Annotated in this window: 50 protein-coding genes (2 of these 50 only partly in view); 17 read left to right on the top strand and 33 right to left on the bottom strand. The window is 62.2% G+C overall.

Annotation, left to right across the window (positions count from 1 at the left end):
- Both PQG80_RS16150 and PQG80_RS16145 read right to left on the bottom strand, forming a co-directional pair.
- On the bottom strand, positions 1 to 1,149 hold the 5' portion of the coding sequence (locus PQG80_RS16150; protein WP_271752433.1) for a LacI family DNA-binding transcriptional regulator. 21 nt of this gene lie to the left of the window's left edge; only the first 1,149 of its 1,170 coding nucleotides appear in the window; it begins with the start codon at positions 1,147 to 1,149; the stop codon falls past the left edge of the window.
- A gap of 116 nt (positions 1,150 to 1,265) precedes the next feature.
- The gene (locus tag PQG80_RS16145) at positions 1,266 to 2,039 is read right to left on the bottom strand and encodes a phytanoyl-CoA dioxygenase family protein (protein WP_271752537.1); all 774 of its coding nucleotides are present in this window, start codon (positions 2,037 to 2,039) and stop codon (positions 1,266 to 1,268) included.
- Positions 2,040 to 2,167: 128 nt separating this feature from the next.
- Here PQG80_RS16145 and PQG80_RS16140 point away from each other — a divergent pair, with 128 nt between their 5' ends.
- Entirely contained in the window at positions 2,168 to 3,061 is an 894-nt protein-coding gene (locus tag PQG80_RS16140; protein ID WP_271752432.1) for an AraC family transcriptional regulator, read from the top strand.
- 70 nt (positions 3,062 to 3,131) lie between these two features.
- On the opposite strand, the gene PQG80_RS16135 is transcribed toward PQG80_RS16140, so the two are convergent.
- The gene (locus PQG80_RS16135) at positions 3,132 to 4,661 is read right to left on the bottom strand and encodes a carboxypeptidase M32 (RefSeq protein WP_271752431.1); all 1,530 of its coding nucleotides are present in this window, start codon (positions 4,659 to 4,661) and stop codon (positions 3,132 to 3,134) included.
- A gap of 113 nt (positions 4,662 to 4,774) precedes the next feature.
- Between PQG80_RS16135 and PQG80_RS16130 the strand changes: the two genes are divergently transcribed.
- The gene (locus PQG80_RS16130; protein WP_271752430.1) at positions 4,775 to 5,119 is read left to right on the top strand and encodes an iron-sulfur cluster biosynthesis family protein; all 345 of its coding nucleotides are present in this window, start codon (positions 4,775 to 4,777) and stop codon (positions 5,117 to 5,119) included.
- 19 nt (positions 5,120 to 5,138) lie between these two features.
- Positions 5,139 to 5,738 (top strand): beta-class carbonic anhydrase, encoded by a 600-nt coding sequence (locus tag PQG80_RS16125; RefSeq protein WP_271752429.1) that lies wholly within the window; start codon positions 5,139 to 5,141, stop codon positions 5,736 to 5,738.
- 25 nt (positions 5,739 to 5,763) lie between these two features.
- Here the strand turns inward: PQG80_RS16125 and PQG80_RS16120 are convergent, their stop codons facing one another.
- The gene (locus PQG80_RS16120) at positions 5,764 to 6,297 is read right to left on the bottom strand and encodes a DUF309 domain-containing protein (protein ID WP_271752428.1); all 534 of its coding nucleotides are present in this window, start codon (positions 6,295 to 6,297) and stop codon (positions 5,764 to 5,766) included.
- Between the two features lie 132 nt (positions 6,298 to 6,429).
- Between PQG80_RS16120 and PQG80_RS16115 the strand changes: the two genes are divergently transcribed.
- On the top strand, positions 6,430 to 6,876 hold the full coding sequence (locus PQG80_RS16115; protein WP_271752427.1) for a hypothetical protein: 447 nt from the start codon (positions 6,430 to 6,432) through the stop codon (positions 6,874 to 6,876).
- A 6-nt stretch (positions 6,877 to 6,882) separates the two neighbouring features.
- Positions 6,883 to 7,173, top strand: coding sequence for a DUF2653 family protein (locus PQG80_RS16110; RefSeq protein ID WP_271752426.1), 291 nt, complete (start codon positions 6,883 to 6,885; stop codon positions 7,171 to 7,173).
- Between the two features lie 62 nt (positions 7,174 to 7,235).
- Here PQG80_RS16110 and PQG80_RS16105 read toward each other — a convergent pair whose 3' ends face one another.
- From PQG80_RS16105 to fur, 4 genes are all read right to left on the bottom strand, one after another.
- Positions 7,236 to 9,683 carry an EAL domain-containing protein gene (locus PQG80_RS16105; protein WP_271752425.1) on the bottom strand — a complete coding sequence of 816 codons (2,448 nt, stop codon included), beginning with the start codon at positions 9,681 to 9,683 and terminating at the stop codon, positions 7,236 to 7,238.
- Positions 9,684 to 9,896: 213 nt separating this feature from the next.
- Positions 9,897 to 10,874 (bottom strand): aldo/keto reductase, encoded by a 978-nt coding sequence (locus tag PQG80_RS16100; protein ID WP_271752424.1) that lies wholly within the window; start codon positions 10,872 to 10,874, stop codon positions 9,897 to 9,899.
- Positions 10,875 to 10,930: 56 nt separating this feature from the next.
- Complete coding sequence (locus PQG80_RS16095) at positions 10,931 to 11,665, bottom strand: hypothetical protein (protein WP_271752423.1); 735 nt, start codon at positions 11,663 to 11,665, stop codon at positions 10,931 to 10,933.
- Between the two features lie 126 nt (positions 11,666 to 11,791).
- Complete coding sequence (gene fur, locus PQG80_RS16090) at positions 11,792 to 12,271, bottom strand: ferric iron uptake transcriptional regulator (RefSeq protein ID WP_271752422.1); 480 nt, start codon at positions 12,269 to 12,271, stop codon at positions 11,792 to 11,794.
- Positions 12,272 to 12,456: 185 nt separating this feature from the next.
- Here fur and PQG80_RS16085 point away from each other — a divergent pair, with 185 nt between their 5' ends.
- Positions 12,457 to 12,819 carry a helix-turn-helix domain-containing protein gene (locus tag PQG80_RS16085; RefSeq protein WP_271752421.1) on the top strand — a complete coding sequence of 121 codons (363 nt, stop codon included), beginning with the start codon at positions 12,457 to 12,459 and terminating at the stop codon, positions 12,817 to 12,819.
- Here PQG80_RS16085 and PQG80_RS16080 read toward each other — a convergent pair.
- Entirely contained in the window at positions 12,791 to 13,420 is a 630-nt protein-coding gene (locus PQG80_RS16080) for a phosphatase PAP2 family protein (RefSeq protein ID WP_271752420.1), read from the bottom strand. The genes PQG80_RS16085 and PQG80_RS16080 overlap by 29 nt on opposite strands.
- Positions 13,417 to 15,474, bottom strand: a complete 2,058-nt coding sequence (locus PQG80_RS16075; RefSeq protein ID WP_271752419.1) for a sensor histidine kinase — start codon at positions 15,472 to 15,474, stop codon at positions 13,417 to 13,419. The genes PQG80_RS16080 and PQG80_RS16075 overlap by 4 nt, the downstream gene beginning before the upstream one ends.
- 124 nt (positions 15,475 to 15,598) lie before the next feature.
- Here PQG80_RS16075 and PQG80_RS16070 point away from each other — a divergent pair, with 124 nt between their 5' ends.
- Positions 15,599 to 16,336, top strand: coding sequence for a response regulator transcription factor (locus tag PQG80_RS16070; protein ID WP_271752418.1), 738 nt, complete (start codon positions 15,599 to 15,601; stop codon positions 16,334 to 16,336).
- Positions 16,337 to 16,376: 40 nt separating this feature from the next.
- Entirely contained in the window at positions 16,377 to 17,246 is an 870-nt protein-coding gene (locus PQG80_RS16065) for a class I SAM-dependent methyltransferase (protein ID WP_271752417.1), read from the top strand.
- A 50-nt stretch (positions 17,247 to 17,296) separates the two neighbouring features.
- Here the strand turns inward: PQG80_RS16065 and PQG80_RS16060 are convergent, their stop codons facing one another.
- Together PQG80_RS16060 and PQG80_RS16055 are read right to left on the bottom strand one after the other, a co-directional pair.
- The gene (locus tag PQG80_RS16060; protein WP_271752416.1) at positions 17,297 to 18,235 is read right to left on the bottom strand and encodes an MBL fold metallo-hydrolase; all 939 of its coding nucleotides are present in this window, start codon (positions 18,233 to 18,235) and stop codon (positions 17,297 to 17,299) included.
- A 197-nt stretch (positions 18,236 to 18,432) separates the two neighbouring features.
- The gene (locus PQG80_RS16055) at positions 18,433 to 18,906 is read right to left on the bottom strand and encodes a MarR family winged helix-turn-helix transcriptional regulator (RefSeq protein WP_334219822.1); all 474 of its coding nucleotides are present in this window, start codon (positions 18,904 to 18,906) and stop codon (positions 18,433 to 18,435) included.
- 213 nt (positions 18,907 to 19,119) lie between these two features.
- On the opposite strand from PQG80_RS16055, the gene PQG80_RS16050 reads away from it, so the two are divergent.
- Positions 19,120 to 19,296: a hypothetical protein gene (locus tag PQG80_RS16050; protein WP_271752415.1), complete on the top strand. Its 177-nt coding sequence runs from the start codon at positions 19,120 to 19,122 to the stop codon at positions 19,294 to 19,296.
- A 44-nt stretch (positions 19,297 to 19,340) separates the two neighbouring features.
- Here the strand turns inward: PQG80_RS16050 and gyrA are convergent, their stop codons facing one another.
- The 13 genes from gyrA to leuC all read right to left on the bottom strand — a co-directional run bounded on the left by gyrA (position 19,341) and on the right by leuC (position 42,035).
- Positions 19,341 to 21,818, bottom strand: a complete 2,478-nt coding sequence (gene gyrA, locus PQG80_RS16045) for a DNA gyrase subunit A (RefSeq protein ID WP_271752414.1) — start codon at positions 21,816 to 21,818, stop codon at positions 19,341 to 19,343.
- A gap of 16 nt (positions 21,819 to 21,834) precedes the next feature.
- A complete protein-coding gene (parE, locus tag PQG80_RS16040) occupies positions 21,835 to 23,808 on the bottom strand; it encodes a DNA topoisomerase IV subunit B (protein ID WP_271752413.1) in 1,974 nt (657 codons plus the stop codon).
- A gap of 237 nt (positions 23,809 to 24,045) precedes the next feature.
- A complete protein-coding gene (locus tag PQG80_RS16035) occupies positions 24,046 to 25,032 on the bottom strand; it encodes an ABC transporter permease (RefSeq protein WP_271752412.1) in 987 nt (328 codons plus the stop codon).
- Positions 25,016 to 26,062 (bottom strand): ABC transporter ATP-binding protein, encoded by a 1,047-nt coding sequence (locus PQG80_RS16030; protein WP_271752411.1) that lies wholly within the window; start codon positions 26,060 to 26,062, stop codon positions 25,016 to 25,018. The genes PQG80_RS16035 and PQG80_RS16030 overlap by 17 nt, the downstream gene beginning before the upstream one ends.
- A gap of 22 nt (positions 26,063 to 26,084) precedes the next feature.
- A complete protein-coding gene (locus tag PQG80_RS16025; protein WP_271752410.1) occupies positions 26,085 to 26,906 on the bottom strand; it encodes a GDSL-type esterase/lipase family protein in 822 nt (273 codons plus the stop codon).
- Positions 26,907 to 27,033: 127 nt separating this feature from the next.
- Positions 27,034 to 28,833: an ABC transporter ATP-binding protein gene (locus PQG80_RS16020; protein WP_271752409.1), complete on the bottom strand. Its 1,800-nt coding sequence runs from the start codon at positions 28,831 to 28,833 to the stop codon at positions 27,034 to 27,036.
- A complete protein-coding gene (locus tag PQG80_RS16015) occupies positions 28,830 to 30,614 on the bottom strand; it encodes an ABC transporter ATP-binding protein (RefSeq protein WP_271752408.1) in 1,785 nt (594 codons plus the stop codon). The genes PQG80_RS16020 and PQG80_RS16015 overlap by 4 nt, the downstream gene beginning before the upstream one ends.
- A 285-nt stretch (positions 30,615 to 30,899) precedes the next feature.
- Positions 30,900 to 34,613 carry a dynamin family protein gene (locus PQG80_RS16010; protein ID WP_271752406.1) on the bottom strand — a complete coding sequence of 1,238 codons (3,714 nt, stop codon included), beginning with the start codon at positions 34,611 to 34,613 and terminating at the stop codon, positions 30,900 to 30,902.
- On the bottom strand, positions 34,610 to 35,287 hold the full coding sequence (nth, locus tag PQG80_RS16005; protein ID WP_271752405.1) for an endonuclease III: 678 nt from the start codon (positions 35,285 to 35,287) through the stop codon (positions 34,610 to 34,612). The genes PQG80_RS16010 and nth overlap by 4 nt, the downstream gene beginning before the upstream one ends.
- Before the next feature lie 192 nt (positions 35,288 to 35,479).
- Entirely contained in the window at positions 35,480 to 38,182 is a 2,703-nt protein-coding gene (locus PQG80_RS16000; protein WP_271752404.1) for an S-layer homology domain-containing protein, read from the bottom strand.
- 43 nt (positions 38,183 to 38,225) lie between these two features.
- Positions 38,226 to 39,761 carry an N-acetylmuramoyl-L-alanine amidase gene (locus tag PQG80_RS15995; RefSeq protein ID WP_271752403.1) on the bottom strand — a complete coding sequence of 512 codons (1,536 nt, stop codon included), beginning with the start codon at positions 39,759 to 39,761 and terminating at the stop codon, positions 38,226 to 38,228.
- A 224-nt stretch (positions 39,762 to 39,985) separates the two neighbouring features.
- Positions 39,986 to 40,594: a 3-isopropylmalate dehydratase small subunit gene (leuD, locus tag PQG80_RS15990; RefSeq protein ID WP_271752402.1), complete on the bottom strand. Its 609-nt coding sequence runs from the start codon at positions 40,592 to 40,594 to the stop codon at positions 39,986 to 39,988.
- Positions 40,595 to 40,613: 19 nt separating this feature from the next.
- Positions 40,614 to 42,035, bottom strand: coding sequence for a 3-isopropylmalate dehydratase large subunit (gene leuC / locus PQG80_RS15985; protein WP_271752401.1), 1,422 nt, complete (start codon positions 42,033 to 42,035; stop codon positions 40,614 to 40,616).
- 123 nt (positions 42,036 to 42,158) lie between these two features.
- On the opposite strand from leuC, the gene PQG80_RS15980 reads away from it, so the two are divergent.
- Positions 42,159 to 43,061: a LysR family transcriptional regulator gene (locus tag PQG80_RS15980; RefSeq protein WP_271752400.1), complete on the top strand. Its 903-nt coding sequence runs from the start codon at positions 42,159 to 42,161 to the stop codon at positions 43,059 to 43,061.
- Positions 43,062 to 43,118: 57 nt separating this feature from the next.
- Here PQG80_RS15980 and PQG80_RS15975 read toward each other — a convergent pair whose 3' ends face one another.
- A complete protein-coding gene (locus PQG80_RS15975) occupies positions 43,119 to 43,922 on the bottom strand; it encodes a carbon-nitrogen family hydrolase (protein WP_271752399.1) in 804 nt (267 codons plus the stop codon).
- Between the two features lie 248 nt (positions 43,923 to 44,170).
- Between PQG80_RS15975 and PQG80_RS15970 the strand changes: the two genes are divergently transcribed.
- The 7 genes from PQG80_RS15970 (at position 44,171) to mtnB (ending at position 51,731) form a co-directional block, all read left to right on the top strand.
- Positions 44,171 to 45,349 carry a pyridoxal phosphate-dependent aminotransferase gene (locus PQG80_RS15970; protein WP_271752398.1) on the top strand — a complete coding sequence of 393 codons (1,179 nt, stop codon included), beginning with the start codon at positions 44,171 to 44,173 and terminating at the stop codon, positions 45,347 to 45,349.
- Between the two features lie 461 nt (positions 45,350 to 45,810).
- On the top strand, positions 45,811 to 46,932 hold the full coding sequence (proB, locus tag PQG80_RS15965) for a glutamate 5-kinase (RefSeq protein ID WP_271752397.1): 1,122 nt from the start codon (positions 45,811 to 45,813) through the stop codon (positions 46,930 to 46,932).
- Positions 46,929 to 48,176, top strand: a complete 1,248-nt coding sequence (locus PQG80_RS15960) for a glutamate-5-semialdehyde dehydrogenase (protein ID WP_271752396.1) — start codon at positions 46,929 to 46,931, stop codon at positions 48,174 to 48,176. Before proB ends, PQG80_RS15960 begins: the two co-directional genes overlap by 4 nt.
- A 53-nt stretch (positions 48,177 to 48,229) precedes the next feature.
- Complete coding sequence (gene proC / locus PQG80_RS15955; protein ID WP_271752395.1) at positions 48,230 to 49,111, top strand: pyrroline-5-carboxylate reductase; 882 nt, start codon at positions 48,230 to 48,232, stop codon at positions 49,109 to 49,111.
- 67 nt (positions 49,112 to 49,178) lie between these two features.
- Positions 49,179 to 50,417 carry a 2,3-diketo-5-methylthiopentyl-1-phosphate enolase gene (locus PQG80_RS15950; protein ID WP_271752394.1) on the top strand — a complete coding sequence of 413 codons (1,239 nt, stop codon included), beginning with the start codon at positions 49,179 to 49,181 and terminating at the stop codon, positions 50,415 to 50,417.
- Positions 50,414 to 51,088 carry a 2-hydroxy-3-keto-5-methylthiopentenyl-1-phosphate phosphatase gene (locus PQG80_RS15945; RefSeq protein ID WP_271752393.1) on the top strand — a complete coding sequence of 225 codons (675 nt, stop codon included), beginning with the start codon at positions 50,414 to 50,416 and terminating at the stop codon, positions 51,086 to 51,088. The genes PQG80_RS15950 and PQG80_RS15945 overlap by 4 nt, the downstream gene beginning before the upstream one ends.
- 4 nt (positions 51,089 to 51,092) lie before the next feature.
- Positions 51,093 to 51,731, top strand: coding sequence for a methylthioribulose 1-phosphate dehydratase (gene mtnB, locus PQG80_RS15940; RefSeq protein WP_271752391.1), 639 nt, complete (start codon positions 51,093 to 51,095; stop codon positions 51,729 to 51,731).
- A gap of 60 nt (positions 51,732 to 51,791) precedes the next feature.
- On the opposite strand, the gene PQG80_RS15935 is transcribed toward mtnB, so the two are convergent.
- The 7 genes from PQG80_RS15935 to PQG80_RS15905 form a co-directional block, all read right to left on the bottom strand.
- Positions 51,792 to 52,184 carry a DUF2500 domain-containing protein gene (locus PQG80_RS15935; RefSeq protein ID WP_271752390.1) on the bottom strand — a complete coding sequence of 131 codons (393 nt, stop codon included), beginning with the start codon at positions 52,182 to 52,184 and terminating at the stop codon, positions 51,792 to 51,794.
- A 122-nt stretch (positions 52,185 to 52,306) separates the two neighbouring features.
- The gene (locus PQG80_RS15930; protein ID WP_271752389.1) at positions 52,307 to 52,690 is read right to left on the bottom strand and encodes a hypothetical protein; all 384 of its coding nucleotides are present in this window, start codon (positions 52,688 to 52,690) and stop codon (positions 52,307 to 52,309) included.
- Positions 52,691 to 52,730: 40 nt separating this feature from the next.
- Complete coding sequence (locus tag PQG80_RS15925) at positions 52,731 to 53,468, bottom strand: DnaD domain-containing protein (RefSeq protein ID WP_271752388.1); 738 nt, start codon at positions 53,466 to 53,468, stop codon at positions 52,731 to 52,733.
- On the bottom strand, positions 53,461 to 54,684 hold the full coding sequence (locus PQG80_RS15920) for an acetate/propionate family kinase (protein WP_271752387.1): 1,224 nt from the start codon (positions 54,682 to 54,684) through the stop codon (positions 53,461 to 53,463). The genes PQG80_RS15925 and PQG80_RS15920 overlap by 8 nt, the downstream gene beginning before the upstream one ends.
- Entirely contained in the window at positions 54,681 to 55,553 is an 873-nt protein-coding gene (locus PQG80_RS15915) for a 3-hydroxyacyl-CoA dehydrogenase family protein (RefSeq protein WP_271752386.1), read from the bottom strand. Before PQG80_RS15915 ends, PQG80_RS15920 begins: the two co-directional genes overlap by 4 nt.
- Positions 55,554 to 55,734: 181 nt before the next feature.
- Positions 55,735 to 56,904: a histidinol-phosphate transaminase gene (gene hisC / locus PQG80_RS15910; RefSeq protein WP_271752385.1), complete on the bottom strand. Its 1,170-nt coding sequence runs from the start codon at positions 56,902 to 56,904 to the stop codon at positions 55,735 to 55,737.
- Positions 56,905 to 57,034: 130 nt separating this feature from the next.
- Positions 57,035 to 57,671, bottom strand: the 3' portion of a protein-coding gene (locus PQG80_RS15905) for a hypothetical protein (protein WP_271752384.1). It continues 629 nt past the right edge of the window; only the last 637 of its 1,266 coding nucleotides appear in the window; the start codon falls outside the window, past its right edge — the gene reads right to left on this strand; it ends in the stop codon at positions 57,035 to 57,037.

The raw sequence follows: 57,671 nt of genomic DNA, 5'->3' as shown, positions 1-57,671 counted from the left end.
GGTTGAAGCGCGAATGACCAGCCCCGTCTCCAGCAGCTTGCCTTCAATCGGCGCACCGTCGCGAATGAACCGGATCAACGAATCTGCGGCGTATTTTCCCATCTCGTAGAAGGGCTGGCTCACCGTAGTCAGCGGCACCTCCAGATACTCGGTCATGGCGAGATTGTCGAAGCCCGCTACGGACAGCTCCTCGGGGACGACGATTCCTGCCAGCTGAGCCGACTTGATCAGATGAATGGCCAAAATGTCGTTGCCTGCCAGCAGCGCCGTTGGCCGAAAGCTGCCGTCCAGCCACCGCTTCAGCAGTGCGGCCGTCTCCCGCTGAAGATCTCCCGGCGTAACGTCGGGGTGCCAGTCCTCAGACTCGATCCATTCAGGGCGTACGGGAATACCCGCTTCGATCAGCGCGCGGCAGTATCCCTTGTAGCGCTGGCGCAAGGACGGATGCAGATATAGACCCGGCGCGATGAAGGCGATCCGTTCATGACCCAGTCGAATTAAATGCCGAGTCATTTCGTAACTGCCTCGTTCATTGTCCGGCGAGAACAGCGGCGCCTCGATCCCTTCCAGCGGATGATCGATGACGACATAGGGGAAGCGCCGAATGGTCATCCCACTGAACACGTCGATATTATTCAAGCCTGCACAGGGATACACAATGATCCCGCGTGCGTCTTGGGCAAGCTTCTCCAGTAAGCTCCGCTCCAAACGCGGGTCCAGCATCGCGTTGTGGAAGCTTACGTAATAGCCGTGCTTGCGGGCCGCATGCTCGATACCGAGCAGAATCTCCTGCCCTGAATGCTCGGAATCACTCATAATAACAGAGATCAGCGGTATAGACGATCTGCCAAAGGATTCCCTGTCGTACGGCTCACTCCCCGATTCCGCCATCGCTTCATGCCGCACAGACGCATCGTTACGGCTGTCCAGATCCTCGCGAACGAAGGTACCCTTGCCTTTTACGCGATACAGTAGCTTCTGATGTTCAAGCTCCCTCATCGCCCTAATGACCGTTATCCGGCTGACGCCAAACTGTTCGGCAATCTCAAGCTCTGTGGGCAGCCTGTCCCCGGCCCTTAGCCGCACCTCAGCGATTTCCTTTAGAAAAAACGAGATAATTTTTCGATATAACGGCGCTTCCTGCGTCATATGATCCCGTGCCCTTCGTTGTCGTTGCAGTCATTATAGCAAATGACATATCATTAAGCCAAAGCATCCATGATCTCCTCCGACAACTAGGTTACGCAACATAACAGTTCGACGCCTTATTTCAAGTGGTACTCGGGCTGGTAAGCCTTATAAATCGGATTCTCCCCGCACACCATCAGCCCCTGCCCCCAGTTCACATGGACATCCTCGGTCGGCAGATCGGTCGGATCGCGATACTGGAACAGTACGTTGCGACGGTTGCGCGGGCTGCGATTGACGTCGGAGCCGTGTATCGTCAAATAATTAAAAAACAGGACGTCCCCGGCCGAAGCCGGGCAAGGCGTCGCCGCGGACAGCGGATATTCCCGGTGGTCCAGGTAATATCGGCCGACATGCGGGAGCAGCCCCTGCTTGTGGGAGCCCGGGATTACGCACAGACATCCGTTCTCCATATCAGAATCGTCCAGATGGACGCTAGCTGCGAGCATGGTATGGTCGGCATGCGGAAAATAAGGCGTGTCCTGATGCAGCGGGAAGGCGGCTCCCTTCTCGGGCGGCTTGACCAGCATCTTGCTGTGATGAAGCTGAACGTTGGGGCCGATCAGCTGCGAGAGAACGGCTGCCATATTCGGATGCACGGCGGCGCGTGTAAACGAAGCGTCATGATAATGGACGTCATGGAAGCCTTTAAGCACGAGTTTCTTTAATTCCTCAGGCGGCAGATAGTCCCCCTGCCAGGTCGCATTGCCGTCGAACTTCGTGTTCGCGGCGCGTTCGATGATGCCCGAGACGGCATTTCTCATCTCCTCCACTTCCTCTGCCGAGAAAAGACCGCGGACGAGTAAGTACCCGTTTTCCTTGTAAAATCGTACATCCTCTGCTTTAATCATTTTATCCATGTTTAAGCCCTCCTGTACTGAAACCGCTTCAATCACGATCAGTATAAGGGAATGGGGATCCGCTGTATTTGTAGAAGCCGGACCTTCATTTGCACAAACGCGCCAAAGGGGAAATTTCGATGACTGAGGAGAGCTTCCTCTTCGTGACCCGTACGCTCAATGATAACCATAGACAATGCGGCGGCGTGGACGGCGTAGAATTTCTAATTTATAACTGGGGACTAGCGTGGAAGCATTACGACAATCCCGTTCATCGTCATTCCTTCTATGAGGTTTGTTATGTGCTGGACGGAGAAGGCGAATATGAGGACGACGAAGTGACCTATAAGCTGGAATGCGGCTCCCTTTTTGCTTCGCTGCCCGGTCATTGGCATCAGATTCGCAGCCGGACCGGGTTAAAGCTGTTTTTTGTCGCGTTCGAAGTCATCGCCGCCGATTCTTCCCCGGAGACGCGGCGTTATGAGGCGGATCTGCTCGGCTGTCCCTCTCCGGTCGTTGCCGGTCAGGAAAGGGTGACCGCTCTTCTCTGGCGCGCGCTCTACCGGCATGTTCTCCTGCAGCCCGCGGACGACGGACCGCAAACGAACGGCTTGTGCAACCTGCTTCTCCGGTCCTTCCCCGCCACGTTCGGACGACATGACGGATCGTCTGCGTCAAAGCCCAAGTCGTTCTCCCGTTCCCGCTCCCATCTGGTGCAGCTGGCGAAACGGTATATCCGCGACAACCTGTCCAGTCCGCTGCGCTTGGAGGAAGTCGCCGCCTACTTGAACGTATCCGCCAGGCACTTGTCCCGCATCTTCAAGGAGGAGCTCGGGCAATCGTTGGTGGATTACGTCACTCGGATACGCATGCACGAAGCGGAGGGCTTGCTCAAAACGACGCTCTGCAGCGTGAAGGAGATCGCAGATCTCACCGGGTATCATTCCGTCCACTACTTCACCCGCGTCTTCGCCGATCGATACGGCATTCCGCCCGCCGAATATCGCAGAAAAACCTTGTCTTCCAACCTGTAGTCATCCGTAACGCAAAATGGGATGCGCAGGAAACCAGTCCCGCCCATCCCTTTACCGCTTCATTCCGAAGTTATCCCAGCCGGTAGATCTCTTTATATTTCTCCTCCAAATAATCGCAGAGGTACGTCGATTGCAGCGGCTCTCCGGTGATCCGCTGGATAATCTCTCCCGGCTCGAGCATCTTGCCGTGACGGTACACCCGCTCGGTGAGCCATTCCTTGAGAGGCAGCAGGCGGCCCGCCGCGATATCCTCGTGCAGCGTCGGCAGCTCGCGCTCCGCCGTCTTGAGCATTTGCGCCGCATACATGTTGCCGAGCGAATACGAAGGGAAGTAGCCGAACATGCCGCCCGACCAATGGACGTCCTGGAGCACGCCTTCGCCCGCGTTCGAAGGCTCGATGCCGAGCGCTTCTTTATACTTGGCGTTCCACACTTCCTCGAGGCGTTCCGGATCCAGATTCTCGTTGAACAGCATCTTCTCGATCTCGTAGCGAATCATGATATGGATGTTATAGGTTAACTCGTCGGCCTCGATCCGGATGAGCGAGGGCTCGACGACGTTGATGCCCCGGTAGAATGCCTCCGCGCTCACGCCCTCGAGCTGTACCGGGAACGCCTTGGCCAGCTCCGGCAAATACCGTTCCCAGAAGCCGCGGCTGCGCCCGATCATGTTCTCCCACAGGCGCGACTGCGACTCGTGGATGCCCATCGACGTGCCGCCGCATAGCGGGGTGCCGTTCAGCGCGGGATCGACGTTCTGCTCGTAGAGCGCGTGTCCGCATTCGTGGATCGTGCCGAACAGCGCGCTCGTCAGATCGTCTTCGAGGTACCGGGTCGTGATTCGCACGTCGCCGGTGCTGAGACCCGTCGCGAACGGATGCACGCTCTCGTCGAGTCTGCCCGCTTCCATGTCGTAGCCCATCTGACCGAGCGTATATAGGCTGAAGCGCTTCTGCGCGTCCTTGTCGAACTTCCCTTGCAGGAACGCCGTATCCGGCTTGTCTCCGCGGCTCGCGATCTCCTCGGCGAGCGGCACGAGTCTCTTGCGCAGCTCGCCGAACAGACGATCGAGGTCGGCCGTCGTCGTGCCGGGCTCGTACATGTCCAGCAGCGTGTCGTACGGCGTCCCCTTGACGCCCCACAGCTCGATGAAGCGGCGGTTATATTCGATAATTTGCTTCAAATAAGGCAGGAAGCCCTTGAAGTCGCTCTTCGCCTTGGCTTCTTCCCACTCGGTCTCGGCTTGGGAGGTCAGCACCACATATTCGCGGTACAGCTTGGGCGGAATCTTCAGGTTGCGCTCGTATTCCTTGCGCGTCTCCTTGATCAACTTGCGGTCGATGTCGGTCAGCCCGTCCTGCGTCTGCGATCCGGACAGCTCCTCGAGCAGCTTGCCCATCTCCTCCGAGGTCGACAGGCGGAACATCTCCGATGACAGCGTCCCGACGGCTTCCGAGCGCTGCGAGATGCCCTTGCGCGGCGCGCCGGTCCGCATATCCCAATACACGACGCCGAGCAGCTCCTCGTAATGCTTGATCCGGGTCGTCAGTTCGCGGAATCGTTCGATCGCAGCTTCTTTCGCGGCGGCTATTTCGCTCATCCCGATTTCATCCCTTTCACTACCAAATGAATAGCAGACCCCTTGATCATACCTGCCTCGATCTCTATAATCAACATAACGGTCTTACAACACTGGCTAGGGAGCGATGAACGATGAGAATCGAGTGGAGCGATGACGCCGCGGCCGCACTGCGGACGAAGTTCGATCCGCCGGTCCGCGTCTGGAAGCTGGTGTCGGACAACGAGGGATGCGGCTGCGCCGTGAACGGCGTTCCGTTCCTGTGGGCGGTCGACGAACCGGCGCCCGGGGACCTGCGCGCGGACAGCGCGCAGGTCGAGCTGTGGTACGAGCCCCAGCATGCGGTATACTTCGACGACGTGCTCAGGGTATCCTATGACGCCTCGACCCGCAGCTTCAAGCTATCCAGCGACGGACAGATTTATACGAACAGGCTGGGAGCCGTAGATCTGAGAACTTCAGCAAGCACTCATCATTAGCGGATAGGAGTCAATCGACATGAGGAAGTTGGACGAAGTCCTGAGCTTTAACCAAGCGTTCGTAGAAAACAAGGATTATGAAAAGTACGTCAACACGAACGCGCCCGACCGACGGCTCGTCGTGGTCACCTGCATGGACACGCGCCTTACGGAGCTGCTGCCGAAGGCGCTCAATATCCGCAACGGCGACGCCAAGATCATTAAAAACGCGGGCGCCATCATCACGGCCCCGTTCGGCAACATCATGCGGAGCGTTATCGTCGCGCTGTACGAACTTAAGGGCGACGAAGTCATGATCATCGGCCATCACGACTGCGGCATGACGGGCATCGATCCGAAGATCGTCGTCGGCCATATGATGAACCGCGGAATCCGTCAGGACACGATCCGCATGCTGCACAACTCCGGCGTCGACTTCAACCGCTGGCTGACCGGCTTCGAGAACGTCAAGAGCAGCGTGGAGAAAAGCGTGGAGATCGTGCGCAACCATCCGCTCCTGCCTCCGGGCACGCCGATCCACGGTCTGATCATCGATCCGGTGACCGGCGCGCTGGAACTCGTGACCGACGGCTACGAATATCTGGCGGCGCAGAGCGACGCCAGCGCGCTGCTGGAATAGCCGCCGCTTAGGGGGGGGCTTCTTTTTAGAAGCCTCTCCTCTTTTTTATCGACGCCTGCCGCGCTTCGACGACCTCTGTTCTGTCCCGCAGCAGATGACGATGCAGGATGCTCTCTTCCGCGAGCGCGCCAGGAGACAACCACTCGGCGCCGAGCGCTTCGGCACCGCGGATCGCCTCGGCCAGCAGCTCGCGGTCGACGATCGGGAGATTGAAGTCGTCGTATGCGACGTCCGACGCGGTCCTCCATGCTTGCCTTCGGCGTTCAAGCATCTCCTTCAGCCGATAGCCGTCCAAGCCGAGCTCGTCCATGCGTTCCGGTTCGATCTCGGAGGCAGCCTTCTCCAGCAACTTCATGGCGCCGCTGCGGTTGCCTCTGCGCGCATGGTACTGCATGACGGCGATCCGGATCAGCACCAGCCAGCTGCCTTCGTAGGCGGCTTCTTTTTTCTCCTTCCAATATTCCTCCATGATCTCATGGCATTCAAAATAATCGCGCGTCCCGTGATATTGCGCCAGATATTGCACAAAAGGTTCCGGAATAGGGAATAATGAGTTCATATCGCAGACGTTCTCCTTCGCTTCGCGATCCGATATGCACAAGCATACGTAAAAACGGCGAAAAATGAAACCGTTCGCGCATTTTCCCGTATTACCGAACGTATCTCAATCACACAGGAGGAATCGTACAGTATGTGGAAAAAAATGTTGCTCGTATTCACGCTGTTCGCCTTTACGGCAGCCGTCGTCCTTCCTGCCGACGCCGCGGACGCGGCGCGCAAGGGCTTCAGCTCCAGCAAGCGCTCGTTCACCAAAACGCCTGCGAAGGCGCAGGACAACGTATCCAGCAGCACGAACAAAAGCAGCGGCACGACGGCGGGGGCCGGCACGACGACGCCTAAGCGCGGATTCACGAGCGGCGGCAGCTTTATGAAGGGTCTGATGATCGGCGGCATCGCCGGCATGCTGTTCGGCGGGATGTTCGGAGGCATGGGCTTCTTCGGCGACATGCTCGGACTGTTGATTAACCTCGCCGCCATCTTCTTCGTAGTCGTCCTGATCATGGGCATCGTGAATTCCTTGCGCCGTCGCAGACAGCATCAGCCGCAGGGTCCCAACGATAACTCGCGCCGCTGGTAATCCGATATGCGGCTGACGACGGACGAGATCGTAAACGCGGTATGCCTGCACACTTCGGAACGGCAGCAGGTACCGGTCACTTCCGTGGAGGTCGAGCTCTCGTGGGATGACGAGCAAGGCTTCACTGCGGAAGTGTGGGTCGAAGGACGCAGCCGGTACCTGGTCGAAGCGAACCTCAAAGAATCGATCATGCGATATATGCTGAGCGAGTACGGACGCCGCGTCTATCCCTCCGGAATCACGATGGTAGCGGACGAGGAGCTTGAGGAGATTTTCGCGGACGTATCCGAGGATTAGAGATAAGAATGAATAAGATAAGAGCCGGCGGTCCATGACCGCCGGCTCTTATTATGTTTGCGTCAAGCTCGAATCTTGCCTTCGCGGAGCGGTTCGAAAAAGCTGCGTTCGATCTCTTCCGCCGGAAGCGGTTTGCTGAAATAATAACCCTGGATCTCCCTGCACGACTGGGCGCGCAGAATGTCGAGCTGTTCCTTGGTCTCGATGCCCTCCGCGATGATGTCGAGCTTGAGATGCTCGGCCATCGAGATGATCGTCGCGACGATCGCCCGGTCGCTCTCGCTCTCCGTTATATCCTGGATAAAGGAGCGGTCGATCTTGAGCTTGTGGATCGGAAAATGCTTGAGGTAGCTGAGCGAGCTGTAGCCCGTCCCGAAGTCGTCGAGGCTGATGCGGACGCCGAGCGCGCTGAGCCGGTTCAGGATCTGCGTAGACACGTCCACGTCCATCATCATGCTCTCGGTAATCTCAAGGTCCAGATACTGCGGCGCAAGACCGCATTCGGTCAGGATGCCCGCGATATGCTCGTCCAGATTGGACTGGTAAAACTGCTGCGACGAGAGATTAACGGAGATCGGTACCAGCGGCCCGCCCGCCTGATGCCACTCGCGCATCTGCCGGCATGCCTGGCGGAGCACCCAATCGCCCAGCGCGCCTACCAGCGCGATCTCCTCCGCCAGCGGAATGAACACGCCGGGCGAGATCATGCCCTTGCGCGGATGATTCCACCGCACCAGCGCCTCTACGCCGATCATCACGCCGTCGGACGAACGGACCTGAGGCTGATAGTAGAGCTCCAGCTCGTTGCGCGGCAGCGCCTGCCTGAAGTCGCGCTCCAGCTCGAGCCTCTCCTCCAGCCTGTCGTTCAACTCCGGCTGATAGAAGCGATAGCCGTTTTTCCCTTGCTTCTTGATCTCGTACATAGCCAGGTCCGCATGCCGCAGCAGCTGGTCCGGCTGCTGTCCATGCTCCGGGCACACGGCGATGCCGATGCTGGCCGTCACATAGTAATCCTGGTGATGGAGCGGATAGGGACGCTGAATCTGATGGACGATGTCCTCGGCGAGCGCGGACAGGTCCTCCCTGCTGCATGCGTCCATCACCAGAATCGCGAACTCGTCCCCGCCCAACCGCGCGAGCTCGGCGCCGCTGCCTTCGAGCGCTTGCGCGATTCTCTCCGACACGTCCTTCAGGAATTGATCGCCGTATTGATGCCCGAGCGAATCGTTAATCAGCTTGAAGCGGTCGATATCGAGCACCATGATGGCGAAGCAATTGCGGTGCTTGCCCAGCTCGGAGGCTGCGGAAGTGAGGCGTTCCTGCCACATGCGGCGGTTCGGAAGGCCGGTCAGATCGTCCTCGTACGCCATTTTTCGGATATGCTCTTCCTTGGACTTCTCCTCGGTAATATCCCGAAGCTTCATGTACATGCCTACGGAGTCTTGACCGGAGCTGACGGATGCGATCGAGACCCAGAGATTGAGCCGCTCGTCCTTGGCGTTCACGACGACCGTCTCGTACTGCTGATGCTTGCCCTGCTCGGCCAGCGACAGAATATGATCCAGGTCCATGGTACGCTCGGATCTCGCGACGCGCAGCAGCTCTTCCAGCGGCATCCCGATGAGCGCCGATTGATGCGCGCCGACGATCCGCTCCGCGGAAGGATTGAGCCCCGTAATCCGCCGGTCGAGTCCGAGCGTGATGATCCCGTCCGTAATGCTGTCGTAGATGGCCTTGTACCAGTTCTGGCTCTCTTCGATCCGCAGCTGCTTGGCGGCGAACCGCTTGGCGATCACGATGCCGGCCAGCGACAAACCTAGCGTGAGCAGCGTCCCGACCACGACGCCGTAGGCCAGCAGCCGCTGGTTCGTGAACATGCCCGTGCCGCCGTGCATGTCCATATGGTGCATCGGAAACGCGGCTGCCTGCATGCCCGTGTAGTGCATGCCGGCCACCGCGGCGCCCATGATCAAGCCGCTCGCCACCTTCTTGCGGATGGCGAAGCGCTTTTGCTGGCGATGGTAGACAAAACCGAGCCACAACGCGGCTACGGAAGCGACCAGCGCGATGACGACCGACAACGTCACGACGAAGGGGGAGTAGTTGATCTCCATCTTCATGGCATCCATGCCGATGTAGTGCATCGCGCAGATCCCCGTCGCGAGACAGACCCCTGCCAGCAGCAGGCGCCTATATCCCAAGCCGGGTTTGGCGGCAAGATAAAGTCCGGCGAAGCAGCCCGCAATCGCGGCTACGGCGGATATGATGACGAGGACATTGTCGTACTTGACGGCCATGGGCAGCCGCAGCGCCAGCATGCCGACGAAGTGCATCGACCAGATGCCCATGCCCATGATCGCAGCGCTGAAGCCGATCCACAGCGCGCGATTGCCCGAGCTCGCGCGGCTGATGCGCGCGGCTAGATCGAGCGTCGTATAGGATGCGAGTACGGCGATAATATAGGAGAGCAAGACGAGCGAGAGATCGTATGTACCGTGCGTGTGCGTCATGAAGGGGCCTCCCTGCCGGATCTTGCGCTTCTAAACGAAGGCATAGCATGTAATCATTATAAGGGCAAACCACAAATATTACATCCAATTCTTGGCGAATTCCATCATAATTCATCGATTCTTGTCGATTAAGTATGGCTGGGTATACCATATTCGACATGCAAAAAGCCCGTTTGCGGTTGCAAACGGGCTTTCCTATGATAAGTATCACTTTTACCAGGCGTAAGCCCGCGGCGCCTCGCCGGGCCCCGGGAAAATCTCGTCCAGGCGCTTCAGCGTCTCCTGGCTAAGCTCGATATCGACGACGCGCAGCGCGCCCTCGAGCTGCTCCATCGTGCGGGGACCGATGATCGGCGCCGTCATCGCGGGATGCGCCAGCGTCCAGGCCAGCGCGAGATTGGCTTCGGTCTCGCCGAGCTCGCTCGCCAGCTTCGCGAACGCCTCGAGCTGCGGACGGTACTTCTCCACGCGCGTCTGGTCGCTCGCGCGCTTGGAGCCCGGCGCCGGGTTCAGCGCATGGCCGCTCAGCAGGCCGCCGTCCAGCGGGCTCCAGGCGATGACGCCGATGCCATGCTCGTGCGCGGCCGGCAGCACCTCAAGCTCCGGCAGCCGCGTGATGAGGCTATATTTGTGCTGTTCGGATACGAGTCCCAGCATGCCCTTCGACTTGGCTTCGTACTGCGCCTTGACGAGGTCGCGCCCGGCGAAGTTGCTCGAGCCGACATAACCGATCTTGCCTTGGTACTGCGCGATGCGGAAGGCGTCCCACAGCTCGTCCCACGACACGTTGCGGTCGACGTGATGCATCTGGTAGAGCTCGATATGGTCGGTCTGCAGCCTGCGCAGCGAGCCTTCGAGATGGCGGCGCAGCTTGTAGGCGGACAGACCAGCGGCGCCGTTCGGACCGTCGCTGGCGTCGCTCATATCGCCGTAGAACTTGGTAGCCAGCACGACGCGCTCGCGGCGGCCTCCGCCCTGCGCGAACCAGCGGCCGATAATCTCTTCGGTGCGGCCGGAGTTCTCGCCCCAACCGTAAACATTAGCCGTGTCGAAGAAGTTGATGCCCGCGTCGAGCGCCGCGTCCATCATTCTGAACGCGTCTTTCTCGTCCGTGTCGACGCCGAAGTTCATCGTTCCGAGGCATAGCTTGCTGACTTTAATGCCGGACTTGCCCAGTTGGCTGAATTTCACTTGCGCTTCTCCTCCTCGATATGAATTCACTTCTATTGTAACCGATCGTATAACAGTTACGCCAATTCAGCGATGATGCGGAGCATCTCCGGCCTGCCCCGTTCGAACTGCGCGTGGCGGTGCCCGTTGGCGCCGGACGGGTGCGGGAAGCCCCACAAGCACCGGTCGCCCCGGAGCGCGCCCTCGGCTTCGAGCTGCCTGCAGACGAGCTCGACGGACTTACCGAGCGGGATGACCAGCGCATCTCTGTAGGGAGACAGCTCGTCCCTGAGCGAACGGACCGCAAGCTCGTAGAGGAAGCTGCCCGGAGAGAGCGGCGGCTGATGTCCCGTATAGTTCTTCCCGGCCGCGAATACCGGATGCGGCAGCATGGCCATCGTATGCAGCGCCTCATTCGATTCATTAAATAAAGCTGCGGCATCTCCCGTTCCGAAGCGCGGCCCTAGTCCGAGCGCGTCCAGCATGCCGATCAGATTCACGCGCATGCTGCCGGCGAAGCGCGCGGCCAGCTTCGCTTCCCGGCTCGCTTCCTCGCCGGAGGCTCCCCGTTCGAACGCGAGCCTCGCGCTGCGGTAGGCGAGTTCGGTCTGCTGCCAGCCCGGCGTCAAGCCGACGATCAGCAGGCGAGCGGCGCGGTTCGCGTATTCGGCATGCGGCGCGTAATAAATCTCCACCTCACCTTTCTTCTCCAACAGCGTATCAGGCACGAGCAGATCGGCCTTATCGTAGCGTTCTTTGAGCGGCAGGCCCCGGATGAACGGCTCATACCGCCGCCATGCTTCGGATAACATGACGATTGCCCCTTTCGTCCATTTGCCCCGAATGTCAAAAGACCCCCGGCAAAACGAAGCAAGACGCTTCGTCCCGCGGGGGCCAGAGGCCACTGCCTGCGGCCGCTACGCAGATCGTCGGCAGAATTAGGAGACCGCCTTATTCGCCCGCTTGCACCCTTCGCGCTGGCAATTGCCGTAGGTACCGGTGAACTCCAGACGATGATCGGTCACGGCGAAGCCGTACTCGCGCGCCAGACGTTCTTCCAGCTCTCCGAGCCAGTCTTCCTTGATCTCCTTCAGCCGCCCGCAGACGGTGCAGATCAGATGATGGTGCATATGGGCGTTCTCATCGCTGCGCAGGTCGAACCGGGCTACGCCGTCCCCGAAGTTCATCTTTTCGACGATGTGCAGCTCGGCGAGCAGTTCCAGGGTGCGGTACACGGTCGCCAACCCGATGTCCGGATATACCTCGCGCACGAGCATGAATACTTCTTCTGCGCTCAGGTGGTCTTGCTCGTACTCCAGCAGCACGCGGACCGTCGCTTCGCGCTGCGAGGTCAGTTTATAGCCTTTGCTTAACAACTGCTTATTTATTTTAGTCAATTGGTCGTCGATCGCTGCCATCGGGCTTGCCCCCTCGTCCGCAGGCCATCGTGCCGCCATGCAGATTATAATGATTCTAAACTATTATAACCGATGACCGCCGTAAAAGAAATCGTCCCAATGCAATGAAAACGCTTGACATGATACACTTTGTATCATACAGTTATAAACAAATAGTCCACTTAATATAGCAAGGAGACATCGCTATGAGCATGGGAGACCGCCTTCGACAGCTTCGCCTCGAACGCCATTTGTCCCAAGAGGAAGTGGCGCGGCAAGTCGGCATCACGAGATCCGCTTACAGCCACTACGAGATCAACAACCGCCATCCCGTATACGACACGCTCATCAAGCTGGCCCAATACTTCAACGTATCGCTCGATTATATCATCGGCGGCGGCGGTACCAAGCGGATCGAGCATCCCCCGGAGACGCAGGAATACAAGATCCTCGAGCTGTTCAAATCGATGGATCAGGAGCAGCGCCAGCTGTCGATCGGGCTTCTCCTCGGCATCGTCGAAGGCGAGCGCACGAAATCCGTCAGGTCCGGCGTCGCCAAGAGCAAATGAGCGCGGCCGCCAGCGCGCAGATCCCGCCGACGCAATAACCGGCCGCCACGTCGGACAAGTAATGGACGCCGAAATAGATCCGGCTCCACCCCGTCGCCGCGATGAGCGCGATCGCCAGCGCGCATGCCGCGTTCTTCGCTGCGCGCCCGCGCATCGCCAGGACGCCTAGCACCAGCCACCAGCCATACAACGCGGAGGCGATCGCGGCATTGCCGCTCGGATAACCGTACCCGTCATATTCGATACCCCACGCATTAGCGGGACGATCCCATCCGAACGCGGACTTGAGCGCCATCTGGGATACGTAGGCGACCAGCACGACGCCCACGAACGACGCCGCGATCCGCCAGGAGCGAAGCCATGCCCAGCAGGCAGCCGACAGGAGCGTGATTCCGCCGATAACGGCGGTCTGGCCCATGTCGCTTAGGGTCCGCCACAGGCGCGTCCAGCTCTCCGAACGGCTTTTCGCCGCCGCATCCGCGGCTGCTTGGTCCCATCCGCCGTAACCTCCCGATCTAAGTAACGTGATCGTACCCAGCAATACCAGCAATAGGACGATGGCGGCTGCCACGCTTTGTTTTTGCGCACTGTTTAACTTCATTCTGATTCCTCCAAATTCATTTTTTGCATCGTCGGCAGCGCGATGACGAATGCGCTCCCGCCTTCGGCCCGGATGCGCGCCTCGATGCGCCCGCCGTGCGTCTCCACGATCTCGCGCGCGATGGGCAGCCCCAGCCCGCTGCCCCCAGATGAATTTTTCAATTTATCGTTGACGTAATAGCGCTCGAACAAGTGCGGCAGGTCCTCGGGCATAATGCCCGTTCCGTTATCCAGCACCGAGATCTCCGCCTCGAATGGCCGCGGCCCCCGCCTGGCTTCGATCCGGATCTCGCCGCCGCGCGGCGTAGCCTTCAAGGCATTGTAGATGAGATTGGACATCACCCTGTCCATGCGGTGCGCATCGAGCTTGAGATACACGCTCCGCATGCCCGGACCGTCACATTCGCATGTGAACGCGATGCCCTTGGTGCGCATTTCCATCCCGAAGTCCCTTTCGAGGCGGCTAAGCCAATCCAGGAGCGGCACGCATTCGTAGTTCATGTGCGCCTGCCGCGCCTCGAGCATGGACAGATCGAACAGGTCGCGTATGAGCTCGTTCAAACCCTCCGCCTTCTTCAGCATCGTGCCGATGGCTGCGTCGCGCTGCTCCGAATCCGCGATGACGCCGTCGCGCAGCGCCTCCAGGTAGCCCTGAATGAGCGTCATCGGCGTTCGCAGGTCGTGCGATATATTGCTGACCAGCTGCCTTCTCGACTGCTCCGCGGCGCGCAGCGCCTCCGTCCGCTCGGCGATTCGCTCCTCTAGCTGCCCGTTCCATTTGCGAAGCTCCGCCGACAGCTTCTCCGCCTTGGCGAACGTGCGCGAGAAGCGAAGCGATATAATGAAGGAATTCATCACGATGAGGAACAGCAGCCCGAGCGGCACCAGATCGAACGAATGCAGCCATCCGTTGTAGAAAAACATGTCATTCAAAATCGTCGCCACGAACCCGGCCACGCCGACCAGCGAAAAGGCCGCGCCTTCGCGCCCCCGCAGCCTGGCAACGATAAGCAGGTAAAGGGAAGCGCCGCAGAGTACGACGACGAATATTTGGTAGACGTGGATCAGCGAGCTCGCGGTCAGCATCGGCAGCGCCCAGGTCATGCCCATGAGCACGCCGGCCGCGCCGCATGCGACGAAGGTCCATCTCCGCGTAATCTCCCTGCTGTACGCCCTGCGGAAGTAAGCGAACCCGCTCAGCGCGCTCAGCAAGAAAAAGCTGTATTCCAGCCTGCCGGCCGCCGTCCATGTCAGACCCGGGACGAGCCGGGGCAGCAGGCCCTCCCCGATCACGCTCATTCTGCCTGCGACGCAGATGCACAGAAACGCGAACAACAGGTTGTCCAGCTCCTTGCGCCGCAGCGCGTACAGTCCGAGATGATAGATGCCGATCATCAGCAGACAGCCGAGCACGATGAACTCCCTCGCTTCATGGCCGAAGGCAAGGCGCTTGATCTGCTCCGGCGTGCCGAGCACGAGCGCGCTCCGGATGCCTCCCGTCCGGTGATGAAAGTTCGACAGCTCGAGCTCGATCGCGGCCGTCGACCCCGTCGGACTGAAGTATACCGTCTCCGGCATCTGGTACGGCACCGTGGCAGCCCGGGAATCCCCCGCATGTCCCTTGGCGCTCACCCGTCTGCCGTCGATATACAGCGCGTAGGCCGTAGACAGATTCGGGAGCCGTATGCCCAGCATCCGGTCGCCCTGCGGCAAGTGGCGCAGCTCCAGCCGATATACGCCGAAGCCCTGCCCGGACAAGCGCCCCCCGCGGCCGTCCGGCTGACCGTCCCATATGCCCGGCACGGCTATCGTCGACTCGAAGGCCGCCCCGACCCGCTGCGAGCGCCACGAGAAAAGCCACTCCCCGGCGAGCGGCAGCGTGCCCCGGTCCCCGAAGTCGTAGCCGGACAAGTCCATGACTCCCTTTTCCACGACCGGCTTGTCGTCCTGCTGTCCGCCACGCCAGGCGCAGCCCGACGTCAATCCGGCGAACGCGGCGAAAAGGACGAAGGCGATCAGCACCGTCCTTCCCCGCCTGTGTATTATTGCATTCATTTCCAATCGCTCCCGTATTCCATCGCTGCTCTCATCGTAAACGCGCATTGCGAAGGCGTCAACGCTTTCAGTATAATAAAGTACGGCCTGACGTTGACATGGCATGGCATGGGAGGGAAAAACCATGAGCAAACCGATTGGCACCGTGCTCGTCGTGGACGACGAACGCGAGATCACCGAACTGATCGGGTTGTTCCTGACGAAGGAAGGCTTCGCGGTGCATGCCGCGGACAACGGACAAGAGGCATTGCGGATCGCGGAGGCGCTGGATCCGGATCTCGTCATCCTGGACGTCTCGCTAGGCGACATGGACGGCATCGCCTTGTGCAAGACGCTGCGGGGCGGCAGTTGCGCGGACGTGCCGATCCTGTTCCTCAGCTGCAAGAGCGAGGATGCCGACATCGTGCTCGGCCTGTCGGAGGGCGGCGACGATTATATCACCAAGCCGTTTAGCCCGAGACAGCTCGTCGCGCGCGTCCATGCGCACATCCGGCGCAGCCGGCAGCGGGAGCGACCGCAAGCGGAGGAACCGGCAGGCATCCTGACGTACGGCGGTCTCGAGATCGACCCGGACGGGTTCGAGGTGCGGCGCGACGGGGAGTTGCTCCCGTTGTCGGCCAAGGAGTTCGAGCTGCTCTGCGTACTGGCGCGCCAGCCTAACCGCATTTTCGCGATGAACGAACTGTACCGTCTCGTCTGGCATACGGACAGCATGGGAGATACCCGCACCCTGATGGTGCATATCAGCAATCTCCGCAAGAAAATCGAGCCCGATCCATCGCGGCCCGTGTACATCCATACGGTACGGGGCTTCGGATACCGTTTCCTGGCGGAGTGCCAATCGCTCGACGAGGCGCGCTGACCGCTCACATTCGAACAGCAAAGGAAGTTAACCCCTAATCATGAGAATGGCTACCGATTGGCAAGACTACGAGCTCCTCGACACCGGCGCCGGAGACAAGCTTGAACGTTGGGGCGACGTCATCCTAAGACGTCCCGATCCGCAGATTATCTGGCCGCTCGCCAAGGAATCCGCGGACTGGCAGAAGCCGGACGGCCACTACTTCCGCAGCTCGTCCGGCGGAGGTCAATGGCAGTTCAACAAGCAGCTGCCCGAGCGCTGGACGATCTCCTACGGTCCGCTTCGCTTCCACATCAAGCCCACCAACTTCAAGCATACGGGCCTATTCCCCGAGCAGGCGGTCAACTGGAGCTGGATGATGAAACGGATCAAGGAAGCCGGCAGGCCGATCCGCGTGCTTAACCTGTTCGCGTACACGGGAGGCGCGACCGTAGCGGCAGCGGCCGCCGGCGCCGAGGTCTGCCACGTGGACGCCGCCAAGGGCATGGTCCAGTGGGCCAAGGAAAACGCGACCCTATCCGGCCTTGAATCGGCGCCCGTGCGCTACATTACCGACGACGTCTTCAAGTTCGTCCAGCGCGAGCAGCGCCGGGGCAAGCAGTATGACGCCATCATCATGGACCCTCCCTCCTACGGCCGCGGTCCGGGAGGCGAGACCTGGAAGCTCGAGGACAACCTCTATCCGTTTCTGGAGGAATGCAAGAGCATCCTGTCCGACAATCCGCTGTTCGTGCTGGTCAACTCGTACACGACCGGCCTGTCGCCGACCGTGCTGCACAATCTGCTCCACATGTCCATCGGACGCCGTCATGGGGGCAAGATCGACGCCGGCGAGATCGGATTGCCGATCACGCGCAGCGGTCTGACGCTGCCTTGCGGGATTTACGGGCGCTGGGAAAGCGCGGAATAGCGTTACAAATAAACAACCGCTTCAGCCTAGGGCTGGAGCGGTTGTTTGGTTTACCCAGGTTCGGTCTCGCCTTTGGACCAACGTATCGTGCGACCGAGCTCCATCGTCCACAGTCGCTCACGCGGGAAGCCTCGCCGTTCCCATTCGGCATGCAGCCGATCCAGAGCTTCCTTGGGCGTATCGTCCGCTAGGCGGAACGCGCCGTAATGCATCGGCACGAAAAATCGTGCCCCGACGTCAAGAAAGGTCTGTACCGCTTCTTCGGGGGACATATGCGAGCCGCGCATGAACCATTCCGGCTCGTACGCCCCGATCGGAACGAGCGCGACGCGGATGTCTCCGTACTTCGCGCCGATCTCGCGGAAGAGGCGGTCGTAGCCGCTGTCGCCTGCAAAGTACAGACAGTCCGAATCATGGCGCATCACCCATCCGCCCCAGTGCGACGAATTGGTATCCCATGGGGTTCGCCTCGTCCAATGCTTGGCCGGCACGAAGCCGAACGTCACGTTGCCGACGCGCTTCTCGGACCACCAGGCGAGCTCTTCGACACGCCGGAACCCCTTGCGCCTGAACCAGCCTGCGAGGCCTTCGGGAACGAGCGAGACGAAGTCGCCGGGCAGCCTGCGCAAGCTGCCCAGGTGAAGATGGTCGTAATGCGCATGGGACAATAAGACGACGTCGATCGGCGGCAGCGATTGGAGCGGTATGCCGGGAGGCGACAGTCTGGGGGCAAAGCCCATCCGCGTCGCCCATACGGGGTCGGTCACGACGTTAAGTCCGCCAAGCTGAACGAGAAAGGTCGAGTGCCCGATAAAGGTTACGGTCGGTTCGGCTCTGTTGGCAGCCAATAACGCTGCATCCGGCTCGACGCGCGGCACGATATAAGACAAATCCTTTTTCTTCGATTTGCGTTCCTTCTGCCATTGCCGCAGCTCCGCGAACGATTTGATGTTCGAAGAGCCGTCGGCATTCTGGTACCTCTTCCCCATCTGTAACTCGATGCTCCTTCCGAATGCCGTTCTACCTCATTCGAGATAAAAAGAATCTGAATTCTATGTACTTATACTAGCAACTTCGGCGGCATGGTGGCAAAAAAAATAGCCGATCGCTCGGCTCGCAAAGTTCAGCATTTATCGTGATGACGCGAATGGGCTCCGCTCCTGGCGTCGCAGGCTTAGGGACGCCCTCAAGACGTCGCCTGAATGGCGGTCGCTTCTTCGCCGGCGTCGGAGGCGGCGGTCTTCTTGTCTCTCGTTCCCGACACCTTGCCGATGAGGTAGACGAGCAGCTGGCGGTTATGGGCGGACAGGCGGTCAAGCGAGCGGTTGACGATATCGCTGCGGACGCGCAGACCTCGTTCGCGCTCGGTATGGCCGAAATCGGTCGTGCTGATCCAGACGATGCGGCGGTCGTTGTCGTCGCGGGTCCGCTTAACGAGGCCGTTGCGCTCCATGCGGTCGAGCAGCGTCGTGACCGCGGCCGGGGTCGTCTCCAGGTGAGGCAGCAGTTCCGAGGGCTTCATCGGCTCGTGCGCCTGCAGCAGCTCCAGCACCTGCAGCTGTCCTCCCGTCAGCTGGGGGGACATCTCCGCTTCCATCTGAGTTTGCCAATCCTTAGAGAGCTTCATCCAGCTCTTCACGAATTCCGCAGCCGGTTCCACTTCTGGCTCACCTCTTCTATTCAGAATATGCCGATCTATCTCTTCTCCTTTAATTATATGCAAACGCGATGTCGAAAGATAGTTTAAGCGCATTAATTATTTACGTCATAAATCCGCACGGAATGGTACGGGACGACAGCCTATGACATATACTGCTGACAGTTGGCGGCACAATCCGCTGGGCGCGCGGATTCACGAGAAGGAGAGGTCTTCATGGCTACGGAGGATGAACGCATACGGATGATCGGCGTCATGGCGCGAGAGGCCGGTATAATAGATGACCCAGGATGGCTGCACCGCCTGAAGGAGCCCGTACCATTGTGGTTCGTATTGGAAATGATGCTGAAATGGGTCGACCGGTACGATCCGCAGGACGGTCCCTACGATTAACGAAAGACAGACACCGGCCGCTGGGCGGCCGGTGTCTGCTTGCGTCAATGCGTCTGTGGCGGCAGCGGCTTGGGATATGTCTCGGCGAGCGCATCGGTCCGCTCGAACGTCCCAACGGTCCTGCCGGTGCCTCTGCGATCCTCCAGCGGCGTGCTGTCGGTGTTGAACTCCCCGTAGGCGCCGCCGGCCGTGACCGTCACGATGCCGAAGTCGTCCTTGACATAATAGGCTGCAACAACCCGCGTGCCGTTCGGACGCACGCGCTTGCCTTCCTTGATCTCGAACGTCTGGATGCCTTTGCCGCCGCGCCCTTGCGGCGGATAATCGAGCAGCAGCGTGCGCTTGGCGTAGCCGTAATCGGAGATGACGAGAATCTCGCCTTCGTCGCCGGCCACCTGCAGACCGCCTACCACGGCATCGCCTTCCCGCAGCTGAATGCCGCGAACGCCGCCCGCGACGCGTCCCTGCAGGCTTACGTCGACTTCCTGGATACGGATACTGAGCCCCTGCTCGGTGACGAGCACGATCTCGGTCGGCGCATCGCTCCTGTAGACCGAGCGGACCTCGTCGCCGTCCGCTACCTTGACCGCCGCGATCGCCGCGCTCCGGTTGGTGGCGTACTCGGCCATCAAGGTACGCTTCACCTGGCCGCGCTTCGTGACGAACACAAGCGCCGGCCCCTGCTCGCCCTGATCGCCCAGCGTCTTCCACTCGCCCGCCTTGACCGGGATGACCGCCATGATCCGATCGTCCTTCGGCAGCGCGATCAGATTAACGATGGCGGTGCCGTTTTCCTTCCACTTGAACTCGGAGATCTGATGCACGGGCAGCTGGTAATACATCCCCTTCTGCGTGAACAGCAGCAGCGAGTCCAGCGTGTTGAGCTGGAGGCTCCATCTCAGCTGGTCGCCTTCCTTGAGCCCCGTACTGCCGAGATCGCCGCCGGATCGCGTGAACGACAGCATGCTTGTGCGCTTCACGTAACCGTGGCGGGAGAGCGTTACCAGCACTTCTTCGGCCGGCACGGTCACTTCGAGATTGACCTTGAGCTCCTCGACTTCGCCTTGAATGACGGAGCGGCGGTCGATGCCGAACTTGCCGCGGATCTCGCCGAGCTCGTCCTTGATCACGCCGAGCAGCTTTTTCGGATTGTTCAGGATCGCGCGCAGCTGGTTCATTTTCTTGACCGTCTCCGCGTGTTCCTTCTCCAGCGAATGGATCTCGAGATTCGTCAGGCGGTACAGCTGGAGCGTCAGGATCGCGTCGGCCTGGCGTTCGGAGAAATCGAACTTGGCCACGAGATTGTTCTGCGCGTCCTGACGGTTCTTGGAGGCCTTGATCGTCTCGATGATGGCGTCGAGCAGGTTCAGCGCCTTCACGAGTCCTTCGAGCACGTGGGCGCGGTCCTCCGCCTTCTCCAGATCGTACTGCGTCCGGTGCGTAACGACCTCGCGCTGGTGCGCGATGTACGCCGCGAGCATCGCCTTCACGCCGAGCTGGCGCGGAGCTTTGTTGACGATCGCGACCATGTTGAAGTTGTACGCGACCTGGAGATCGGTTTTTTTCAGCAGATACGCGAGGATGCCTTCGGCGTCCGCGTCTTTTTTCAGTTCGATGACGATGCGCATGCCGGCCCGTCCGCTCTCGTCGCGCACTTCGGCGATGCCTTCTACTTTTTTCTCCAGCCGCAGCTGATCGATGGCATTGACGAGCTTGGACTTGACCACTTGGTATGGAATCTCGGTCACGACGATCTGCTGCTTGCCGCCGCGCATGTCCTCGATCGCCGTCTTGGAACGGACGTAGATACGTCCCTTGCCCGTCTCGTACGCCTCGCGGATCCCGTCCTCGCCCATTATCCTGCCGCCGGTCGGGAAGTCCGGCCCGCGCATGATCTTCATCAGATCGGCGACGGCCAGTTCCGGATTGTCGATGAGCGCCGTGCACGCATCGATGACCTCGCGCAGGTTGTGCGGCGGAATCTCGGTGGCGAAGCCGGAGGAGATCCCGCTGACGCCGTTGACGAGCAGGTTCGGATAACGCGCGGGCAGCACGACCGGTTCCTTGGTCGTATTGTCGAAGTTATCCTTGAACAGGACGGTGCGCTTGTCGATATCGCGCAGCAGCTCCAAGGCGATCGCGGACAGCCGCGCCTCGGTGTAACGCATCGCCGCCGGCGGGTCGTCGTCCATCGAGCCCCAGTTGCCGTGTCCGTCGACGAGCGTATGGGCCATCTTCCAGGGCTGCGCCATGCGCACCATGCCGTCGTATATCGACGAGTCCCCGTGCGGATGGTAGTTGCCCATGACGTCGCCGACCGTCTTGGCCGACTTGCGGTACGGCTTGTCCGGCGTGTTGCCCGAGTCGAACATCGCGTACAGGATCCGGCGCTGGACCGGCTTCAGCCCGTCGCGGACGTCGGGTATGGCGCGGTCCTGAATAATATATTTGGAATAGCGTCCGAAGCGGTCGCCAACGACCTCCTCCAGAAACGCCGGCAAGAAGTTCTCGAGCAAGCTCATATCGGTCTCTCCGTTCTCATTCCTCGTATTCCGTGAAGTCGACGTTGTCGATGATCCAGCGCTTGCGCGGGTCGACCTTGTCGCCCATCAGCGTAGTCACGCGGCGTTCCGCCTTGGCGGCGTCCTCGATCTGCACCTGCAGCAGCGTGCGCGATTCCGGGTTCATCGTCGTCTCCCACAGCTGATCGGGATTCATCTCTCCAAGACCCTTGTACCGCTGCAGTTCGGCGCCCTTGCCGATCTCCTTGAGATAATTCTGCAGCTGCTCGTCGGTCCAGGCGTAGCGCACGGTCTCGAGCTTCCCCGACTTGCGCGTGAGCTTGTAGAGCGGCGGCTGGGCGATGAACACCTTGCCCGCGTCGATCAGCGGCTTCATGTACCGGTAGAAAAAGGTCAGGAGCAGCACCTGGATGTGCGCGCCGTCCGTATCTGCGTCCGTCATGATGATGATCTTGGAATAGTTGCATTCCTCGACGTCGAATTCGGGACCGACGCCCGCTCCCGTCGCCGCGATGATCGCCTTGTATTCTTCGTTCTTCAGAATATCGATCAGCTTAGCCTTCTCCGGATTCATCGGCTTGCCCTTCAGCGGCAGGATCGCCTGATACTTGGAATCCCGTCCCTGCTTGGCAGAGCCGCCTGCGGAGTCTCCCTCGACGATGAACAGCTCGTTGCGCGTATAGTCCTTGGACTGCGCCGGCGACAGCTTGCCGCCAAGACTGGCGCTCTCGCTGCGCTTCTTGCCGCTGCGGATCTCCTCGCGCGCCTTGCGCGCCGCTTCGCGCGCCTTGGACGCCTGCACCGACTTGCGGATGAGCTGCTGGCCGACCTGGGGATTTTCCTCGAGAAATACGGCCATTTTCTCCGCCACGATGGCGTCGACCGCGCTGCGCGCCGAGGCGCTGCCCAGCTGGTCCTTGGTCTGGCCGACGAACTCGACGTCCGACATCTTGATATTGATGACGGCCATCATGCCCTCGCGCAGGTCGCTGCCTTCAAGATTTTTGTCCTTTTCCTTGAGCTGGCCGATCTTGCGGGCGTATTCGTTCATGGCGCGCGTGTACGCCGTCTTGAATCCGGTCTCGTGTGTGCCGCCGCCGCGCGTCGGAATCGCATTGACGAACGAGGCGATCGTCTCGGTGTAACCGTCGTTGTACTGCAGCGCGACCTCGACCTCGATATCGTCGCGCTCGGCCGTGAAGTGGATGACGTCGTGCAGGACCGTCTTCTCCTCGTTCAGGAACTGCACGAACTGCCTGGCGCCGCCCTCGTAGTGATAGACATCCTCCTTGCCGGAGCGCTGGTCCTTCACCGTCACCTTGAGGCCGGAATTCAGGAAGGCGATCTCCTGCAGCCGCTCGGAGAGCGTCTCGTAATTGATCGAGACGTTGCCGTGGAATACCTTCGGATCCGGCTTGAAGGTAACCTTGGTGCCGGTCTTGTTCGTATTCCCGAGCACCTCGAGTCCGGTGACGGGCTCGCCGACGTGCTCCTTGCCTTCCTTGTCGACCCACGTCTCGAAGCGCATTCGATGCGTCTTGCCCTCGCGGTAGATCTCGACCTCGAGCCACTGCGACAGCGCGTTGGTGACGGATGCGCCGACGCCGTGCAGGCCGCCCGACTTCTTGTAGCCGCCGCCGCCGAACTTGCCGCCCGCGTGCAGGATCGTATAGACGACCTGCGGCGTCGGCACGCCGGTCTTGTGGAGACCGGTCGGGATGCCCCGCCCGTTGTCCTGGACGGTGACGGAGTTGTCGCTATGGACGGTCACGTCGATCCTGGAGCAGTACTTGGCCAGGTGCTCGTCGACGGCATTGTCCACGATCTCCCAGATCAGATGATGAAGGCCCGAGGAAGTGGTGCTGCCGATGTACATGCCGGGCCGCTTGCGGACCGCGGTCAGCCCCTCGAGTATCTGTATGTCGTCCGCCCCGTATGTCGTACCCGCCTGTGCCGCGCTTTCCGCGTACAGGTCCGTTTGTTCGGTCACGAATGATCCCCCTTGCTGCTGCTCGCGTCCGTAGGGACGCACCTTCCGTTCATTTTAAGCTAAAAGGCAGAATATGCACAAGGCGTCTATAAACTAATGATGCCCCGCTAATAAAAAATAACCGCCTGCGCGCGGCAGAAACGGTCATCTATCCTGACGTTAAAAGTTTAACTGTACCGGCGTTTGCTGGCAACGACATTTTTTCGAGCGTCCATTTATCGTCGCATGCGGTTCATATTAAGCCAATATATCCTGCCGCGTGAACGCCGCGAACGACACGACGATCGCAGCCAGCGCCCAGACGCCCAGCACGAGCAAGGAGAATGCTAGCGTCATCCCCTCGATCGGCGGCGGCGAACCCTGCAGATAGACGGACAGATCGAGATTGACGTTAAAGAGATACTTGGCGCTGTGCCAGGAAGAGGCCATATTGGCGAGGATCGAGCCGGAAATAACGGCCGCCATCATCGTCACGAGGCTCGCGGCCGTGCTGCGGACGAGAACCGAGACCATGAAGGCGATGACCGCGACCGTCATGGCCGAGAACCAGACGAGGCCGAGCTGCATGAGCATGTAGACGCCTTGGGGAACCGCATGCACGGCGGATGTATCGAGGTCCGTCCCCTGAAGCTTAAATCCGACGAAGACAGGCTCGGCCCAGCCGCCGTATCCGAAGACGAGCCCGGCAACGAGGTAGCTGACGGCCGCCGTGGAGACGAGAATGAGCGACACGTACAAAGTCAGCGTGACCAGCTTGGACGCCAGAATCCGCCAGCGACGCACCGGCCGCGTCAGCAGCATCTTGATGGTGCCGCCGGCGCGCTCCGAGGAGACGATATCGGAAGCGACGGCAAGCACCATGAGCGGAATGAAAAGACCGACCGCGTTCTGCAGGAACGTATTCGTAAACCGCACCGCGTTCGGCGTGTTCGGATTCACGTCGCGGTCCAGATAGTACTGCAGCTGCTGGACGAGCGCGATCCGCCACTTTTTCCATTCTTCGGGTATCCGGTCGCTGGACAGCGCGTTCGTATTGTCCGTGATCCGCTGCCGCAGCTCCGCGCGCCAGTCGGCGAATTTGTCTTGGCTGCTCTGCGCGATTTTCATCTGCGCGTACACGAATATTGGCACAAGGACGAGCAGGATGAGCAGAATGACGGCGAACCGCTTTTTCTTCCATACTTTGACCGTCTCGTTGCGAATCAGCTCAAGATCCCTCGGCATCGCGCCCGCCTCCCGTCAGCGTGAGAAATAAGGATTCCAGCGTCGGCACGACCCGCTGCACCGCGACCACGCGGACGCCGGCCTGCGCGCAGCGCGCGACGACGTCCGGGATGTCGTCCTGCCTGACGCGCGTCGGGATCGCGCCGGGCAGCGCGAGCAGCACCGACTCGTCGAGAAATTCGCGGTCGCCGTCCGCGACGACGACGCGAGCGTCGGATGACAAGAGGCCGCGCCCGGCGGCAGGGTCCTCGAACAGCCAGAGCGTATGCGCCTCCGCTTGAGCCAGCATCTCGCCGACGTCGGACGTCGCGATCACCTTGCCGCCGTCGATGATGGCCACCCGGTCGCAGAGCAGCTGTATCTCGCTGAGCAGATGGCTGGACACGAACACGCTCATGCCCTGAGCCGCCAACTCGCGGATGAACGCCCGCAGCTCCTTGATACCCTTCGGGTCGAGACCGTTGGTCGGCTCGTCCAGGATAAGCAGCTTGGGCGCGCCCAGCAGCGCCTGCGCGATGCCCAGCCGCTGCCGCATGCCGAGCGAATAAGTCTTCACCTTGTCGTGAATGCGCTCGTCGAGCCGCACGATACGGGCCACCTCTTCGATCCGGGATTCGCCGACCTCCTGCATGCGCGCGAACAGGTCGAGATTCTCCCATCCGGTCATGTACCCGTACATCTCGGGGTTCTCGACGATGCATCCGACGTGACGCAGCGCCCGGTCGGGGTGCCTGTGCACGTCTTCGCCGCAGACGAGTACCCGGCCCGAAGTCGGCTTCACGAGGTCGACGAGCATGCGGATCGTCGTCGTCTTGCCCGATCCGTTGGGTCCGAGGAAGCCGTACACCTCGCCGGCGCGCACGTCGAACGAGATATCGTCGATGATCCGTCGGCCCCGGATCGTCTTGCACAAGCGTTCGACGGACAATACCGTCTCGTCGGATAGAGGCTGTCCCGCCGGGGCTGCGGGATCGGGTATTGCGGGCGCATGGCTGCGAGCCTGCGCTTTAGAATTGGCGTCCGTAAGCATGGGTTGGCGGGCCTCCTTTTCTCTAGTTGAGCGCTTGCGCCACGCGAACGGCGATGCGGGCGTACCCCGCTTCGTTCGGATGGAAATGGTCCGAGGACAAATACAGCCCCGATTGCGCGCGGAACAGGTCGGCCGTCGGCACCACCGCGATATTCCCGTCTTCGGCGGCCAGACGCTCCGCGTTTCCGTTCCATTGTTCGAGAATGCCAGCGAGCGGAGTGCGGAGCTCCTCCAGCTCGTAAAAGGGATTGTACAGCGCGACGTAGGCCACTCTGACCGATGGGTTGTTGCTCCGAATCTTATTGAACACCGCGGCCAAACGCGCCTCCAGCTCCGGCAGCCGCGCCCGGACGAGCTCGGGATCCACGCCGCTTCCCTCCGCGATCGAACCGCCGTCCTGGGCCGATCGGAACAAATCGTTCCCGCCGATCGTGAGCAGCACGACATCCGCCTCGGCGATGGCGTCCTTCATGGCTTTGCCGTCGAGCAGTTGCGACAGCTTGGCCGCCTCGAGTCCGGCGATGGCCAGGTTGCCGTCCAGCCGGACAGGCTTGCCCAGCGACTTGGAGAGCAGCGCCAGGCTCGCTTCCACATAGCCTTTGCCCGTGGCGTCGCCCGTCCCGTGCGTCAGCGAGTCGCCGATCGCGATCGCCTTGATCTCGGACTTGTCCGCCCAAGCGACGCCTCCCTGCTGCGGAGCGGGCGCCGGATCCGGCAGCGTCATCCCGGCGGATGGCGACCAAGTATCCTTGAGCGCCCAACCGAACCCGAACAGCAGGAGCGCCGTGCACAGCAGAGACAGCGTTCCTAAAATCGGCCAGAGCCACCCCTGTTTTCTGCCCATGCGCTATCCCCTTCCCCGCTTCGCGCGTTCGCCCGTTTCTTTCACCATACCGAATTCGGGCGGCGTTTTCAAACGACATGAAGAAAAAGCCCCCGCCCGAAGGGGCGAGGGCCGGCGGCCGCAAGCTTTATGCCGACAAAAACCGATATTGCGCTTCGATCAGATTGCGGTAGTGACCCGGTCTGCGCATCAGTTCCTCGTGATTGCCCTGGTCCACGATGACGCCATGATCCAGTACGAGGATGAGATCCGCATGCCTGATCGTAGACAGCCGGTGGGCGACGATAAACGAGGTCCGATGCTCGAGCAGCGTGCCCAGCGCTTCCTGGATGCGCACCTCGGTCTCCGTATCGATGCTGGCCGTCGCCTCGTCCATGATCAGAATCCGCGGATCGGCGAGCAGCGCGCGGGCGAACGATAGAAGCTGGCGCTGTCCCATCGAGAGCGCGGACCCGCGCTCCTGCACCTGCGTGTCGTAGCCGTCGGGCAGCTTGGAGATGAATTCATGCGCGCGCACGGATCGCGCGGCGGCTTCGACCTCAGCGTTGGTCGCGTCTGGCCGGCCGTATCGGATATTGTCGCGGATCGAGCCCGAGAAGATGAACGTATCCTGCATGACGATGCCGATCTGGCGCCGCAGGCTCTCGAGCGTCGCTTCGCGCACGTCCATGCCGTCGATGCGCACGCTGCCCGAGGTAACGTCGTAGAAACGGCAGAGCAGGTTCACAATCGTGCTCTTGCCGGAGCCAGTGTGGCCGACGAGCGCGACCGTCATCCCCGGCTTGATGTCGAAGCTGACGTCCTTGAGCGCGAGGCGGTCCGGATCGTAGCCGAAGACGACATGGTCGAACTGGACGCGTCCGCGGACGTCGGGCAGCGGCCTCGCGCCTTCCTTTTCCGCGACGATCGGCTTCTCGTCCATGTACTCGAAGATCCGCTCCGCCGATGACATGGAAATGAGGAGCTGAGAGTACATCTGGCCGAGCCGGTTGATCGGCTCCCAGAAGTTGCCGACGTACGTGATGAACGCCACGAGCACCCCGACGGTAAGCTCCTCCTGCTGGATCAGATGCGTGCCGTACAGGAGCAGGATCAGCGTTCCGATGGCCGACGTCACCTCAATCACGGGACCGAACAGCTGATTGAGCGCGGACGCGTAATTCCAGGATCGGATGCTGCTCCCGTTCAGGTTTTCGAAGAAACGCATGTTGTCCTTCTCCTGCGCGTACGCTTGGGTCACCCGCATGCCCTGGATCGCCTCGTTCAGATGCGAATTGATGCGGGATTGCTTGATCCGCACCGTCTGCCAGGCCATCCGCGTGCGCTTGCGCAGCGACGAGGAAACGAGGATGAGCAGCGGCACGGTGATCATGACCGCCAGCGCCAGCTTGGGCTGCAGCACGAGCAGGATGACGACGATGCCCGCGAGCTGGGCGATGTCGATCGCCGAGTTCACGACGCCGTTGGACAGCAGATCCTGCAGCGCGTTGACGTCGTTCGTGATCCGCACGAGGACGGACCCCGCGGGCCGCTTGTCGAAGAACCGGAACGACAGCGTCTGCACATGCTTGAACAGCGCGGACCGCAGGTCGAATATGACCTTTTGCCCGATATCGTTCGTATGCTTGATCGTATAATTCTGCGCCCACCACCGGAGGCCGTACATCGCCAGCATGACGCAGAACACGATCGTCAGGTATCCCATGCTGCCGCTGCCGCGGTCCGGATCGATGACCTTGTCGATCGCTAGGCTGATGAGGTACGGGACGGCGAGCCGCGTCAGCATGCCGAACACCATCATCACGAATACGACCCGCGTCACCGCGCCTTTATACGGCTTCAGATAATCGAACAGACGGGCCATCTGTTTCCAGTTGAACGACTTCTCGATCAGGACATCGTCCTGGTATTGAAACTGCCTGCTCATCCGCTCACCCTCCTGCCGCCCGCCGCGTCCTCGCCGAGTTCGTCCGGCCGGTCCGCGTACTGCGTGCGGTACGTCTCCCGATACAGCCCGGGAAGCCGCAGGAGCTCCTCGTGCCTGCCGCGCTGTACGACATGTCCCTTATCCATGACGAGTATCTCGTCGGCGTGCCGGAGCGAGGAGATGCGGTGGGCGATGATGAATACGGTCCGGCCCTCCATCACCTGCCGCAGCGCCAGCTGGATCCGATGCTCCGTCTCCATGTCCAGCGCGCTCGTGGAGTCGTCGAGGATCAGCACCTGCGGCCGGATGAGGAAAGCGCGGGCGAGCGCGATCCGCTGCTTCTGTCCGCCGGACAAGCCCATGCCGCGCTCCCCGACGATCGTGTCGTAGCCGGCAGGCAGCTCCATGATGAAGCCGTGCGCGTCCGCGAGCTTCGCGGCCTGCTCGATCTCCTCCGGCGTGGCGTCCGCGCGCCCGTAGCTGATGTTCTCCCGGATCGTCGTCGAGAACAGGAACGACTCCTGGAATACGATCGCCGTCCGGCTGCGCAGTTCGCCGAGATCGAGCTGGCGGATGTCGGTGCCGTCCAGCGTGATCGCGCCCGAGGTTACGTCGTACGCGCGCAGCAGCAGCTGCACGACGGTGGACTTGCCCGAGCCGGTGCCTCCGAGCAGGCCGACGACCGTCCCCGGTCCGGCGGTCAGATCGAATCCCGTGAGCGCGGCCTGTTGGCTCTCGTGGTTCGGATAACGGAAATTGACGTCATTGTACCGGATAAGGCCTGCGCCTGCAGGCTTCTGGGATACGGGGTGCGCCGGAGGCTGCACTTCGACGTGACGGTTCAACAGCTCGAGCAGCCGTTCGCCGGCCGCCTTGGACTGCGTGTAGTTGTTGATCTGGAAACCGAGCGTCCACAGCGGCGCGACGATCATGCCGAGCATGCCGTTCAGCGAGACGAGATCGCCCAGTGACATATGGTGATGGATCACGCGCCAGCCGCCCACGAGGAGCAGCAAGGCGATGCTGAAGCTCGCCACGAATTCGATGATCGGGAAGTAGGTGGCCCAAACCGAGGCAAGGGAGAGGTTGTTTTCCTTGTACTGGCTGTTGCCTTCGTCGAACTTGCCGTATTCGTGCTTCGCGCTGTCGTACGACTTGACGGTGCGCACGCCCATGATGTTCTCCTGGACGCTGACCGTCAGCCGGCTGATCGCGATGCGGATCGACCGGAAGATCGGGTGGATCTGCAGCTCGAACCGGATCGCCACGTACCCGATGACCGGAACGATCGCGAGCGTCATGAGTCCCATCGTCCAGTCGACGTAGAACATCATGCCGAATCCGAATACGACGAGAAACAAGGTGTTGAGCAACTGCGCGAAGCCGAAGCCGACGAAGTTGCGGATGCCTTCGATGTCGGCGGTGAGGCGCGACATCAGGTCGCCCGTACGGGCCTGATCGTAGAAGGAGTAGGAGAGCTTCTGAAGCTTGTCGTAGCTGGCGTTGCGCATGCGGTACGCGAGCCTGTTGCCCAGACGCCCGCCGCAGAATCCGTGAACGTACTGAAACCCCGCCTTGACGACGATCAGCGCGACCGCGAGAATCGCGAGCGACATGACGCCGTCGAAATTTCTAGGCGCGATCACGTCGTCGATCAGCGCTCTGAGGAGCAGCGGGTAGACGAGACCGATGGCCGTAGCGATGGCGAGACCGAGAACGGATCCCATCAAAAAACCTTTGTCCGGCCAGAAAAATTGCTTGAGGCCTCTGAAAATATCCAAGCGACAGTCCTCCCCTGTGAGCATCACCACGGAAGTGTAACAGGATTGTCACAAGCGTTCAAACGCCGTTTGCCGCAAGGAGGAAGCCTCAGTTCGAAAGAGAGCGATTAGGCATGGAAATAAGTCCGATATCTCTTAAATCATCCTGATTAAGCCCTTACACGCATATCTACGGCAGAAAAGCGCGGAAATCGGGAGCATATCAAAGGAAATGCCCCTCCCGCATCGTATAAAGATGCGAGAAGGGCCGATACGCGCAGATACGCAGGCGCGAAAAAATCGTCTTTAAATGCCGGTATCGAGCGCGCGCCAGTCTTCGTTCAAGCGGCGCAGCGCGTCCTCCGCGCCCGGCGTCTCGAGCGAGCGCCTGACGCCTTCGGCGTAGGCTGCGAGCTCGGTCGACAAGCGGGCCGCGACCTCGCGCAGTTCATCCTCGAACGCCGCGGCGAGCCGCGCCGCCCAGGCTTCGCGGACGCCGGCGAGCCAGGCGTCGGCCGACTGGAACAACGCGGCCTCCGCCTCGTTCTTAAGCGCCGCGCTGCCCTCGCGTTCGAAGAAATGCTTCGGGCTGCGGAACGCCTGCCAGAGCTTGCGGCCGTCCCATTCCGGTCCCGCCGCGAACGGCTCGGGTACCGGGAGTCCGAGGGCCGACGCCGCCGGCGGCTCGGTCTCGAAGCCGCCGAGTCCGGCACGGGCGATGCCCGCCTCGACCTGGCTGCCGATAAGGCGGCCGAGCGCCGTCTCCATGCGCAGCCCGGCGGAGCGGAGCTCCTGCTGGAGATCCTCGCCGACGCCGCGCTTCAGGTCCAGCCAGCAGGACGCAACGAGCTTGCGGAGATCGCGGCCGTCGTCCTGCAGCACCGACGGGTGGAAGGCGGTCATGAAATGCTCGCCGAACCGGTACTGGACCCGCCTGCGCAGATGATACAGCTGCTCGCCGAGCTCCTGGACCAGCGGCTGCACCGCCGCGTCGGGCGGACCCGACGTCCAAGCGTCCCGCAGCGTCTCGGCCGCTTGAAGCATGCCGGCCGCGGTCGCCTGGCGGCTCGCCGCGTCTTCGCTCGCGGAGCCGAGCAGCCCGTCGATGCGCGACCCGATCCGCGCGAGCTGCTTGCGGGCGGATGCGAGCGCCAGGCTCCCCAGCTCCTCGTCCGCGAACCGCCTGAACGCGTCTTCGAAGTCCGCGAGCCCGGATTCGCGGCGCTCGGCCGCGTCTCCCGCCAGCTTGGCTTCGAGGCCGCGCAGGCTGGAGACCGGATATATGCGCGGCTGCCGGATGCCGTGCTTCAGCAGCTGCGATTCGACGTGCGCGGCGACGCCGGCCAGCTCCTCGGGAGAGGAAGCGAGATCCGCCGCATTGAGCACGAAGAACATCTTGTCGAGCTCGAACGCGTCCTTGACGCTGCCCAGCTGATGCAGGAAGCTCCGGTCGGCTTCCGTGAAGGCGTGGTTATAGTACGTGACAAATAGAACGGCATCCGCGTTTTTGATGTATTCGAAGGCGACGCCCGTGTGGCGGGCGTTGATCGAATCCGCTCCGGGCGTATCGACGAGCACGGCGCCGCTGCGCGTCAGCGGCGCGTCGACGTGCAGGTCCGCGGAGGCGACGAAGCAGGACGCTTCCTCGTCCGCGACGTAGCGGCGGTAATCCGCTCCCTCGGCGATAAACGAAGTGCCGAGCAGCGGGCCGTAACGCTCCCAGCCGCGGGCGGCGGCGCGCAGGAAGGCCAGGTGCGGCCGTCCCCGCGGGTGAATGTCGTCCGGCGACATGCGGGCGGCCAGCGCGAACAGCTCCGCGGGGCCGGACGCGGCCTCGATGTCGCGCTCCCGGACGCCTAGGCGTGCGAGCGAGTGCGCCAGGTCTCCGCGCATGTCGTCGGCTTCCTTCATATGGATGCGGGCGCTGCCGTGAGGCGCCCCCTCCGCCGGCGCGACGACGCGGTTGATCGTCGCCGTCGTCGGATTGGGCGACACGGGCAGCGCGGGCAATCCGACGAGCGCGTTGGCGAAGGACGACTTGCCCGCGCTGAACGCGCCGAACAGCGCGATCGTGAAGCGGCTGTCCCGCAGCTGAGCCGCTTTGGCGGACAGCGCCTCGCGCTGCCGCGCCAGCTCGGGGAATGGCGCGAGCAGCGCCGCGCCGCGCTCGAGGAGCGCCGCGGCGCCGGCGGAGGCGCCGTAGGAGGCGCTCTCCCCGCCTGCGCCGGACTCGCCTGCTTGGGTGGCAGCGGATTCGACGCCCGCCGAGACCGGCATTCCTGCTGCAGGCGGAGAGACCGATGTCTCCTGCGGCAGCGAAGCCGGCGCCCGGACAGGCTGAGGCGCTGGGAGACCTAGGTCGCGGGCGGACGCGACGCCGCCCTCCGGCAGCATCGCCACGAGCCGACGCTCCGCAGCGTCCGCCTCCTCGTCAAGCTCGCGCAGACGGTCCGCCGCGGACTGCCTGCCGTCCAGCTCGGACAATGCGGCAGCTAGCCTGGCGAGTGCCTCGTCGCGCTCGGGGCTTCGGCGCATGACGAGCGCCTCGAACCTCGCGAGCGCCGTCTTGCGCACCCGGCTCTTCCATTCCGCGCCGAGCTCCGACGCGAATACGAGCGTCGCATCCCCGCCCGATCCAACGCCCGGCTTCACGAGCGATGCGATCCATGCCGCGTCCGGGGACGGGAACGCCGTATCCAGGTCCGCCTCCCAGGCGGCGTCGGCGCCCCCCGCCTCCTTCGCTTCGCGGCGCAGCATCGAACGCACGTGCACATGCACGTTCGCCTCCGCCTGCGCGGCGAAGTCCTGCGCGAGTTCCGTCAGTCTCCGCTCGCGTTCGGCCTCCGTCTTGGCGCCGCTGCCGAGCCAGCCGACCTTGAAGCCCGGCTGACGGCTCTCGAGCACGGCGCGCGCTTTGTCGCGCGTCTCCGCCGGCGTGAGCCCGGCGTTCGCGAGCAGCTTGTCGAGCTCGCGCTTCAATTCGTCGAGCTGGCGCTCGCCCGCCGTGCGGACCTCCTCCAGTTCTGCGGTCAGCGCGCGCCGCCGCTCGGCCAGCGCCGCCATCCCTTGCTCTCCGCCGGCCTCGGCGAGCAGCGCTTCGCGGCGGTCCGACTGCCGCTGCAGCAGGCCTTCCTTGAACGCGCCGGCCAGATGGACCGCCGAACGGTCGGCGCTGTGCAGCAGCAGCTTCTCTTTCTCGCCCTTGAGCGCCTCGATGACCCGCAGCAGCTCGTTCATCTGGGACAGCTGATGCTCGGGATGGCGCATGGAGAGGAACAAGAGCCCCGCTAGGTCGATACGCCATGCTTCGAGAGCGGCGTTCAGACCCTGCCTGAAGTCCTCGAAGCGAACCTCGCTCTCGCGGTGCTTGTCGATCTGATTCACGATCAAGTACGTCGGCTTGCCCCACTGATGCAGCATCCGCAGAAACCGGAAGTTGACGTCGGACAATACATGGTTGTAGTCCGTCACGTAGAATACGACGTCGGCCAGGTGCAGCGCCGACTCGGTCGCCGCGCGGTGCGCGCCGTCCGTAGAATCGACTCCGGGCGTGTCGACGAGCGCGAGCGCGTCGCCCAGCAGCGGGATCGGGTAGCGGACGTCGATGGACGATACGCCCTCCCCGTCTACGGCCAGATCGCCGAGCCGCTCGACTGATACGCCCGGAATTTCTTTGACCGAGCCGTCCTTGCCGACGAACTCGACCCGGACGGATGGCTCTCCGTTCGCGATCGTGACGACGTTGGCGCTCGTCGGGATCGGCGAGGACGGGAGCAGCTGCGCGCCGCACAGCGCGTTTACGAGCGTCGACTTGCCCGCGGAGAAATGCCCGCAAAACGCCAGCGTAGCGATATCCAGCGACAGCTTGCCCGCGAGCTCCTCCAGCTTGGCCCCGTTCGCCGCATCTCCCGCTCCCGCGGCCGCCGCGGACATCCTGCGCAGCGCATCGATATAATCGGTCGACTTCCCGTTCGGCGCTATCGGTCTTTCTGTCACGGTTTCCATTTTTCCAGGCGTCATGATGCCGCTCCTCCCCGCTGCTTCCGCGCCGCTGCCGGCTTCATTCTGCGTTTGCCCTCCGGACAGATATCCAGCAGCGGACAGAGCTCGCACTTCGGGTTCTGCGCTTTGCAGTGGTAGCGCCCGAAGAAAATGATCCGATGATGGGTCAATGTCCATTCGTCCCGGGGGACGAGCTTCATCAGCTTCTTCTCCACCTCGAGCACGGAGTCTTCGGGCTTCGCGATCGCAAGCCGCTTGGATACGCGCTCCACGTGCGTATCTACCGCGATGGCGGGGACGTCGAAGGCGTTGGACATGACCACGTTAGCCGTCTTACGGCCGACGCCGGGCAGTTCGGTAAGTCCCTCGTGGCTTGCCGGCACCTCGCCGCCGTATTTATCGATCAGAATCCGGCACAGCTTTTGAATATTCGCCGCCTTGTTGCGGAACAGGCCGATCCGGCGGATGTCGTTCTCCAGCTCTTCGAGCGGCACATACAGGTAATCCTGCGGATTAGTATATTTCTCGAACAGGCTCGCCGTGACGCGGTTAACCGTCTCGTCCGTGCACTGCGCGGACAACAGCACGGCGATCGTCAGCTCGAACGGATTGCGATGGATCAGCTCGCAGTGCGCATCCGGGAACATCTTGGCGATCTCGTCCAGAATATATCGCATTTTCGTTTTATTCATCGCTTGCTTCCATCTCCCATGCCTTGTTTCCCTCAAAAGCATTAACTTTCAGTGTAGCGGAAGATCGTCCATTCGACAAGACGATGCGGCGATCAAACGCGCGCATCGTGGCGACTTAAAGCCTTGAGCGCCGTAAAAAAACGGCCCCGCCGTTAAGCGGAGCCGTCTTATTCAAAGTCGGGACGCAAGCCTTTAAGACTTGGAGATCTCGACCGCTTTGCCGCGAATCACGTAGATGTTGATCGGGTCGCTTTTGTTCAACCCGTCGGTCGTCAGCGCGGTCTCTCCCTGATGGATATACGCCTGGGGAGATAGCGCGATCGAATAACCCGTCTCGTTCGGCGCCACCTCGGCATACAGCGTATTCGTCGTCTTATCCGTGCGCCAGTACGTCTTGCTCACCGGCGTGATCACCGATACGATCGCGTGGTCGCTCTCGTCCTTGCGCAATTCGACGCGATCGTCCAGCTGGATCGACGACAGCGAATTCGAGGATACGCCGTTCCGTACGACGAGCGGCGTCAGCCCCACCGTCTGCCTGACGGCCGCGCCGGCGCCCGTCCGGATATCGATCGTGCCGGCGGACGTATCAATGGCGACGACGCGCCCGAACGAGTACGGAACGATCTTCGCCAGCGTCGGCGTCGAACCTTGCAGCGTTACGTTCAGCAGCGTGCCCGCGGTATATCCGCTCAGCGAGGCGGCATTGCCGCTCGCGTCCTGCAGGACGAACCCGGTGCCGACCGTCCACTCGGCGACGGAGCCGTCGGCGGCCTTGGCCTTGAGCTTGGCGGCAGCCGTATCGACGGATACGACTTCGAACTGAACGGTCTTCACGAGCTGCAGCGCGACCGCGTAGTTCTGCGCGCCGTCGAGCAGCGCGACGATCCGGTCGCCGGCCTTGATATCGGCATAAGACCGGTTGGTCTGTCCGTACATCTCGACCGTCGGCGCGGTGTAAGGGACATAAACGGTCGAATTGTTGTCCAGCAGCAGCTTCAGGGTCTTGGTCGTCGTGTTGTTCTCCGATACCGTGCCCTTGTATTGCGCGACGTAGGAGATCGACACGACGTTGCTGCCGGAATAGCCGATGTCGACCTTGCGTCCCTTGTACAGCATGCTCGCGCCCGCTTCGGCCGAGATCGCCGTGCCGTTCAGATCGTAGCGCACGCCGGCGCCGAGCGCGAATGTCTTGACGCTGCCGGCGGCATCCTTGAGGATGAGCACCTTGGCGTCGTTATCATAAGAAGATACGACCAGCCCGTTCTGAACCTGGACGCTCCGCCCGGTCGCTTCGACCGCGGTAACCTTGCCCTCCGCGTTCAGCGTCAGCGTTACGGAATCCCCCGGGTACAGGTCGGCTAGCGCCGCATCCTTCAGACCGGCGATTTTTACGGCTACGCCAGCGACGTATTCCTTGCCGATGATGTCGCTCGCGCCGGATACCTTGTACTGGATCGTCTGCGCGGAGGCATCGATCTTGAACAGCGTGCCGGTAACGCTCGCGGCTGAAGCGCTCTTGGTGACGGTCACCGTCGTGTATAAGCCGTTCTTGATCTCGTAGGATACGGCGTCGCCGACCTTGAGATCTCCGATCGCCGCCGGCACGCCGTTCGCCGTGCGCAGCACCGCGTTGGCGTCGACCCCGCGGGTGTCGGCGATCGAGGTTGCGTTGTCCTTGATCTGCAGCTTGCGGCCCGCGGCATCGACGTTCATGATCGTCCCCTGACCGGACCTTGCGACGGCGGATTGGCTTGCCTTAACGGCGAGCACCTTGCCGGACTGCGTGTACGTGTCGATCGTGAGCGCGAGTTCCGCGTTCACCGGCAGATCCGCGAGGTTCACCGCATTGTTCTCGGCGTCGGTCACGACTGGCGGCCGCGCGGCGTCGTACGCATACGCCTGTACGTCCTCGCCGCTCAGCAGCGTGATCGTGGATTTGGACGCGTTCACGACGACCAGCTTGCCCTGCGCCGTCTTGACCTGCGGCGTATCGCTGACTTGCTCGGCATAAGCCGCGGAGCCGTCCGCGGCTGCGATGACGTTTACCGTGCCGTAAATCTTGAGCGCGTCCTGCGCGGTCAGCTTCTCGGTATCGAGACGGGAGAACAGCGTGCCCGATCCGATGGCGTAGGAAGTCACGCTTCCATTCGTCTGCAGCACGGTCAGAGCGTCCGCGCTCGAGCCGATCAGCATCCCCGTCGTCTGCTTCGGATACGCGGCCGCTTGCTTCTTTGCTTCCGCGCGGCTGAAGAGCGTGGCCGCGGTCGCCCGCGTCACGATGCCCTTGGGCGCGAACTTGTTGCCGTCCAGACCCTTGACGAGCTCCAGGTCGACGGCGGCCTTGACGAAGCCGACCAGATCCTTGTCGATCGACGCGTTGTCCGCGAAGGAGGTGGAGCCGCTCGCGGCCGTCTGGCCGATCGTGCGCACGAGCAGTCTCGCGATCCACTCGCGCGTGGCCGGCGCCTCGCCCCATTTGACCTTCGGGTCGGCCTCGGCGAGCGCGAACTCTTCGTTTCGGCTCAGAATGCCTTCCTTCAGCGCAAAGCTCACGTACAGGTTCGCGTAGGCGCTTACGTTAAAGGTGCTTGGAAACGCGGCGACGCCCGAATCCAAAGCCTTCTGCTCGAGATCGAGGAAACGAATCGCGATGATGACCGCGTCCTGGCGCTTGACGTTGTCGTTCGGGCCGAACAGGTTTGCGCCCTTGCCCGCGAGCAAGCCTTGCAGCGCCAGCTTGGCGATATGCTTTTCGGCCCAGTGGCCGGCCGAGACGTCGGTAAACGGCGTCTTGGATGCGGCGGATGCGGCGGGCGCGAAGGCGCCGGCGCTCGTCCAGAGGAGCGCCAGCGTGAGAATGGATAAGAGCAGTTTGCGTGACTTCAACGACATCTCGTAATCTCCCCGATCGTGCGTTCAACCGGTCTCGCCGGCGTCACGCTAATTTAAGATAGGCCTTGACTGCGGCTGCGAGCCCGGCTGCCGTGCGGTTCTGGAAGTCTTCGGCGAACAGCTTCTTCTCTTCCGTCGCGTTCGACAGGTACCCGGCTTCGAACAGGACGGCCGGCATCTTGGTCTCGCGCGTCACGGCCAGGCTCTTCTGGATGACGCCGCGGTCGGCGAGCCCGGTGGCCGGCGTCGCATACTGCTTCACGACGTTGGCGAAGGCAAGGCTCTCCGCGCGTGTGTAGTACACCTCGGTACCGTTGACCGTATTCTTCGTATTGCTGTTCGCATGGACGGACAGGAAGAGGTCTGCCTTGACCGAGTTGGCCAGGTTGTATCGGTCGCTGAGCGAAGGGAACGTGTCGCCCGATCGCGTCATGACGATCTTAAGGCGCGGATCGGCCGCGAGCAGCGCTTGTACTTTCAAAATGATGGCGAGGTTGAAGTTCTTCTCGTACTTGCCGCTGACGCCGATCGCGCCCGAGTCGCTGCCGCCGTGTCCGGCGTCGAGCACGACCGTGTATATCTTGTCCGTCGGCGTCGGCGGCACCGGAGGCGCCGCCCCGTTGAGCAGGATCTTGAATTCACCGGCCGAGGCGTCGTTCTGCACTTCGTAGCCGTAAGCGCTGCTCAGGTCGAGCACGAATCGAAGCGTATTGGTGTTCGCCTGGAAAATCGAGTAGCGTACCTGCGTCAGCACCGGGTGTCCGGCCACCGGGAATGTGCCGCTCTTGGCCGTGGCGCCGGCGACGAAGAGATCCTGCGCGAAATCGGCCGCGAAATCGGACTTGGGCACGTCGACGACGATCCGGTCGGGTCCCGTCAGCGTCGTGACGACCGGCGCGATCTCGCCTTCGTAGCTCAGGATCACGGCTTCGTTTTCGAACCGGATGCCGTGGATGGCCGCCAGGTTCGTATACGGGTCGGTCACGGTCGTGCCGTCCCCCGGCTGCGTGCCGGGATCCGTCGATCCGCCCGCGGCGGGATCTTCGTCGACGACCCCGATCAAGCCGCCGCCGGAGGAGTCGCTCCCGCCGCCTGTGCCGCCCGAGGCGTCTCCGCCGCCCGTACCGCCGGAGCCGGCGTGCGAAGTGTAGATAAAGGCGGACTTGGTCTTGTTGTCCCACACGATGTCCGCGCCGAAGTTGTCCTTCACGAAAATGAGCGGCACCATCGTCGTGGCGGTCGCGGGCGTCGTCTGCTTGATGATCGGGGCCGCCTCGAGCTCGGTCTCGATTCCGTTGACGGTCGCCTTCTTGGTGCCCACGGTCATGACGATGACAGATTCCCCGCTCGCGACCGTTACCGTCTTCGTCGCATTGTCAAACTTGACGGTGTAGCCCAGGTTCTCCGTCACCGTGCGGATCGGCAGCATCACGCGGTTGTCGATCAAGGCGGGCGGCTCCTTCGATGTCAGTGCCACGCCGTCCAGGATAAGCTGGGGCGTGACGGCCGCGGCGGAAGCGAATCCGGCGGCGGCGAAAAGCATCGAGACGACAAACAGCAGGGAAATCCAGTACCTCATGCTTCACCTCGGTGTCTATGATTGGGCCGTTCCAAAAGCGGCGCTTCCGTTAAAAAAGTCCTAAACGAGACCTTTTTATCGGAAGGGGCGCTTTTTGGCTTGTCCACCCTTGTTTAGACGCCGGGCAATGACAAAAGTTGCGAGTTTTAGAGGAAAAAAAGGCCCTCTTTCCCGAAAAGTGTCGACCCGGGAAAGAAGACCCATATAGCGTTCAAAATCAAGATTTAAAATGCGTTCGCCAGTCTCTTTTCGTTCTTCGCTTCGTATGCTGCGATCTCGTCCGCATGCTGCAGCGTGAGGCCGATATCGTCCAGACCCTGGAGCAGGAACTGGCGGCGGTGCTCGTCGAGGTCGAACGGAATGCTGAGGCCTTGGTCGTCGGTAATGACCTTGTTCACCAGATCGACGGTCAGCTTGTAGCCTTCGGTCGATTCGGTGCGCTTGAACAGGTCGTCGACCTGCTCCTCGCTCAGCTTGATCGGCAGAATGCTGTTCTTGAAGCAGTTGTTGTAGAAAATATCCGCGTACGAAGGCGCGATGATCACGTTGAAGCCGTAGTCGAGAATCGCCCATGGCGCGTGCTCACGCGAGGAGCCGCAGCCGAAGTTGGCGCGGGACAGCAGGACCGATGCCCCTTGGTAACGCGGCTTGTTCAGGTTAAACTCCGGAATCGTGGCGCCCTGCTCGTCGAATCTCCATTCGAAGAACAGGTATTGGCCGAAGCCGCTGCGCTCGATGCGCTTCAGGAACTGCTTAGGGATGATGGCGTCGGTATCGACGTTCACGCGGTCGACCGGCGCCACGAGACCCGTGGATTTGATAAATGGTTGCATAAGCGTATGTCTCCCCCCCTTAAGCCGTCACTTCGGACTTGAATTCCCAGTTGCGGACATCGGTGAACTTGCCCTTGATCGCTGCGGCGGCGGCCATCTCCGGCGACACGAGATGCGTGCGTCCGCCGCGGCCCTGACGGCCCTCGAAGTTGCGGTTGGACGTCGACGCGCAGCGCTGGCCCGGCTGGAGCACGTCGGGGTTCATCGCCAGGCACATCGAGCAGCCCGCTTCGCGCCATTCAAATCCGGCAGCCGTGAATATCTTGTCCAAGCCTTCTTTTTCAGCTTGAATCTTGACGCGGCCCGAGCCCGGCACGACGATAGCCGTAACGTTCGGGCTCACGCTGTGGCCCTTGGCAACGGAAGCCGCGGCGCGCAGATCCTCGATCCGGCCGTTGGTGCAGGAGCCGATGAACACGTAGTCGATCGGAATCTCGGACATGGGCGTACCCGGCGCGAGATCCATGTATTCGAGCGCCTTTTCGGCGGCCTTGCGCTCATTCTCGGTCGGCAGCTGCTCCGGATAAGGCACGATCGACGTGATGCCCGTGCCCATGCCGGGGCTGGTGCCCCAGGTGACTTGCGGCACGAGCGAAGCGACATCGAGATCGACCTCGGCGTCGTAAACGGCGCCTTCGTCCGTCGCCAGCGCTCTCCACTGCTCGACGGCGCGGTCGAAGTCTTCGCCCTGCGGCGCGTATTCGCGGCCGCGCAGATAATTGAAGGTAGTCTCGTCCGGCGCGATCAGACCCGCCCGGGCGCCGCCCTCGATGGACATGTTGCACACGGTCATGCGCTCTTCCATCGTCAGGCCCGTGATCGCTTCGCCGGTATACTCGATGACGTATCCGGTCGCGAAGTCGGTGCCGTACTTCGCGATGAGGCCGAGGATCAAGTCCTTCGCCGTGATGCCGGCCGGGCGCTTGCCGATGAAGTTGACCTTCATGGTCTTCGCCTTCGATTGCTGCAGGCATTGGGTGGCGAGCACATGCTCGACCTCGCTCGTGCCGATGCCGAACGCCAGCGCGCCGAACGCGCCGTGCGTCGAGGTGTGGCTGTCTCCGCATACGATCGTCTTGCCGGGATGCGTCAGGCCGAGCTCGGGGCCCATGACGTGCACGACGCCTTGATCGATCGTGTTCAGGTCGTACAGCTTGACGCCGAATTCGGCGGCGTTGGCCGTCAGCGTGTCGATCTGCTGCTTGGAGATCGGGTCGGTGATATTGAAGCGGTCCTTGGTCGGCACGTTGTGGTCCATCGTCGCGAACGTCAGGTCGGGACGTCGTACCTTGCGGCCGGTCATGCGCAGGCCTTCGAACGCCTGCGGCGACGTGACCTCGTGAACCAGATGCAGGTCGATATACAAAATGCTAGGCTTGCCGGCTTCCGAATGAATGACGTGATTGTTCCAAATTTTCTCGAACATCGTTTGTTTGCTCATTTTACCTTCACCCCGCGTAGATATCCTCGTCTAGAATGATTCTATAATAACATTGGTTCTATCATTGTTCCAAGATATAATACCTATAAAGTTGATAGTTCAGTTATATAAGGAGACGCGCCCATGGAATTCCGATTGCTGCATTACGTCATCCAGATCGCCGCGGAGCGGAACTTCTCGCGCGCCGCCGAGAAGCTTCATATCGCGCAGCCGTCGCTCAGCCAGCAGCTGTCCAAGCTGGAGAAGGAGCTCGGCGTGCTGCTATTCAAGCGCACGACCAACAGCGTCGAGCTGACCCATGCCGGAACCGTGTTCGTGGAAAAAGCGCAGCGCATCGTCGACATGACCGAGCAGCTGCGCCGCGAAATGGAGGATATCGCCGACTTGCGCAAGGGACGGATCGTCGTCGGGAGTCTGCCGATCACCGGCTCTCATATCCTGCCGCACGTGCTGCCGGCATTCAGAGGGGCTTATCCCGACATCGAGATCGCGCTCGTAGAGGAAGCCTCGGCCACGCTCGAGCAGCTCACCGCGAGCGGCGGCACGGACGTCAGTCTGCTCACGCTGCCGCTTGTCGAGCCGTCCCTCGCCTACGATCCGATCCTCGAGGAGGAGATCTGCCTCGCGGTGCCCCGCGACCATCCGCTGGCCGCCTCAGGGGCGACGGAGGCCGACGTAGGCGCGCTCGCGGACGAGTCGTTCGTCATGCTGAAGAAGGGGCAGGGCTTCCGCGCGATCGCGGTCGGGCTGTGCCGGCAGGCGGGCTTCGATCCGCGCGTCGTCGTGGAGAGCACCAACATCGAGACGGTGCAATCGCTCGTCGCGGCCGGCATGGGCATCGCCTTCGTCCCGCAGATGATCACCCGTCGCGAGCACGATGGTCTCCAGCCGGTGTACTTGCCGCTGAAGGGAAGGCCGACGCGCACGCTGGTGATCGCATACCGCAAGGGGCGCTACCTGTCCAACGCCGCGGAAGCGTTCATCGCGACATTCCGGGAGACGATGGGCAAGCTGCAACTGCCCTGAACTGGATGGCCGGGGATACGAGTTACTTTGTTTTTTCGAGGTCAATCGATGCCCCGTTTAGTAGAGCGAGGGCCGCCGATCGTCGAAGACGGGGATGCGGGCCCTCACCTCGTCGGTGAGCGCGAGGTCGATCTCCGCTCTCAATATCGTCTCTTCCTCCCCTGCCTCGGCGATCACTTCGCCCCAGGGGTCGATCACCATCGAATGCCCGAAGAAACGCGTCGTGCCGCTGGTGCCGCTGCGGTTGCAAGCGACCACGTACATCTGGTTCTCGATGGCGCGCGCCTGGAGCAGCGTACGCCAGTGATGCAGGCGGGGATGCGGCCACTCGGCCGGCACGAACAATACCTTGGCCCCGTCCAGCGCGAGTCTCCTCGCGAGCTCGGGGAACCGGATATCGTAGCAGATCATCGCGCCGGCCGGCACGCCCTCGAGCTCGAAGCGCCCCGGGCGCTCTCCCGCCTCGAGATGCAGGTGCTCGTCCATCAGCTTGAACAAGTGAATCTTGGAATACTCCGCGATCTGGCCGCCGCTGCGGTCGAAGGCGTACGACGTGTTCGTGACGGCTCCCCCCAGCGAAGCGCGGCTCGCGGCGACCGAACCCGCTACCACGTTGATGCCGTGCTTCTTGCTGAATTCGGACATAAAAGATCGGGTACGCGCGCCCTCGGCGTCCGCAAGCTCGCGTATCGCTTCCAGCGCGTAACCCGTATTCCACATCTCGGGGACGACGATCGCGTCGGGCTTGTCCCCTTCGCCGGCAGCTCGCTCCAGCAGCGCCGCCAGTCTCGCGAAATTATCGTCCGGGTGCCCGGCGTGAATATCCATTTGAACGAGAGCCAACTTCAGCGTGTTTGCCATGGCGGACAGCTCCTTTGCCTGCGCGGTTCCGGCCGTATGCCGGACCGCCTTTCCGATAATCCTAACCGATTCGGGCGGGACGGACAAGAAGGCGAGCAGCCGACGCACGATCGCGGGCCATGCCGCTTATCTCCCCCTTTTCCGATTGTCCTACTCGATTCCTTGTGCTATTGTCAACGTAGATTGTATATTCGACCTGGTATCCTATGAAAAGCACATACGAAAGCAATGGAGCGTGAAGCTGTCCCATGTCTATCCACATCCAACCCGCGGACCGCATGAACGGGCTGCCGGAGCAGTTTTTCGCGGCGCTGGTCGGGCGCGCCAACGCGCGCGCGGCGACCGGACGCGATGTCATCAACCTCGGTCAGGGCAATCCGGATCTGCCTACGCCCGCGCATATCGTCGACAAGCTCAAGGAAGCGGCCGAGAACCCGCTTTACCACAAGTATCCTCCCTTCCGCGGATTCCCGTTTCTCAAGGAAGCCGTGGCCAAGCGATATATGGAAGACTATGGCGTCGAGCTCGACCCCGCCACGGAAGTCGCGATCTTGTTCGGCGGCAAGACGGGCCTCGTCGAGATCAGCCAGTGCCTGCTCAACCCCGGCGACGTCTGCCTCGTTCCCGATCCCGGCTACCCGGACTATTGGTCGGGCGTGGCGCTCGCCGGCGCGCGGATGAGCCAGATGCCGCTGCTGGCGCGCAACGGCTTTTTGCCTGACTACGAGGCGATACCCGCGGAGGATCTCGCCCGCGCGAAGCTCATGTTCCTCAATTATCCGAACAATCCCACCTCGGCCGTGGCGTCGCCCGAGTTCTACGCGGACACCGTACGCTTCGCCGAGCGGCACGGCGTCGTCGTGGCGAGCGACTTCGCCTACGGCGCGATCGGCTTCGACGGCCGCCGGCCGGTGAGCTTCCTCGAGACGCCGGGCGCCAAGGAAGTCGGCATCGAGTTTTACACGCTGTCCAAGACATACAACATGGCCGGCTGGCGCGTCGGCTTCGCGCTCGGCAACAGCAAGATCATCGAACTGCTCAATCTCATTCAGGATCACTACTACTGCAGCTTGTTCGGCGGCATCCAGGAGGCGGCCGCGCTCGCGCTGACGGGACCGCAGCGGGCGGTGGCGGACCTGGTCTCCGTATACGAGCGCAGGCGCGACGCACTCTACGACGCGCTCGCCTCCCACGGCTGGCAGGCGCAGCGGCCGGAAGGCTCGTTCTTCTGCTGGCTGCCCGTGCCGGAAGGCCACGATTCGGCGTCGTTCGCGAACCTGCTCCTGGAGCAGGCGGATATCGTCGTAGCGCCCGGCATCGGATTCGGCGCGCATGGCGAAGGATACGTCCGCCTCGGCTTGCTCGCCCCCGAAGCGAGGCTGCGCGAAGCCGCGGACCGCATCGGCCATCTGGGATTGTTCCGCTGACGATCGGCGCAGGCTGCGGGAGCCGGGAGTACGCCGTGCAGGCACGAGCGGCTGCCCAGGCCCGGCGGGGCGTTCGGTTCCTTTACAAGGCCAAGGCGCCGTGCTATTCTAGAGGCAATCGGCACCGTCGGCAGTGGCGGCGCCATACGTCCTTATTCATAAACGCGAAGACGGGAAACGAATGAGACCCGCGCCGTTCAGAGAGCAAATTCCATGGCTGCGAGAATTTGCACGGTCGCCCTCCTTCCCCCATCCCCGAGCGGCCGGCGAAGAGCCGGACAGCGCCCGCTGTTACCGGGCTTCGAGCGGACGTTCCCGAGGCTTGCGCAGTCCGGAGCGTCAACGAAGGTGGTACCGCGGAAGCCTGGCTTCCGTCCTTTGAACAGGACGGAAGCTTTTTTGTTTGCGCTGCGGCGTATACGGACTGGGATTGGCCATCATGTCTATGGAGGGAAAGCGGTATGATGCGGCGCATCGTCGTCAAGATCGGCAGCAGCTCGCTCGCCGGCGAGGCCGGCGGGCTGAATAAAGAAAGCTTCGGCTATTTTGCCGCAGAGATCGCGGCGCTGCACCGCCAAGGCGTGCAGGTGCTGCTCGTGAGCTCGGGCGCCATCGCGGCCGGCTACCGGGCCGTCGGTTACGAGACGCGCCCGAAGCTCGTGCACGAGAAACAGGCGGCCGCGGCCGTCGGCCAGGCGCTGTTGATGCAAGCCTACCAGGAGGCGTTCGCCCCTTACGGCATCCCGGCCGCCCAGGTGCTGCTCACGCGTCCGGACTTCAGCCAGCGTCAGCGCGCGCAGAACGCGCAGCGGACGATCGAAGAGCTGCTGAAGCAGCGCGCCGTGCCGATTATCAACGAGAACGATACCGTCGCGGTGGACGAGATCAAGTTCGGCGAGAACGACTCGCTGTCCGCGCTCGTGGCGAATCTCGTCAAGGCGTCCGGCCTGTACATTCTGACCGACATCGAAGGGCTGTTCACCGCCGATCCGCGAAAAGACGCCAGCGCGGTACGGATCGACCGCGTGGACGTGATCTCGGAGGAGCTCTACAGCATCGCGGGCGGCGCCGGCTCCTCGGTCGGCACCGGCGGCATGCGGTCCAAGATCGAAGCCGCCCGCATCGCGATGGGCGGCGGCGTGCCGACCTTCGTGGGGCGTTCGACCGAACCCGGCGACCTGGTCTCGGCGGTCGAAGGCCGCGGCAGAGGCACCTACTTTGCCGCCTCCCTGCACTCGCTCCCCGCGAAGAAGCAGTGGATCGGCTTCCTGTCGGTGCCGCAGGGCCGGGTATTCGTGGACGCGGGCGCGGAGGCCGCGCTGCTGAAGGGCGGGCGCAGCCTGCTGCCGGCCGGCGTCACCCATGTCGAAGGCGCCTTCCACCCCGGAGACGTGATCGAGGTCGTCAGCGCCGGACGGACGCTCGGACGCGGCGTATCGAATTACGACGCCTGGCAGGTCACCGCGGTAGCCGGGCTGTCTAGCGAAGAAGCGGCGCGGCGCGTAGAGGTCGGACGCATCGAAGTCATACACAGAGACGAATGGGTCACGACCTATGTGCCCAAGGAGGCGAAGGGATCATGAGCGAAGCGAGAAACAAAGCGATCGCGGCCGGTACGGCGACGGCTGCGCTGAACAATCTGACGACCGGGCAAAAGAACGAAGCGCTGGCCTTGATGGCGGACGCGCTCGTGGCGGGCCAGGACGACATTATCGCGGGCAACGCGATCGACATCGAGCGGGGGCGTGCCGGCGGCACGTCGGAGTCGCTGCTCGACCGGCTGCGGCTGGATCCCGGCCGCATCGCCGGGATCGCGCAGGGCTTGCGCGAGGTCATCGCGCTGCCCGATCCGGTCGGCGAGACGATCGCGCGATTCGAGCGGCCGAACGGCCTGCGGATCGAGCAGCTGCGCGTGCCGATCGGCGTGATCGGCATCATCTACGAAGCGCGTCCCAACGTGACGGTCGACGCCGCCGGCCTATGCCTGAAGACGGGCAACGCGGTCGTCCTGCGCGGCGGCTCGGCCGCGCTCGAGTCGAACAAACGCATCGTCGCGGCCTTGCGCGGCGCGCTTCGCAAGAGCGCGATACCAGAGGACGCGCTGCAGCTCGTCGAGGACGCGAGCCGGGCATCCGCCAACGAGATGCTTAAGCTGAACGGCCTCTTGGACGTCATCATCCCGCGCGGAGGCGCCGCGCTCATCCGCAACGTCGTCGAGAACGCCACGGTGCCCGTCATCGAGACCGGCGCCGGAATCTGCCATACTTACGTAGACGCGACCGCGGACTACGACATGGCCGAAGCGATCGCGCTGAATGCCAAGGTGCAGCGTCCCTCCGTTTGCAACTCGATGGAAACCCTATTGCTCCATGCGGACTTCGCGGGCAAGCACCTTGAACGTCTCGCGGAGAGCTTCCGCCAAGCCAGCGTCGAGCTGCGGGCAGACGCCGCGGCGAGAGCGCGCGTGTCATGGGCGAACGAAGCGACGGACGAAGACTACGCGACGGAATACAACGACTATATATTGAACATTCGCGTCGTGAGCGGTCTGGACGAGGCGCTGTCCCATATCGCCCGCTTCGGCACCAAGCACTCCGAATGCATCGTGACCGAAACGCAGGCGAACGCCGACCGCTTCCTCCAGGAGGTCGACGCGGCCGCCGTCTACCACAACGCATCTACCCGCTTCACGGACGGCTTCGAATTCGGCTTCGGCGCCGAGATCGGGATCAGCACGCAGAAGCTGCACGCGCGCGGACCGATGGGCCTCCCTGCGCTTACTTCGACCAAATACCGCATCCGCGGGGATGGTCAGGTTCGCGGATAATATACGTCGTTAAATATTAATTAGCTTAATCAATAGACGGGAGACGAGAAGCGATGAACGCATCCTCAGAAAAACTTGCCCATTCGAAAATTGTCTTCTACGGCGCCGGCTCGATGGCGGAAGCCTTGGTGCGCGGGCTCGTGGACACCGGCGCCGCTCCTGCGGAAAACATCACGGTGTTCAATCGGTCCAATGCCGAGCGGCTCGGCGAACTGCGCGAACGCTACGGCATATCGACCGCGGCGACGGAAGCCGCGCGGCAGGACGCCCTCGTCACCGCTGACGTCATCGTCCTGGCCATGAAGCCCAAGGACGCCGCCGGCGCGCTCAAGGCGCTGGCGCCCACTCTGCGGGCAGAGCAGCTCCTCGTGTCCCTCGTGGCCGGGCTCTCGACCGATACGATCCGCGCGCTCACCCGCGCCGACCACCCCGTCGTCCGCACGATGCCGAACACGTCCAGCAGCATCGGGCTGGGCGCGACCGGCTTGTCCTTCTCCGCGGGCTTGCCCGAGGATGTCCGCCGCCTCGCCCTGGGCCTCTTCGGCGCGGTCGGCATCGCCCAGGTCGTCGAGGAGTCGCAGCTCGAAGCGGTGACCGCCGTCTCGGGCAGCGGTCCCGCCTATCTGTACTTCGTCATGGAGGCCATGATCGCGGCCGGCATCGCCCAAGGACTCTCGCCGGAGACGGCGCGCGAGCTCACCGTGCAGACCGCGCGAGGCGCCGCGGAGATGGTCCGCCTTACCGGCGAAGAGCCGGCCGAGCTGCGGCGCAGGGTCACCTCGCCGAACGGAACGACGCAGGCGGCCATCGAGACGCTCCAGCGCCTCGGCGTCGACGCCGCGATCGGCGAAGCGATGAAGCGCTGCGCCGACCGCGCGGGCGAGATGGGCCGCGCCATTGCGGCCGAAGCGCTGAAGAGCGAGCAGAAGCTGTAGAATAGCGGCGTATTTCCACAACGGACCAAGCTGCCGAGATCCATCCACAGAAAGAAGGAATCCAACCATGAGCGCGAACAAAAGCCAGGCGACCTACCGCCTGTTCGACGACAAGGCGGACTTCGCCAAAAAAGCGGAGGGCATCGCCGTCGGCCTGACGGTCGGCAGCTGGACCGAGCTTCCCGAGGTCGCCAAGCAAAAAATGGAGAAGCACCTGGGCCGCGTCGTCTCCGTCGAAGCGCATGAGCCCGAAGGCGCTGCGCCTGGGGAAAGGTATGCGGACATTACGATCGAGTATCCGGACGTGAACTTCAGCCGCGATATTCCCGCCCTGCTCGTGACCATTTTCGGCAAGCTGTCCATGGACGGACGGATCAAGCTGACGGGCCTTCGGCCATCCGCCGAGTTCTTGTCCGCGTTCCCGGGTCCCAAGCTCGGGCTCTCCGGCGTCCGATCGTATCTGGGCGTACAGGACCGCCCCCTGCTCATGAGCATATTCAAGTCCGTCATCGGCTACGACCTGGCAGGCCTGCGCGAGCAGTTCCTCCAGCAGGCGCTGGGCGGCGTCGACCTGATCAAGGACGACGAGATTCTGTTCGAAAATCCGCTTACGCCGCTGGAACGGCGCGTCGAGGCATGCATGTCCGCGGCGCGAGAGGCCGAAGCCGTCACCGGCCAGAAGCTGATCTACTTCGCCAACCTGACCGGGCCGACGTCCAAGCTCCGCGAAAACGCGCTGCGCGCCATTGAAGCGGGCGTCAACGGACTGCTGTTCAACGTCCTGGCGTACGGCTACGACGCGATGGCGGAGCTCGCAGCCGATCCTGCGATCAGCGTCCCGATCGCCGCCCATCCCGCTTTGGCCGGCGCCTATTATCCGTCGCCTCACCACGGGATCTCGGCATCCGTCCTGCTCGGCTCGCTCACGCGCATCGCCGGCGCCGATCTGTCGCTCTTCCCGTCGCCGTACGGGTCCGTCGTGATGCCGAAGGCCGAGAACTTGGCAGTCCGGGATGCGCTCGTAAGCGGAGAGCTGCCGCAGAAGGCCGTACTCCCCGTCCCTTCCGCCGGCATCCATCCCGGACTCGTGCCGCTCATCGTGCATGACTTCGGCCGCGACGTCGTGGTCAACGCCGGCGGCGGCGTGCACGGACATCCGCTCGGCGCGGCAGCCGGCGGACAAGCCTTCCGCCAGGCGATCGACGCCGCGATGGCAGGCGAGGACCTCGAGGCCTACGCATCCGCCGGCGGCGGCCGCGAGCCGCTGAAGCTCGCGATCGAGCGCTGGGGGGTGCGCCGGCCGTGACCCAGCGAACGTTTAACAAGCCGCCCGTATTGTTCTGCGACTTTGACGGCACGATCACGCTCAGCGACAACATCGTCGCGGTCATGAAGCAATTCGACCCGCCCGGCTGGCAGCCGATCGTCGAAGATATCGTCGCGCTTCGCAAATCCGTGCGCCAGGGCGTGGGCGAGATGTTCGCGCTCCTTCCTTCCGCCCGCAGGCAGGAGATTACGGACTACATCCTGTCCACGGCCGGCATTCGTCCGGGCTTTCAAGCGCTGCTCGATTGGTGCAAAGCGAACGGCGTAGACTTTTATGTCACAAGCGGCGGCATCGACTTCTTCGTCTACCCGCTGCTCGCCCCGTTCGATATTCCCGCGGACCATATTTATTGCAACGGCAGCAGCTTCGAAGGAGAGCGTATTGAGATTTTGTGGCCGCACGCCTGCGACGACCAATGCGACAACGACTGCGGCATGTGCAAGACGACCGTCATCCGCCGCTTCCCCCGGGACGCGTACACGCGCATCCTGATCGGCGACAGCGTGACGGACTTCGCGGGCGCGAAGCTCGCGGATCTCGTCTTCTCCCGTTCGCACTTGACGGAGCGCTGCCGCGAGCTCGGACTCCCGCACGTGCCGTTCGAGACGTTCCACGACGTCGTCAGACACCTCGATGAAGGAGATTGGTAAAATCATGAGCGACATACTGCTAGAAGACAAGCAGCGGGTATACCGCGAGCTGGATCTCGTAAAAACCGACTTCGCCGCGCGCGGCTGGTTCCCGGGCACGAGCGGCAATCTGTCGATGAGGGTCGGCGGCTTCGAGCCCGACCGCTTCGCCTTCGCCGTCACGGCGAGCGGCAAGGACAAGGCGGCTTCGACGCCCGAGGACTTTCTGCTGGTCGACCAGACCGGCGCGCCGGTCGAGGCGACGCGGCTGAAGCCTTCCGCAGAGACGCTGATCCACTGCGAGATTTACAGACAGACCGGCTGCGGCGCTATTTTCCACATCCACTCCGTATTCAACAGCATCGTCTCCGAGCTGTTCTGGGAGCGGCGCGCGGTGCCGGTCGAGGGCGTGGAACTGATCAAGGCGTTCAACATCTGGGACGAGGAAGCCGTCATCGACGTGCCGATCGTCTCCAACTTCGCCGACATCCCGCGGATCGTGCCCGAGGTCAAGGAGCGGCTCGACGAGCGGATTCCCGGCATCCTGCTGCGCAAGCACGGCATCTACGCCTGGGGCCGCGACGCGTTCGAGGCGCGCAAGCATCTCGAGGCGTTCGAGTTCCTTTTCGAATATGTATATCGCATGCAGCTGCTTAAAAAGTAATCGCCGTCCAACCGAAAAAGCCCGCCTTCCTCGAGGAAGCGCGGGCTTTATGCCGTATGTTCAAGACCTGCCGACGAGCCGCAAGCCTCTGTCTCGCTCTCGCTCGAAGCCGTAGTATCGCGATCCCTGGTACGTGAGCATGCCTGCGTCCTGCTCGGCAAGCAGCCCGTATTCGCCGCCGCTCAGCTTGAACTCGATGCGGGAGCCATCCGTCAGCTCGAACGTCGCGTAATAATAGGTATCCGACTGATGGTGCGTAATGCCGTCGTCGTGATGATGGCGATAATGAACGAGCGATCGCTTGGATACGACGCGCGAGGCGACGGACAACAGCGGCTGCTTGTTGTTGCGGCTCCACTCTCCGATGCTACGGACGCCGAAGATCGCGATGATGCCGAGTACCACGCAAAACAGAACCGGAAGAATGACCTGCAGCTCGCCCAAAATGTCCAAATCGATCCGCTCCTCTCAGTTCCTGTCGCCGGCCTAGCCGCTTATACCTATATGTACGCGGCTTGGTCCGAAAACTTAACTGAAAAAATAACGCGGGATTCCGACCCGGGATCGGGACGACATCAGGGCTTCGCGGACTTCACCTTGCTGGCGTGGCGGAAACGCAGCGCCGACCATACGTCGTCGATCGCCACGTTGCTGACCACCCTATAATCGGTGCGCGTCTCCATGATCCGCCACAGCAGGTCGCGGTTCAGGTCGGTCTGGACCTTGGCGGACTGCTTGGGATACGAGATCCAGCAGACGGCGTCCGCCTGCAGCAGCGGGATGATCTTGGGCAGCGTCTTCAGCATGTCTTCGGTGTTCTTGACGAAGACGAGGACGAAGTCGAACCGGCCCTCGGCTTCCGTCTCGACGTCCACGCCGAGGTCAAAGCCCTCCGGCGCTCCGTATACGAGCGCTCTCCCCGTTTTATAATACAATTTCTGATACAGCTGTTTTTCCATCGTCGTATGCTCCTTATGTCGATCTGTTCGTGCCGCCGATTCAGCGTCCGGCGCGGAAGCGCTGGGCATGCGCCCGCGCGTCCTCTACGCTGCGGACCCGGTTGCGGCTCCATTCCAGCAATATTCTGTCCATGTACCGAAAAGAAAGCTTGCCCGCGAATACCGATTCCTTGAGCGCGAATAAGATGAGCTCCTCCGCGTACTTGTCCTGATCGAGCCACCCCGCGATCGTCTCGGCCTCCATCGGCGAGATCGGACGCCCGAACTCCCGTTCGAAAACGGCGAACAAGCTCACGGCCTCGGGCTTCGGGCCTCCGCTCCGCTCCGGCGATCTGCCGCCAGAGCCGTAATCGGATTCGTCTCCGTCCGTCTGCGCCGCCGAGAACGACGCCGAGCCTTCGGTGCGCAGCGGCGCCTCGCCCGCTACGAGCAGCTGGGCGACTGCCTGGAACAGTCCGAACAGATTGTATCGCTCCGCGCGGACGCCCGATAACGGATCGCTGGATTCGTCGATCGCCACCAGGCCTCGGCGGATCAGCTTCTGCAGCGACTCTCCGATGACGGAGCCCGGCGCGCCGAGCCGCTGCTGGAGCTGCTCGATCGTCGGGAAGTCGTTCTGCTCGAGCTGACGGAACGCGATCAACTGGATCAGCAGCATGCAATCGGTATCGGTGAGCGCCAGCATGCGGTAGACGCGAAGCAGCGCATAAGGCACGCTGACGGAGCCGTCCATGTACGCTTCGGCCAGGGTGGCGGCCATGCCGCCCGCTTCATTCATCGGCAGCCGCCTCCCTTGCTTCCCGCACGAGCCTGTACGTATCGCGCGCGATGAGCAGCTCCTCGTTGGTCGGCACGACCAGCACCTCGATCTTCGAGCCGTCCGCGGAGATCCTGCGGGGCTCGCCGGACCGTACGCGGTTGCGCGCTTCGTCCAGCTCGATTCCGAGGAACGTCAGCCCTTCGCATACCGCCTTGCGCAGCACGTCCGAATTCTCGCCGACGCCGGCCGTGAAGAGCAGCACGTCGATGCCGTTCATCGCGGCCGCATAGGCACCGATGTACTTGCGCAGCCGGTACGCGTACATCTCGAACGCCGTCTTGGCCGGCTCGCTGCCTTCGTCCATCGCCTGCACGATCTCCCGCATGTCGCTGCTGATGCCCGAGATCGCGATCAAGCCGCTGTGCTTGTTCAGCATGGAGTTGACTTCGGACAGCGTCAACTCCTCCTTGTTCATCGCGTACGGCACGATCGCGGGATCCAGGTCGCCGCTGCGCGTGCCCATCATGAGTCCCTCGAGCGGCGTCATGCCCATGCTCGTGTCGAACGATTTGCCGCCCAGAATCGCGGTGCAGCTCGCCCCGTTGCCGATGTGGCAGCTGACGATCTTGAGATCGGCCAGCGGCTTGTCCAGGTACTCGGCCGCCCGCTTGCTGACATAGTCGTGCGACGTCCCATGGAAGCCGTACCGCCGGATCTGATGCTTGCGATACAGCACCATCGGGATCGCGTACAGGTAAGAAGTCTTGGGCATGGTCTGGTGAAAAGCGGTATCGAACACGACCGCCTGCGGCACGTCCGGCAGGTTCGTCTCCACGGCGACGATGCCCATCATGTGCGCCGGATTGTGCAGCGGGGCCAGATCGAACAGCTTGCGGATCTCGAGCTTCACGCCGCCGTCGATGAGCACCGATTCGCTGAAGCTCTCGCCGCCGTGCACGATCCGATGGCCTACGGCCTGTACCTCGTCGATGTTGCGCAGCACGCCGAAACGGCGGTGCGTAAGCATATCGAGCACTTTGCGGACGGCGACCGTATGCTCGAGGATCTCGCTGACCTCGCGCACCTCGGGCTGGCCTTCGACCTCGTGCGTCAGGATCGACGACTCCATGCCGATGCGCTCCACGCGCCCTTTGGCCAGCACCGTCTCGTTTTTCATGTCGTATAGCTGATACTTCAGGGAAGAACTCCCCGCGTTGATGACGAGCACGTTCATGCCTTGCGTTCACCGTCCTTGGAATACTTGAAGAAGCCCTGGCCCGTCTTCACGCCGAGTTGGCCCGCGCGGACCTTCTTCTTGAGCAGGATGGAAGGCCGATACTTCAGCTCGCCGTACTCCCTGAACATCCGGTCGAGCGCGGCCCATACCGAGTCCAGGCCGAAGCGGTCGGCCATCTCCAGCGGCCCGTAATGGAACTGGTAGCCGATGCGCATCGCCGCATCGATATCCTCTGGCGACGCTACGCCCTCCTGCAGCACGTTGAGCGACTCGTTGATCAGCAGGCAGATGAGCCGCGTCGTCACGAAGCCGGGCGACTCGAACACCATGACGCCTTTTTTCGACAGGTCCCGCTCGATGAATTCCTTGGTCCGCTCGAACGTATCGTCCGACGTCTGCAATCCCCTGACGATCTCCACGACGTCGATCCGGAACGCCGGATACACGAAGTGCATGCCGATCACGCGCTCGGGGCGCTTGGTCACGCTCGCCAACTCGGTCAAGCTCAGCGTCGACGTGTTGCTCGCCAGTACGCGTCCTTCGGGTATGATATCGTCCAACTGCTGGAATACCGTTTTTTTGCTGTCCAGATCCTCGCTGATGGTCTCGATGATCAGGTCGCAATCGGCCAGATGTTCTAATGAAGGCTCCGCGTGAATGCGATTAAGGATCAGTTTTTTCTCCGCCTGCGTGATGGCCCAACGCTCGATCTGACGGTCGAGGTTTTTCTCGAGCATCTCCTGCGCCTGCTTAAGGCGCGCACCCGAACTGTCGGTCATATGCACGTCCAGCCCCTTGACGGCAAGCATCTCCGCGATGCTCTGGCCCATCGTCCCCGCTCCTACTACGCCGATCGTCCGAAACATCCGCCTTTCCCCTTCCCTGACTGCACGTTCTGCGTCAACCTGACATTCCCATCTTAACATACCCGCTCAACGACATAAACCGACGGGACCGGCTTCATCGGGGGAAGGTTTGCGTCCTTTTTGCGTCGGGAGTGTGACAATCGCGACTTAGAACCAGCCTCGGGAGCGGGCTTCGCTGCCCTCAGGCGTCCCTGCGCAATATGTCGTCCAGCAGCGCTAGCAGCAGATCGATCTCTTCCGCCGTGCCGACCGAGATCCGCAGATGGCCGGGCAACCCCCATCCGGCCCCGCTTCTGACGATAACCCCGCTCTCCATCCACAGTCGGTAGACGGATGCGGCGCGGTCGCCGAAGTCCGCGAGAACGAAGTTGGATTGCGAAGGGACGGAGCTGATGCCCAGGCGAGCAAGTCCCTCCCTCAGCCGGATTCTGCCCGCCGCATTCGTACGTAAAGTAGCCGCGAGATGCGCCTCGTCATCCAACGCAGCCGACGCTGCCGTCTGGGCGAGGGCATTGACGTTAAAGGGCTCCTTGACGCGCAGCATGCTCGCGATGACGTCCGCCGGACCCGCGGCAAAGCCCGCCCTGATTCCCGCAAGCCCGTATGCCTTGGAAAAGGTCTGCAGCACGACAAGGCGCGCTCCCGCTCGCAGCACGTCGAAGCCGTCGCAGTAGTCGGGCGCGTCGGCAAAATGAGAATACGCCGCGTCCAGCACGAGCAGACAGCCGGCGGGCAGCCGTGCGAGCAGCCGTTCAAGCTCGTCTCTAGGCATGTACGTCCCTGTCGGATTGTTGGGCGAACAGACGAAGACCAGCTTCGTCCGGGCATCGACGGCGGCCAGCAGATCGTCCGCGCGAAGCGCGAAGTCCTCGCCGAGCGGGGCGCGGTTGGTCTCGGCGTTCATGAGCCGCCCGCCGAACGCGTACTCGCTGAACGTAGGCGCAAACGTCGCGATGCGGTCGCCCGGCTCTAGATACGTCTCCGACAGGAGCGTGATCAGCTCGTCTGCGCCGTTGGCCGCGATGAGCATGGATTCGTCCAACGCCAGCTTGCCCGCCAGCTTGCGGCGGAGCTCCGACGCGCGGTCGTCGGGGTACCGGTGAATGTCCTCCAGCATGGCGCGCACGGCCGCGAGCGCCAGCGGCGAAGGTCCCAGGGGATTCTCGTTGGACGCCAGCTTAACGACGCGGGTAAGGCCGAATTCGCCGCGGATGTCGGAGATCGAGCGTCCCGGCACGTAGGGCTCCATGGCGGACAGCGTCGCGCGGGGAGCCGGGCCGGATGCTTGATAGACTGAGGCGGATGCGTCTGATACGATGGATGCGATCGATGCGGAAGGATATTCATTCATTCGGTGCGTCAGCTCCTTGTAGAAGAGAGTAAATACTATATTACATCGACGCGTTACCATAGTAAAGTATATGTACGAAAAAATACTGCAATTCGCTGTTCGCGCCGAATTGCAGCAATAGATTCGCCTGCTATTTAACGCTAGGTTCCGCCGATCGGTCCGCGAGAACTTCGCCGAGCTGCTTTTTCCAGCTCTCCAGGTATTTGTCTTCCTTGGCCCACTGCGCCATGATGAGCGACTCCCCCGGCTCGAGCGGGATGCGCAGCGGATTCTGATCCCCGCCGAGCAGCTTGTACGGGTACACCACGAGCTCGTCTTCAAGCACGATGACCAGCATGTCCTCGTTAGGCGAGGAGTAAGCGTCCTTGGCTTCCGGCTGGATCTTCAGAATCTGGGACCAGGTCGGATAGAGCGTGTCGAACTTGTTGATCGACTCGGGCAAAGGCGTCGTCAGCTCCGTGAGCGTCGTGTTCGCGAGCGGCGCGTATGGCTGACCCGCGGTCTCGGCCGCTGCGGCCACCCAGCTGCCCGTGCGCCGGATGATCGACCACTGCTCCGTGCTCTCCGCAGGAACGGCGTCCGTCGCCGCCACCGGCGTCTCGGCGGCCGCATCCGCGGATTGCATCGCTTCCTCGAGGGAGACGTGCGGCTCCGTCTGCGGATCGAACGCGGCGCGCTGCGCGCTCGCGACTAGCTGGTCCATGTCCTTCACCCAGCGGTAAACCCGGTTCGGCGCATCCGAAGGATTCTGCTCCACGGATACGTAC

Source organism: Cohnella rhizoplanae, from assembly GCF_948329515.1.
Classification (GTDB): Bacteria; Bacillota; Bacilli; order Paenibacillales; family Paenibacillaceae; genus Cohnella; species Cohnella rhizoplanae.
The sequence above is the reverse complement of the archived record's forward strand: the minus strand, read 5'-3'. Positions and strand labels throughout refer to the sequence as shown.

Coding starts and splice junctions, on each gene's coding strand:
- PQG80_RS15925 (WP_271752388.1), bottom strand. CDS start 53,468: ATGAATGAAGCGGGCGGCATGGCCGCCACCCTGGCCGAAGCGTACATG.
- fur (WP_271752422.1), bottom strand. CDS start 12,271: ATGGCAGCGATCGACGACCAATTGACTAAAATAAATAAGCAGTTGTTA.
- hisC (WP_271752385.1), bottom strand. CDS start 56,904: ATGAATGAATATCCTTCCGCATCGATCGCATCCATCGTATCAGACGCA.
- leuC (WP_271752401.1), bottom strand. CDS start 42,035: ATGAGCAAACAAACGATGTTCGAGAAAATTTGGAACAATCACGTCATT.
- PQG80_RS16080 (WP_271752420.1), bottom strand. CDS start 13,420: ATGAAGTTAAACAGTGCGCAAAAACAAAGCGTGGCAGCCGCCATCGTC.
- PQG80_RS16145 (WP_271752537.1), bottom strand. CDS start 2,039: ATGATTAAAGCAGAGGATGTACGATTTTACAAGGAAAACGGGTACTTA.
- PQG80_RS16020 (WP_271752409.1), bottom strand. CDS start 28,833: ATGAGCAGGCAGTTTCAATACCAGGACGATGTCCTGATCGAGAAGTCG.
- PQG80_RS16085 (WP_271752421.1), top strand. CDS start 12,457: ATGAGCATGGGAGACCGCCTTCGACAGCTTCGCCTCGAACGCCATTTG.
- PQG80_RS16075 (WP_271752419.1), bottom strand. CDS start 15,474: ATGAATGCAATAATACACAGGCGGGGAAGGACGGTGCTGATCGCCTTC.
- PQG80_RS15920 (WP_271752387.1), bottom strand. CDS start 54,684: ATGAACGTGCTCGTCATCAACGCGGGGAGTTCTTCCCTGAAGTATCAG.
- PQG80_RS16060 (WP_271752416.1), bottom strand. CDS start 18,235: ATGGGGAAGAGGTACCAGAATGCCGACGGCTCTTCGAACATCAAATCG.
- PQG80_RS15960 (WP_271752396.1), top strand. CDS start 46,929: ATGAGCGAAGCGAGAAACAAAGCGATCGCGGCCGGTACGGCGACGGCT.
- PQG80_RS16050 (WP_271752415.1), top strand. CDS start 19,120: ATGGCTACGGAGGATGAACGCATACGGATGATCGGCGTCATGGCGCGA.
- gyrA (WP_271752414.1), bottom strand. CDS start 21,818: ATGAGCTTGCTCGAGAACTTCTTGCCGGCGTTTCTGGAGGAGGTCGTT.
- PQG80_RS16120 (WP_271752428.1), bottom strand. CDS start 6,297: ATGAACTCATTATTCCCTATTCCGGAACCTTTTGTGCAATATCTGGCG.
- PQG80_RS16010 (WP_271752406.1), bottom strand. CDS start 34,613: ATGACGCCTGGAAAAATGGAAACCGTGACAGAAAGACCGATAGCGCCG.
- PQG80_RS15930 (WP_271752389.1), bottom strand. CDS start 52,690: ATGGAAAAACAGCTGTATCAGAAATTGTATTATAAAACGGGGAGAGCG.
- PQG80_RS16070 (WP_271752418.1), top strand. CDS start 15,599: ATGAGCAAACCGATTGGCACCGTGCTCGTCGTGGACGACGAACGCGAG.
- PQG80_RS16105 (WP_271752425.1), bottom strand. CDS start 9,683: ATGACGCACACGCACGGTACATACGATCTCTCGCTCGTCTTGCTCTCC.
- PQG80_RS16135 (WP_271752431.1), bottom strand. CDS start 4,661: ATGAGCGAAATAGCCGCCGCGAAAGAAGCTGCGATCGAACGATTCCGC.
- PQG80_RS15950 (WP_271752394.1), top strand. CDS start 49,179: ATGAGCGCGAACAAAAGCCAGGCGACCTACCGCCTGTTCGACGACAAG.
- proC (WP_271752395.1), top strand. CDS start 48,230: ATGAACGCATCCTCAGAAAAACTTGCCCATTCGAAAATTGTCTTCTAC.
- proB (WP_271752397.1), top strand. CDS start 45,811: ATGATGCGGCGCATCGTCGTCAAGATCGGCAGCAGCTCGCTCGCCGGC.
- PQG80_RS16095 (WP_271752423.1), bottom strand. CDS start 11,665: ATGTTATCCGAAGCATGGCGGCGGTATGAGCCGTTCATCCGGGGCCTG.
- PQG80_RS15975 (WP_271752399.1), bottom strand. CDS start 43,922: ATGGCAAACACGCTGAAGTTGGCTCTCGTTCAAATGGATATTCACGCC.
- PQG80_RS15995 (WP_271752403.1), bottom strand. CDS start 39,761: ATGAGGTACTGGATTTCCCTGCTGTTTGTCGTCTCGATGCTTTTCGCC.
- PQG80_RS15980 (WP_271752400.1), top strand. CDS start 42,159: ATGGAATTCCGATTGCTGCATTACGTCATCCAGATCGCCGCGGAGCGG.
- PQG80_RS16025 (WP_271752410.1), bottom strand. CDS start 26,906: ATGGGCAGAAAACAGGGGTGGCTCTGGCCGATTTTAGGAACGCTGTCT.
- PQG80_RS15970 (WP_271752398.1), top strand. CDS start 44,171: ATGTCTATCCACATCCAACCCGCGGACCGCATGAACGGGCTGCCGGAG.
- PQG80_RS16035 (WP_271752412.1), bottom strand. CDS start 25,032: ATGCCGAGGGATCTTGAGCTGATTCGCAACGAGACGGTCAAAGTATGG.
- PQG80_RS16140 (WP_271752432.1), top strand. CDS start 2,168: ATGACTGAGGAGAGCTTCCTCTTCGTGACCCGTACGCTCAATGATAAC.
- PQG80_RS15915 (WP_271752386.1), bottom strand. CDS start 55,553: ATGTTTCGGACGATCGGCGTAGTAGGAGCGGGGACGATGGGCCAGAGC.
- leuD (WP_271752402.1), bottom strand. CDS start 40,594: ATGCAACCATTTATCAAATCCACGGGTCTCGTGGCGCCGGTCGACCGC.
- PQG80_RS16000 (WP_271752404.1), bottom strand. CDS start 38,182: ATGTCGTTGAAGTCACGCAAACTGCTCTTATCCATTCTCACGCTGGCG.
- PQG80_RS16115 (WP_271752427.1), top strand. CDS start 6,430: ATGTGGAAAAAAATGTTGCTCGTATTCACGCTGTTCGCCTTTACGGCA.
- PQG80_RS16030 (WP_271752411.1), bottom strand. CDS start 26,062: ATGCTTACGGACGCCAATTCTAAAGCGCAGGCTCGCAGCCATGCGCCC.
- nth (WP_271752405.1), bottom strand. CDS start 35,287: ATGAATAAAACGAAAATGCGATATATTCTGGACGAGATCGCCAAGATG.
- PQG80_RS16065 (WP_271752417.1), top strand. CDS start 16,377: ATGAGAATGGCTACCGATTGGCAAGACTACGAGCTCCTCGACACCGGC.
- PQG80_RS16125 (WP_271752429.1), top strand. CDS start 5,139: ATGAGGAAGTTGGACGAAGTCCTGAGCTTTAACCAAGCGTTCGTAGAA.
- PQG80_RS16130 (WP_271752430.1), top strand. CDS start 4,775: ATGAGAATCGAGTGGAGCGATGACGCCGCGGCCGCACTGCGGACGAAG.
- PQG80_RS16110 (WP_271752426.1), top strand. CDS start 6,883: ATGCGGCTGACGACGGACGAGATCGTAAACGCGGTATGCCTGCACACT.
- mtnB (WP_271752391.1), top strand. CDS start 51,093: ATGAGCGACATACTGCTAGAAGACAAGCAGCGGGTATACCGCGAGCTG.